At 56.9% G+C, this 55,979-nt stretch carries 55 protein-coding genes (1 of these 55 running past the window's edge); 24 read left to right on the top strand and 31 right to left on the bottom strand.

Annotated features, from left to right (window positions below; translation table 11 throughout):
- A protein-coding gene (gene sbcC, locus ABIC80_RS20630) for an exonuclease subunit SbcC (RefSeq protein WP_429178439.1) crosses the window boundary here: on the top strand, nt 1-1,239 show its final stretch. It extends 1,902 nt beyond the left edge of the window; 1,239 of the gene's 3,141 nt are visible here — the last part of the coding sequence; its start codon lies off the left edge, out of view; the stop codon is at nt 1,237-1,239.
- Between the two features lie 108 nt (nt 1,240-1,347).
- On the opposite strand, the gene mak is transcribed toward sbcC, so the two are convergent.
- Nucleotides 1,348-2,256 (bottom strand): fructokinase, encoded by a 909-nt coding sequence (mak, locus tag ABIC80_RS20625; protein ID WP_429178464.1) that lies wholly within the window; start codon nt 2,254-2,256, stop codon nt 1,348-1,350.
- 99 nt (nt 2,257-2,355) lie between these two features.
- Between mak and rdgC the strand changes: the two genes are divergently transcribed.
- On the top strand, nt 2,356-3,267 hold the full coding sequence (gene rdgC / locus ABIC80_RS20620; RefSeq protein WP_023478948.1) for a recombination-associated protein RdgC: 912 nt from the start codon (nt 2,356-2,358) through the stop codon (nt 3,265-3,267).
- A gap of 77 nt (nt 3,268-3,344) precedes the next feature.
- Here the strand turns inward: rdgC and ppnP are convergent, their stop codons facing one another.
- The 5 genes from ppnP to ABIC80_RS20595 form a co-directional block, all read right to left on the bottom strand.
- Nucleotides 3,345-3,629 (bottom strand): pyrimidine/purine nucleoside phosphorylase, encoded by a 285-nt coding sequence (ppnP, locus tag ABIC80_RS20615; protein WP_023478933.1) that lies wholly within the window; start codon nt 3,627-3,629, stop codon nt 3,345-3,347.
- An 86-nt stretch (nt 3,630-3,715) separates the two neighbouring features.
- On the bottom strand, nt 3,716-4,396 hold the full coding sequence (locus tag ABIC80_RS20610; RefSeq protein WP_034812323.1) for an AroM family protein: 681 nt from the start codon (nt 4,394-4,396) through the stop codon (nt 3,716-3,718).
- Nucleotides 4,397-4,620: 224 nt separating this feature from the next.
- The gene (gene yaiA, locus ABIC80_RS20605) at nt 4,621-4,812 is read right to left on the bottom strand and encodes a protein YaiA (protein ID WP_034812321.1); all 192 of its coding nucleotides are present in this window, start codon (nt 4,810-4,812) and stop codon (nt 4,621-4,623) included.
- A gap of 50 nt (nt 4,813-4,862) precedes the next feature.
- Nucleotides 4,863-5,387 carry a shikimate kinase AroL gene (aroL, locus tag ABIC80_RS20600; RefSeq protein WP_270222384.1) on the bottom strand — a complete coding sequence of 175 codons (525 nt, stop codon included), beginning with the start codon at nt 5,385-5,387 and terminating at the stop codon, nt 4,863-4,865.
- Nucleotides 5,388-5,601: 214 nt separating this feature from the next.
- Nucleotides 5,602-6,063, bottom strand: a complete 462-nt coding sequence (locus tag ABIC80_RS20595) for a YaiI/YqxD family protein (RefSeq protein WP_023478951.1) — start codon at nt 6,061-6,063, stop codon at nt 5,602-5,604.
- 130 nt (nt 6,064-6,193) lie between these two features.
- Between ABIC80_RS20595 and proC the strand changes: the two genes are divergently transcribed.
- The gene (gene proC / locus ABIC80_RS20590) at nt 6,194-7,000 is read left to right on the top strand and encodes a pyrroline-5-carboxylate reductase (RefSeq protein ID WP_042712193.1); all 807 of its coding nucleotides are present in this window, start codon (nt 6,194-6,196) and stop codon (nt 6,998-7,000) included.
- Between the two features lie 37 nt (nt 7,001-7,037).
- Here the strand turns inward: proC and ABIC80_RS20585 are convergent, their stop codons facing one another.
- The 6 genes from ABIC80_RS20585 to ABIC80_RS20560 form a co-directional block, all read right to left on the bottom strand.
- Nucleotides 7,038-8,561 (bottom strand): FAD-dependent oxidoreductase, encoded by a 1,524-nt coding sequence (locus tag ABIC80_RS20585; protein WP_429178438.1) that lies wholly within the window; start codon nt 8,559-8,561, stop codon nt 7,038-7,040.
- Between the two features lie 178 nt (nt 8,562-8,739).
- Nucleotides 8,740-9,060, bottom strand: coding sequence for a phosphate starvation-inducible protein PsiF (gene psiF, locus ABIC80_RS20580; RefSeq protein ID WP_023478946.1), 321 nt, complete (start codon nt 9,058-9,060; stop codon nt 8,740-8,742).
- A gap of 90 nt (nt 9,061-9,150) precedes the next feature.
- Nucleotides 9,151-10,566 carry an alkaline phosphatase gene (gene phoA, locus ABIC80_RS20575; protein WP_200135742.1) on the bottom strand — a complete coding sequence of 472 codons (1,416 nt, stop codon included), beginning with the start codon at nt 10,564-10,566 and terminating at the stop codon, nt 9,151-9,153.
- Nucleotides 10,567-10,667: 101 nt separating this feature from the next.
- Entirely contained in the window at nt 10,668-10,928 is a 261-nt protein-coding gene (iraP, locus tag ABIC80_RS20570) for an anti-adapter protein IraP (protein WP_042712200.1), read from the bottom strand.
- A gap of 191 nt (nt 10,929-11,119) precedes the next feature.
- The gene (locus tag ABIC80_RS20565; RefSeq protein WP_076769454.1) at nt 11,120-12,316 is read right to left on the bottom strand and encodes a multidrug efflux MFS transporter; all 1,197 of its coding nucleotides are present in this window, start codon (nt 12,314-12,316) and stop codon (nt 11,120-11,122) included.
- 170 nt (nt 12,317-12,486) lie between these two features.
- Entirely contained in the window at nt 12,487-13,170 is a 684-nt protein-coding gene (locus ABIC80_RS20560) for an extensin family protein (protein ID WP_312278219.1), read from the bottom strand.
- A 105-nt stretch (nt 13,171-13,275) separates the two neighbouring features.
- Here ABIC80_RS20560 and ddlA point away from each other — a divergent pair, with 105 nt between their 5' ends.
- Nucleotides 13,276-14,376, top strand: a complete 1,101-nt coding sequence (ddlA, locus tag ABIC80_RS20555) for a D-alanine--D-alanine ligase (protein WP_429178437.1) — start codon at nt 13,276-13,278, stop codon at nt 14,374-14,376.
- A gap of 3 nt (nt 14,377-14,379) precedes the next feature.
- Here ddlA and ABIC80_RS20550 read toward each other — a convergent pair whose 3' ends face one another.
- The gene (locus tag ABIC80_RS20550) at nt 14,380-14,598 is read right to left on the bottom strand and encodes a DUF2754 family protein (RefSeq protein ID WP_042712209.1); all 219 of its coding nucleotides are present in this window, start codon (nt 14,596-14,598) and stop codon (nt 14,380-14,382) included.
- Between the two features lie 268 nt (nt 14,599-14,866).
- Between ABIC80_RS20550 and ABIC80_RS20545 the strand changes: the two genes are divergently transcribed.
- Nucleotides 14,867-15,178 carry a DUF2755 family protein gene (locus ABIC80_RS20545; RefSeq protein ID WP_034812308.1) on the top strand — a complete coding sequence of 104 codons (312 nt, stop codon included), beginning with the start codon at nt 14,867-14,869 and terminating at the stop codon, nt 15,176-15,178.
- Here ABIC80_RS20545 and ABIC80_RS20540 read toward each other — a convergent pair.
- Nucleotides 15,175-16,284 carry a DUF1615 domain-containing protein gene (locus ABIC80_RS20540; RefSeq protein ID WP_200135746.1) on the bottom strand — a complete coding sequence of 370 codons (1,110 nt, stop codon included), beginning with the start codon at nt 16,282-16,284 and terminating at the stop codon, nt 15,175-15,177. The genes ABIC80_RS20545 and ABIC80_RS20540 overlap by 4 nt on opposite strands.
- Before the next feature lie 12 nt (nt 16,285-16,296).
- Complete coding sequence (gene sbmA, locus ABIC80_RS20535) at nt 16,297-17,517, bottom strand: peptide antibiotic transporter SbmA (RefSeq protein ID WP_429178436.1); 1,221 nt, start codon at nt 17,515-17,517, stop codon at nt 16,297-16,299.
- 344 nt (nt 17,518-17,861) lie between these two features.
- Here sbmA and ampH point away from each other — a divergent pair, with 344 nt between their 5' ends.
- The 9 genes from ampH to ABIC80_RS20490 all read left to right on the top strand — a co-directional run bounded on the left by ampH (nt 17,862) and on the right by ABIC80_RS20490 (nt 27,541).
- Entirely contained in the window at nt 17,862-19,019 is a 1,158-nt protein-coding gene (gene ampH / locus ABIC80_RS20530) for a D-alanyl-D-alanine-carboxypeptidase/endopeptidase AmpH (RefSeq protein WP_263753145.1), read from the top strand.
- Nucleotides 19,020-19,137: 118 nt separating this feature from the next.
- Entirely contained in the window at nt 19,138-20,109 is a 972-nt protein-coding gene (gene hemB, locus ABIC80_RS20525) for a porphobilinogen synthase (RefSeq protein WP_034812298.1), read from the top strand.
- A gap of 249 nt (nt 20,110-20,358) precedes the next feature.
- Entirely contained in the window at nt 20,359-22,077 is a 1,719-nt protein-coding gene (locus ABIC80_RS20520) for a lysophospholipid acyltransferase family protein (RefSeq protein ID WP_429178435.1), read from the top strand.
- A 539-nt stretch (nt 22,078-22,616) separates the two neighbouring features.
- Nucleotides 22,617-23,117, top strand: coding sequence for a hypothetical protein (locus ABIC80_RS20515; RefSeq protein WP_054804673.1), 501 nt, complete (start codon nt 22,617-22,619; stop codon nt 23,115-23,117).
- A gap of 10 nt (nt 23,118-23,127) precedes the next feature.
- Nucleotides 23,128-23,577, top strand: a complete 450-nt coding sequence (locus ABIC80_RS20510) for a DUF421 domain-containing protein (protein ID WP_023478242.1) — start codon at nt 23,128-23,130, stop codon at nt 23,575-23,577.
- Between the two features lie 57 nt (nt 23,578-23,634).
- Nucleotides 23,635-24,174 carry a 2-oxo-tetronate isomerase gene (locus ABIC80_RS20505; RefSeq protein ID WP_200135487.1) on the top strand — a complete coding sequence of 180 codons (540 nt, stop codon included), beginning with the start codon at nt 23,635-23,637 and terminating at the stop codon, nt 24,172-24,174.
- A gap of 85 nt (nt 24,175-24,259) precedes the next feature.
- Nucleotides 24,260-25,216 carry a D-2-hydroxyacid dehydrogenase gene (locus tag ABIC80_RS20500; RefSeq protein ID WP_429178434.1) on the top strand — a complete coding sequence of 319 codons (957 nt, stop codon included), beginning with the start codon at nt 24,260-24,262 and terminating at the stop codon, nt 25,214-25,216.
- Nucleotides 25,217-25,322: 106 nt separating this feature from the next.
- A complete protein-coding gene (locus ABIC80_RS20495) occupies nt 25,323-26,705 on the top strand; it encodes a D-arabinono-1,4-lactone oxidase (RefSeq protein ID WP_312605876.1) in 1,383 nt (460 codons plus the stop codon).
- Nucleotides 26,702-27,541: a glycosyltransferase family 8 protein gene (locus ABIC80_RS20490; protein WP_305206772.1), complete on the top strand. Its 840-nt coding sequence runs from the start codon at nt 26,702-26,704 to the stop codon at nt 27,539-27,541. The genes ABIC80_RS20495 and ABIC80_RS20490 overlap by 4 nt, the downstream gene beginning before the upstream one ends.
- Before the next feature lie 1,300 nt (nt 27,542-28,841).
- Here the strand turns inward: ABIC80_RS20490 and ABIC80_RS20485 are convergent.
- The 5 genes from ABIC80_RS20485 to ABIC80_RS20465 all read right to left on the bottom strand — a co-directional run bounded on the left by ABIC80_RS20485 (nt 28,842) and on the right by ABIC80_RS20465 (nt 34,896).
- The gene (locus tag ABIC80_RS20485; protein ID WP_429178433.1) at nt 28,842-29,621 is read right to left on the bottom strand and encodes a heme ABC transporter ATP-binding protein; all 780 of its coding nucleotides are present in this window, start codon (nt 29,619-29,621) and stop codon (nt 28,842-28,844) included.
- On the bottom strand, nt 29,614-30,564 hold the full coding sequence (locus tag ABIC80_RS20480) for a FecCD family ABC transporter permease (RefSeq protein WP_429178463.1): 951 nt from the start codon (nt 30,562-30,564) through the stop codon (nt 29,614-29,616). Before ABIC80_RS20480 ends, ABIC80_RS20485 begins: the two co-directional genes overlap by 8 nt.
- 44 nt (nt 30,565-30,608) lie before the next feature.
- Nucleotides 30,609-31,427, bottom strand: coding sequence for a heme/hemin ABC transporter substrate-binding protein (locus tag ABIC80_RS20475; RefSeq protein ID WP_094419466.1), 819 nt, complete (start codon nt 31,425-31,427; stop codon nt 30,609-30,611).
- The gene (locus ABIC80_RS20470; RefSeq protein WP_305206774.1) at nt 31,424-32,476 is read right to left on the bottom strand and encodes a hemin-degrading factor; all 1,053 of its coding nucleotides are present in this window, start codon (nt 32,474-32,476) and stop codon (nt 31,424-31,426) included. The genes ABIC80_RS20475 and ABIC80_RS20470 overlap by 4 nt, the downstream gene beginning before the upstream one ends.
- A gap of 65 nt (nt 32,477-32,541) precedes the next feature.
- Nucleotides 32,542-34,896, bottom strand: coding sequence for a TonB-dependent receptor domain-containing protein (locus tag ABIC80_RS20465; RefSeq protein WP_429178432.1), 2,355 nt, complete (start codon nt 34,894-34,896; stop codon nt 32,542-32,544).
- Between the two features lie 205 nt (nt 34,897-35,101).
- On the opposite strand from ABIC80_RS20465, the gene ABIC80_RS20460 reads away from it, so the two are divergent.
- Nucleotides 35,102-35,389, top strand: coding sequence for a SelT/SelW/SelH family protein (locus ABIC80_RS20460; RefSeq protein WP_023479005.1), 288 nt, complete (start codon nt 35,102-35,104; stop codon nt 35,387-35,389).
- A 1-nt stretch (nt 35,390) separates the two neighbouring features.
- Here the strand turns inward: ABIC80_RS20460 and hutX are convergent, their stop codons facing one another.
- Nucleotides 35,391-35,879 (bottom strand): heme utilization cystosolic carrier protein HutX, encoded by a 489-nt coding sequence (gene hutX, locus ABIC80_RS20455; RefSeq protein WP_429178431.1) that lies wholly within the window; start codon nt 35,877-35,879, stop codon nt 35,391-35,393.
- A gap of 697 nt (nt 35,880-36,576) precedes the next feature.
- A complete protein-coding gene (locus tag ABIC80_RS20450; RefSeq protein ID WP_023478999.1) occupies nt 36,577-36,750 on the bottom strand; it encodes a general stress protein in 174 nt (57 codons plus the stop codon).
- Nucleotides 36,751-37,096: 346 nt separating this feature from the next.
- Here ABIC80_RS20450 and zinT point away from each other — a divergent pair, with 346 nt between their 5' ends.
- The 6 genes from zinT to ABIC80_RS20420 all read left to right on the top strand — a co-directional run bounded on the left by zinT (nt 37,097) and on the right by ABIC80_RS20420 (nt 43,128).
- Nucleotides 37,097-37,735, top strand: a complete 639-nt coding sequence (zinT, locus tag ABIC80_RS20445; protein ID WP_429178462.1) for a metal-binding protein ZinT — start codon at nt 37,097-37,099, stop codon at nt 37,733-37,735.
- A gap of 184 nt (nt 37,736-37,919) precedes the next feature.
- The gene (paoA, locus tag ABIC80_RS20440) at nt 37,920-38,474 is read left to right on the top strand and encodes an aldehyde dehydrogenase iron-sulfur subunit PaoA (protein ID WP_429178430.1); all 555 of its coding nucleotides are present in this window, start codon (nt 37,920-37,922) and stop codon (nt 38,472-38,474) included.
- Nucleotides 38,471-39,421 (top strand): FAD binding domain-containing protein, encoded by a 951-nt coding sequence (locus tag ABIC80_RS20435; RefSeq protein ID WP_429178429.1) that lies wholly within the window; start codon nt 38,471-38,473, stop codon nt 39,419-39,421. The genes paoA and ABIC80_RS20435 overlap by 4 nt, the downstream gene beginning before the upstream one ends.
- 3 nt (nt 39,422-39,424) lie before the next feature.
- Complete coding sequence (paoC, locus tag ABIC80_RS20430) at nt 39,425-41,614, top strand: aldehyde oxidoreductase molybdenum-binding subunit PaoC (RefSeq protein WP_429178428.1); 2,190 nt, start codon at nt 39,425-39,427, stop codon at nt 41,612-41,614.
- A gap of 9 nt (nt 41,615-41,623) precedes the next feature.
- Nucleotides 41,624-42,562 (top strand): XdhC family protein, encoded by a 939-nt coding sequence (locus tag ABIC80_RS20425; protein WP_429178427.1) that lies wholly within the window; start codon nt 41,624-41,626, stop codon nt 42,560-42,562.
- Entirely contained in the window at nt 42,562-43,128 is a 567-nt protein-coding gene (locus tag ABIC80_RS20420) for a nucleotidyltransferase family protein (RefSeq protein WP_429178426.1), read from the top strand. Before ABIC80_RS20425 ends, ABIC80_RS20420 begins: the two co-directional genes overlap by 1 nt.
- On the opposite strand, the gene ABIC80_RS20415 is transcribed toward ABIC80_RS20420, so the two are convergent.
- Nucleotides 43,108-43,728 carry a histidine phosphatase family protein gene (locus tag ABIC80_RS20415; protein ID WP_429178425.1) on the bottom strand — a complete coding sequence of 207 codons (621 nt, stop codon included), beginning with the start codon at nt 43,726-43,728 and terminating at the stop codon, nt 43,108-43,110. The two genes, ABIC80_RS20420 and ABIC80_RS20415, sit on opposite strands and share 21 nt — an antisense overlap.
- 118 nt (nt 43,729-43,846) lie before the next feature.
- Here ABIC80_RS20415 and ABIC80_RS20410 point away from each other — a divergent pair, with 118 nt between their 5' ends.
- Nucleotides 43,847-44,224, top strand: coding sequence for a hypothetical protein (locus ABIC80_RS20410; protein ID WP_429178424.1), 378 nt, complete (start codon nt 43,847-43,849; stop codon nt 44,222-44,224).
- A gap of 33 nt (nt 44,225-44,257) precedes the next feature.
- On the opposite strand, the gene ABIC80_RS20405 is transcribed toward ABIC80_RS20410, so the two are convergent.
- Nucleotides 44,258-44,527, bottom strand: a complete 270-nt coding sequence (locus ABIC80_RS20405) for a hypothetical protein (protein WP_429178423.1) — start codon at nt 44,525-44,527, stop codon at nt 44,258-44,260.
- Nucleotides 44,528-44,754: 227 nt separating this feature from the next.
- Here ABIC80_RS20405 and ABIC80_RS20400 point away from each other — a divergent pair, with 227 nt between their 5' ends.
- On the top strand, nt 44,755-45,090 hold the full coding sequence (locus ABIC80_RS20400) for a hypothetical protein (RefSeq protein ID WP_429178422.1): 336 nt from the start codon (nt 44,755-44,757) through the stop codon (nt 45,088-45,090).
- A gap of 170 nt (nt 45,091-45,260) precedes the next feature.
- On the opposite strand, the gene ABIC80_RS20395 is transcribed toward ABIC80_RS20400, so the two are convergent.
- The 5 genes from ABIC80_RS20395 to ABIC80_RS20375 are packed head-to-tail and all read right to left on the bottom strand — an operon-like array spanning nt 45,261 to nt 53,872.
- Complete coding sequence (locus tag ABIC80_RS20395) at nt 45,261-45,824, bottom strand: hypothetical protein (protein ID WP_429178421.1); 564 nt, start codon at nt 45,822-45,824, stop codon at nt 45,261-45,263.
- Nucleotides 45,812-49,954 carry an RHS repeat-associated core domain-containing protein gene (locus ABIC80_RS20390; RefSeq protein ID WP_429178420.1) on the bottom strand — a complete coding sequence of 1,381 codons (4,143 nt, stop codon included), beginning with the start codon at nt 49,952-49,954 and terminating at the stop codon, nt 45,812-45,814. The genes ABIC80_RS20395 and ABIC80_RS20390 overlap by 13 nt, the downstream gene beginning before the upstream one ends.
- 10 nt (nt 49,955-49,964) lie before the next feature.
- A complete protein-coding gene (locus tag ABIC80_RS20385) occupies nt 49,965-50,093 on the bottom strand; it encodes a hypothetical protein (protein WP_429178419.1) in 129 nt (42 codons plus the stop codon).
- On the bottom strand, nt 50,090-51,643 hold the full coding sequence (locus ABIC80_RS20380) for a hypothetical protein (RefSeq protein ID WP_429178418.1): 1,554 nt from the start codon (nt 51,641-51,643) through the stop codon (nt 50,090-50,092). The genes ABIC80_RS20385 and ABIC80_RS20380 overlap by 4 nt, the downstream gene beginning before the upstream one ends.
- Nucleotides 51,644-51,655: 12 nt before the next feature.
- Nucleotides 51,656-53,872 carry a type VI secretion system Vgr family protein gene (locus ABIC80_RS20375; RefSeq protein WP_429178417.1) on the bottom strand — a complete coding sequence of 739 codons (2,217 nt, stop codon included), beginning with the start codon at nt 53,870-53,872 and terminating at the stop codon, nt 51,656-51,658.
- Between the two features lie 1,108 nt (nt 53,873-54,980).
- Here ABIC80_RS20375 and ABIC80_RS20370 point away from each other — a divergent pair.
- Nucleotides 54,981-55,346 carry a hypothetical protein gene (locus ABIC80_RS20370; protein WP_139569110.1) on the top strand — a complete coding sequence of 122 codons (366 nt, stop codon included), beginning with the start codon at nt 54,981-54,983 and terminating at the stop codon, nt 55,344-55,346.
- Here ABIC80_RS20370 and ABIC80_RS20365 read toward each other — a convergent pair.
- Both ABIC80_RS20365 and ABIC80_RS20360 read right to left on the bottom strand, forming a co-directional pair.
- Nucleotides 55,343-55,840: a DUF4225 domain-containing protein gene (locus tag ABIC80_RS20365; RefSeq protein WP_429178416.1), complete on the bottom strand. Its 498-nt coding sequence runs from the start codon at nt 55,838-55,840 to the stop codon at nt 55,343-55,345. The two genes, ABIC80_RS20370 and ABIC80_RS20365, sit on opposite strands and share 4 nt — an antisense overlap.
- The coding region (locus ABIC80_RS20360) for an integrase core domain-containing protein (RefSeq protein ID WP_429178461.1) at nt 55,831-55,979 on the bottom strand (149 nt) is incomplete at its 5' end. The genes ABIC80_RS20365 and ABIC80_RS20360, both read right to left, overlap by 10 nt.

Here is a 55,979-nt window from a genome sequence, read left to right as displayed (position 1 = left end):
TATCAGCAGGCGGTTGAGCGCCGCCGCGAAAGCCTGGCCGCCACCCTTGCAGAACTCGATCTGGCGCTGCCCGCCGAAGACGATGAAGCGTCGTGGCTGGCCGCACGCGCCGATGAAGCGCAGCAGTGGCAGGCGCATCAGCAGCAGCTTACCGCGTTGCAGGAACAGCTGGCGCAGCTTGCACCAATCCTTGAAACCCTGCCCGAAGACGATATCGCCGTTGGCGAGGCACGCGTGTCGCTGGAGGGGTGGCGCAACGTGCACGATGCCTGCCTGGCGCTGCAAAGCCAGTGGCAAACCCTGCATCAGCAATTGGCGCAGGTGGCAGAGAGCGAGCGTCAATCTGAGCAGGCATTTAACGATGCGCTGGCGGCGAGCATTTTTGACGATTGCGACGCCTTCCTCCGCGCTCTGCTTGATGATGGCGAGCATCAACGCCTTGCGCAGCTGCGCCAGACGCTGGAGGGTGATTGCCAGCAGAAACAGGCACTGGCGGCAAGCGCAGAGCAGGCGCTCACTGACCATCAGCAGCAGCGCCCCGTCGGGCTTGCGGCGGATGCCAGCGTGGAGAGCACCGCACCGGCGCTAGAGCAGCTTGCGCGACAGCTGCGCGAGAACACCACCGGCCAGGGCGAGGTGCGCCAGCAGCTGAAACAGGATACGGATAACCGCAAACGCCAGCAGACAGTGCTACAGCAGATTGAGCATGCCAGCGCCCGCTGCGATGACTGGGGCCATCTCAATGCGCTGATTGGCTCCAAAGAGGGGGATAAGTTCCGTAAATTCGCCCAGGGGCTGACGCTGGATAACCTGGTCTGGCTGGCGAACAACCAGCTGACCCGCCTGCACGGGCGCTATCTGCTCAAACGCAAAGTGAGCGACGCGCTGGAGCTGGAGGTGGTCGATACCTGGCAGGCGGATGCGGTGCGCGATACCCGTACGCTCTCCGGCGGCGAAAGCTTCCTCGTGAGCCTTGCGCTGGCGCTGGCGCTCTCCGATCTGGTGAGCCATAAAACGCGTATTGATTCGCTGTTCCTCGACGAGGGCTTCGGCACGCTGGATAGTGAAACGCTGGATACGGCGCTGGATGCGCTCGATGCGTTAAACGCCACCGGGAAAACTATCGGCGTGATAAGCCACGTTGAGGCGATGAAGGAGCGTATTCCGGTGCAGATTAAGGTGAAGAAGATAAACGGGCTTGGCTACAGCAAGCTGGATGGGAAGTATGCGGTGCAGTAGGCCGGATAAGGCGTAGCCGCCATCCGGCAATCGATGCCGTGGCGATAATGCCGGATGGCGCGTAAACGCTTATCCGGCCTACTCCGTTTCAGCGGATCGACGGGCGCATTATTCCCCCTGCGGCCAGAGCCACGCCGCGCCGCGTACGCCGCTGGAATCCCCGTGCAACGCTTTGCGAATTGGCGTTTCACACTCACCGCCGAAAACCCACTTCTGCATCAAACCCGGTACCGTCTGGTACAGACGATCGACATTACTCATCCCGCCGCCCAGCACGATCACATCGGGATCGAGGATATTGACCACATGTGCCAGTGATTTCGCCAGCCGCATCTCATAACGGCTCAGCGCCAGCTCGGCAACCGCGTCCTGCTCGTTTACCAGGCGAATAATCTCGTTGCCCTTCAACGCCTGGCCGCTCAGGCGCTGGTAATCGGTGCCAAAGCCGGTGCCGGAGATAAAAGTCTCAATGCACCCCTGTTTGCCGCAATAGCAGGGCACTTCATTGCGATAACGCAGTTCATCCTCATCCATCCACGGCAGCGGATTGTGCCCCCACTCGCCCGCCGTACCGTTAGCGCCGATATGGGAATGGCCGTTGAGCGCAATGCCGGAGCCGCAGCCTGTGCCAATAATCACCGCAAACACCGCCTGCGCGCCCGCTGCCGCGCCGTCGACCGCTTCCGACACCGCCAGGCAGTTAGCATCGTTCGCAAGGCGCACTTCTCGATTAAGGCGCTGGCTTAAATCTTTATCAAAGGGTTTACCGTTGAGCCACGTGGAGTTGGCGTTCTTCACCACCCCGGTATAGGGCGAGATAGAGCCCGGAATGCCCATGCCGACCGTGCCGCGCTGGCCGGTCTCTTTTTCCGCTAAATCGACCAGCGAAGCGATAAGCTCAATGGTCTGCTGATAGTCGCGCGGCGTCGGCTGCCGATGGCGGAACAGCGTCTCGCCGCGCTCGTCCAGCGCAATAATCTCTGTCTTTGTACCACCCAAATCGATACCGATACGCACATCAAACTCCTCGTAGTGGACCACGCATTAGCAATGCAAGCGTGGCGACAATTCGCTATTATGCCCGCTGCATTTAACGACAAGGCCGTGGAAAAAATCATGCTGTGGTTCAAAAATTTAATGGTATACCGTCTCAGCCGCGATGTGGCGCTCCGTGCGGAAGAGATGGAAAAACAGCTCGCCCCGCTCTCGTTTACGCCATGCGGTAGTCAGGATATGGCGAAAACCGGTTGGGTTCCACCGATGGGCTCACACAGCGAAGCGCTGACCCACACCAACAACGGCCAGATTATTATCTGCGCGCGCAAAGAAGAAAAAATTCTGCCGACGCCGGTAGTGAAACAGGCGCTGGAAGCGAAAATTGCCCGCCTCGAAGCCGAGCAGGCGCGCAAACTGAAAAAAACCGAAAAAGATGCGCTGAAAGATGAAGTGCTGCACTCGCTGCTGCCGCGCGCCTTCAGCCGCTACAGCCAGACGATGATGTGGATCGACACCGTCAACGGCCTGATTATGGTCGACTGCGCCAGCGCAAAAAAAGCGGAAGATACGCTGGCGCTGCTGCGTAAAAGCCTCGGCTCTCTCCCGGTTGTCCCGCTGACGATGGAAAACCCAATTGAGCTGACGCTCACCGAATGGGTCCGCTCCGGCACCGTGGCGCAGGGTTTCCAGTTGCTGGACGAAGCCGAGCTGAAAGCGATGCTGGAAGATGGCGGCGTGATCCGCGCGAAAAAGCAGGATCTGGTGAGTGACGAAATCGCCGTGCACATTGAAGCGGGCAAAGTGGTGACCAAGCTGGCCCTCGACTGGCAGCAGCGCATCCAGTTTATGATCTGTGATGATGGCTCGGTAAAACGCCTGAAGTTCAGCGATGAACTGCGCGATCAGAATGAAGATATCGATCGGGAAGATTATGCCCAGCGTTTCGATGCCGATTTTATTCTGATGACCGGCGAGCTGGCAGCACTGATTCAAAATCTGGTGGAAGGTCTGGGCGGCGAAGCCCAGCGCTAACGCTTTTAGCAACTCACTTTCACAGGCCCGGTCAGCGCAGCGCTACCGGGCTTTTTTGTCGCCGGATGGCGCAAGCGTTACAGATAGCGGCAGAGATAGGCACTCGGCTCGGCGACCTGCAGATGGAATTCGCTGTGGCCCGGGACATTGAACACTTCGCCGGCAGCGTGCCTTTTCCATTCGGTTTCGCCTGGCAACAGCACGTTCAGCGCGCCGCTGACCACCGTCATCTCTTCCGGCTGCGCGGTGGAGAAGGTGTACTCCCCTTCCATCATCACGCCAACGCTGGCGCGGCCAGTGCTGCTGCTGGTAAACCCAATGGACTTCACTTTACCGGAAAAGTATTCATTACTTTGAAGCATAAACAGGCCCTTATAGAGAAATGACTGGAAAACCACTATAGAGGCCGGGCTTAAGTGATGTCACGCGAAATTGCGCCGTTCTGCGGCTATACCAGCAGTTCTGAGGCCAGACGTGCCACCAGCACATTGGAGAGTAAAACCGGGACATCCAGCGCTTTTTGCAGCAGATCGCGATGCAGCTGATGGAAACCAAGACAGTCGAGCATCAGCACATCAGCACCGCGTTCCAGCAGCGCTCTTCCGGCGTCAATCAGCTCCGTCTCGCTCGCCTGGTAGGGATGGCAGAGCTCATACAGCGGCTCTTTTTCCAGCACCTGCCACTTCTTCTTCTGCGGTGCCATCAGTTCAGGCACCGGCACAATCACGCCGACCTGGTGACCATCAACAATCGAGGCAACCAGCGGGGGAATAATGCGCTGCGGTTCAATCAGGATGGCGTTTCGCGCGTTTAAGCCGCGGATATCGGCAGTGCTCATCAGCAGGATAACGTCATAGGTCCCCTGGTTATCGAGCACTTCGATCACGCTTTGCAGATCGCGCTCCACCTTCTGGCGCGAAACCATGCCGAGGCTGTCATCGCTCAGACGCGTCGGGATGGCGGTCTCGCCGGGATCAACGCAATAATCGATACGTACTTGTGCCGGATCCATCTTCCCCAGCAGGCTGACATGGGTGATTTGATCTTCTGAAACATGCTCTGCCAGAAGCGGCAGGATCTCTTTTACCGGCACCACACCTATGGTGAGGATCGCCAACGTCGCACTCATCTTCGCTTTCCGCCTTTCAAAACTGCTTTTAGTTATGATTCTCTGCACAACAACCGACGGAGGATGGAGCACCGCCGTCGTGTAAAGAGAATGTGCCACTCCTGTGTTCTAATAAATTCCAGTAACAATGAATATAAACAGTGACTGGCATTAAGCCAGTCAAAAAATGTGATGCAAGCGACTTTCTGAAAGGTTCAGGAAATCATGCTGGCGGGATCGCCGGATTAGCTTTTATCGGGATCCTCGTAACGCTTTTTCGCATCCAGCGCTTCCTGCTCCGAAGGGTGTTCGCTGATCAATGAGTCCGGTTTCGGATGATCCGCGCGCAGTTCATACCAGGTGACAGTTGCGTCGCTGGGTCCCTTCTCAACAGCTACAACACGGGCTTCACGCGGGTAGGGCGGTTTAGTCGGCATAGCTTATTCTCCTTTTGCGGTTAGAGAGATAAGTATAGTCAAACGTTTCGCTAACTGGCGCGCGCCAGGCGTAAAGCCGCCTCAATTTCTGCCACCACCGCCAGCGGCGGCTGCGCGGCATCGACCACAAAGTGCGCCGCATCGCGATAGAGCGCATCGCGGGTGGCGAGCACTTCGCTCACCTCTTCGCTGATCGGCTTTCCGGTCAGGGTCGGACGCAGCCCCTCTTGCGGAAAGGCTTCCAGCCGCCCTGCCAGCACATCGACCGGCGCACAAAGGTAAACCACGCGCCCGTGCTCGCGCATAAAACGGCGGTTATAGTCGCTGAGAATAATGCCGCCGCCGGTGGCGACGACCAGAGCGGGTTCGGTCACGGCTTCAAGTGCTGCCGTTTCGCGGGCGCGAAAACCGGCCCACCCCTCCTGCTCTACGATTTGCGCAACGGTCTGTTGCGCCTCTTCCTGCAACCAGCTATCGGTATCGATAAACTGGAAGCCCTGTGACAGCGCCAGCGCCCGGCCAACAGTGGTTTTACCGCAGCCGCGTGCGCCGATGAGAAAGATGGGTAGCGTCATGAGCAGGTTGTTCCTCCAGGCCCCCGGTTGGGGGACAACAATAAGATGGCGATGATAGCACTAAACCAATGGCTCGCGCTGCGTAAGATTAACGTTACACACTCTCAATTTTGCGTAACAGAACGTTCTGGCGCAGCCGTTGTGCCTGTAAAGTTTCTGTGGCATCACCTGTAGCGGCAACCTTACTGGAAGTGATAAAAACTGACAAGCCCGGTTACGGTGTCTGGCGGCGCTGGCGCTCAAGCAGCCACTTATCGAGCTGCGCGGCGAACTGCTGGCGATCGCGCTGCGAGAGGGAGTCCGGGCCGCCGGTCTGGATGCCGCTGGCGCGCAACGTATCCATAAAGTCGCGCATGGTCAGCCGCTCGCGGATGGTTGCTTCCGTGTAGCGCTCGCCGCGCGGGTTGAGCGCTGCCGCCCCTTTTGCGATGACTTCCGCCGCCAGCGGGATATCGGCGGTGATCACCAGATCATCCGGCGCGCAGAGGCGCACAATTTCGTTATCGGCAACGTCAAAGCCTGCCGGCACCCTGAGCGCGCGGATCACCTTAGAGGGCGGCACGCGCAGATTCTGGTTAGCGACCAGCGTTAACGGCGTCTGCGTCCGCTCCGCGGCGCGAAATAAAATCTCTTTAATCACATTCGGACAGGCGTCCGCATCAACCCATATCGCCATGGTGACTCCTTTTTGTTTCGGCGCATTGTCCCTTTAATTGCCCGCGGGGGAAAGCAGAGATCCTTTCGCCCTTGCCGGAAAAGCGCGTTAAGCTATGAATCACATGCAATAACAAGCAGAGAGGGACGTGATGGAAAAGAAAATCGGTTTTATCGGCTGCGGTAACATGGGTAAGGCGATTCTCGGCGGGCTGATCGCCAGCGGCGAGGTGAAACCGGGGCAGATTTGGGTTTACACGCCAACGCCCGATAAGGTCGCCGCCCTGCAACAGGAGTATGGCATTAACGCCGCGCAGAGCGCGCAGGAAGTAGCGCAGATCGCCGATATTGTCTTTGGCGCCGTGAAGCCGAACATCATGGTGAAAGTGCTTAGCGATATCGCCTCCAGCCTGAACAAAGAGACGCTGGTGGTCTCCATCGCGGCGGGCGTGACGCTCGATCAACTGGCGCGCGCGCTGGGCCACGACCGCAAAATTATCCGCGTGATGCCGAACACCCCCGCGCTGGTTAACGCCGGGATGACCTCCATCACGCCGAACGCACTGGTTACCTCCGAAGATACCGCCGATGTGCTGACTATTTTCCGCTGCTTTGGCGAAGCGGAAGTGATTGCCGAAGGGATGATCCACCCGGTCGTCGGCGTCAGCGGCTCGGCTCCGGCGTATGTGTTTATGTTTATCGAAGCGATGGCCGATGCTGCCGTGCTGGGCGGTATGCCGCGCGCGCAGGCCTATAAATTTGCCGCACAGGCGGTGATGGGCTCGGCGAAGATGGTGCTGGAAACGGGTAAACACCCTGCCGAGCTGAAAGATATGGTCTGCTCGCCGGGCGGCACCACCATCGAAGCGGTGAAAGTGCTGGAAGATAAGGGCTTTCGCGCCGCGGTGATGGACGCGATGGCCGCCTGTATGGCGAAGTCGGAAAAACTGAGCGCGTAAAAGGCAGCGCCACGGCGATTAAACCGTGGCGCAAACGTTACGAGAGGAGTTCGCTGGCCGCACGCATGGTCAGCGGCTCCTGCATTTTCAGCACCAGCTCCGCCGTGGCGGTGTTCTCGCCGCAGCTCAGCACCGCTTTCAGCATCCCCTCCTGGCCGTAGAGCACGGCAAAACGTTTATTCTCAAACGAGCCCAGCATCTTCATGCTGTCCCATTCGCGGGCATAGCCGAGGTATTCAAAGCGCGTGCCGAAGTGGGTAGTCCAGAAAAAGGGCACCCGATCGAAAGGCTGTGATTCCCCGAGCATATTGAGCGCCGCAATGCGCCCCTGCTGCTGCGCAACGCGCCAGTGCTCAATGCGTCGAGGCCCTTCCGGTGCCGGATAGGTGGCGATATCGCCCACCGCCCAGATATCGGGCGCGGCGCGCAGATACTCATCCACCGTCAGGCTGCCATCCTCCTCGTGGGGCAGATCGCCCACCAGATCGGTCGACGGCTCCACGCCGGTGGCAAACACCACCACATGCGCCGGGATAGTGCGGCCATCTTTCAGCGCCACGCGCTGCACGTGCTTATCGCCCTGCAACTCCGCTGGCTCGCCGGTCACAAACTTGACGCCATTCTGCTTATGCAACTGCATAAAGTGGCGGCCAATCTCTTCGCCGAACTGCGGTACAAACGGCAGCGCGTGGCGCGACAGGACGGTGACATCGACATCCTGGTTACGCAGCGCCGCCGCCAGCTCCATGGCGATAAAGCTGTTACCAACAATCACCAGTTGCTGCTCATCTTCCACTTCACTCAGTAGCGTCTGCGCCTGGTGGATATCACGCAGCACATGCACGCCCGCCAGCTGGTTGCCGCTAATCTCCGGCCAGACCGGGCGTCCACCGGTCGCCAGCAGCAGTTTGTCGAAGGTAATTTCGCGCCCGTCGGCGAGCGTTAGCTGACGCGCTTCGGCATCAAGCTTTGTCACCTCTTGATCAATGTTTTCCACCCCCGGCTGGGCATAAAACGCCTTATCCAGCAGTTGCGGCACTTCGCTGATCTTCATCTTGCCTGACGGCACAAATTTGCTCAGCGCCGTGCGGTCATAGGGCGCTTCGCTCTCTTTATCAATCAGCATCAAGTGGCCGTTAAACCCGGCGTCGCGCAGCGTCACCGCCGCCGAGCTACCGGCCGCGCCGGTCCCGAGGATCACCACCGTTTGCGGGCCATCGCCACGAATAGTGTTGTGGGTAGTCGGCGAGAGCGGGCGCGGGTTAACCAGTACGCGGTTCTGCTCAATATGCACCGGATACTGCTTCAGATTTTGCAGCGCCAGCGGCTCGCACCACTCGCCGTTGGTGATATCAAAGTTAGCTTTATGCCACGGGCAGACCAGCCGCCCGTCGCACACCGCGCCCTGCTCAAGCGGCGCACCGGCATGGGGGCAGCGGCTCTGGAACGCGCGCACCTGGGTTAAAGTGCGGATGAGGATAAGCGAGGTGCCATCGACATCGAATTTCACCGGCTGGTTTTCCGGCAGATCGTTCAGGTCGGTAACATATTGATAATTCATTACTCTTGCTCCCGTATTGGTGTGGCAAAACGGGCGTAACGTCTGGCGACGTACACTCGCAAAGGAAAAAAAGACAACACAGCTCACAAATTAAGCCTGGCAGAGATTAAGCGGGGAGCAACACAGCGGCAGAAACGCGGTGAGTATGCGGGCGCGATGTACGCCCGCGCGGGAAGGATTACGCCGCTTTTTTCAGGCAGGCGCTCATAAATTTACTGCGGTCATCGCCTTTCAGGGATTGCTGCGTCGCCTGGGCGTTGCATTCGCGCATCCGCTGTTGCTGCGGTGTCAGGCTCTTTTGCCCCGGCTCGGTTTTGGTGTTCTTCAGGCAGTCGCTCATGTAGCTCTTGCGTGCATCGCCGCCAAGGTTCTGCGCCTTAGCCTGCTGGTTGCAGAGCGTCATACGTTGTTGTTGCGGGGTCAGTGTTTTCTCGGCGGCGCTTAACGCCGTCATAAACAGCACACCGAAGATAAGAGTAACGAGGAGTGTGATTTTCATAGCGCCATCCTTCTGTCAATGAACCCTTTAAGGATGGTCCTAATTGGCGAAAAAACCACCCGGCAGCAAACATTTACCGCCGGGCAGCCCTTACTTGAGGCTCAGCGCCGCTTTCATGGTGTAGAAGAGATCGGTCTGATCCGTCAGCCCCACCACGTTCGCCGCATGCGGGCCGTACGCCGCAATCCGCACCTGCGTGCCGGTATGCTCCATCGACTCCTCTTCCGAGTTGCCGTAGGTCATCGCCATTACTGCGCCATCTTTGGTGGTCAGCGCCTGGCTCAGTCCCGGTGCTTTGGTATCTGCCGGGATGATCTGGCTGGCATGGGCGTGGTCTGCGGTCACGATCACCAGTGTATTGCCATCTTTACGCGCAAACTCCAGCGCTTTCTGTACCGCTTCGTCGAGATCGACGGTTTCGCCAATCTGGCCGCACGGGTTGGCCGCGTGATCCTGCTTATCAATCGATGCTCCTTCCACCTGCAGGAAGAAGCCCTTCTCATTTTTGCTCAGCAGTTCAATCGCTTTTTCCGTCATCGCCGCCAGCGTCGGCACGCTGTCGGTGCGTTTCGGGTTCGGCGTACATGTCACGGCAGGCTTATCCAGGTTGCCATGCAGAGAGGCTTTTGGCCCTTCCCAGCGCACCGGCATATTACCGTCCGCAAAGAGACCGAGCAGCGGTTTATCCTGATTGGCTGTACTGATTGCCGCAAGCGAGGCGGCATCGTTCACCAGCTGGTAACCGCGCGCCTGCGCCTGCTCGCGCAGAGTTTTGCCCTGCCACTCACCGGCGGTGGCGGTTTCACTGAAGGTTTTTGCCCCGCCGCCTAGCGTCACGTCCGGGCGCGCGTTCAGCAACTGTTCGGTAATCGAGCCTTTGCCGCCCTTCTCCAGCGCGTTAAGCGCACACTTCTCGCTGGTCACGGTCGGGCCGTAACAGCGGCGAGAGATAACATGGGAGATCAGCGCAGCAGGCGTCGCGTCCTGCAATTCCGCGGTGGAGACGTCGCCCGTCGCCAGACCGGCGGCTTTTGCCATCTCAAGGATGGTCATATGATCTTTGTCGTGGATATCGACGCCGAGCGCACCGTTATAGGTTTTTACGCCGGTGCTCCACGCCGTCGCCGAGGCGGCGGAGTCGGTGACGTAATCGGGCTTACCGCTTTTTTTGTCCAGCGAGTAGTGGGTGTATTGCCCGGTCAGCGGCAGCGCATCGATACCCTTAAAAAAACCGCCCGCCCCTTCGGCATAATTTCGCGCGGCGGTAATTTCGGAATCGCCCATGCCGTCGCCAATCAGCAGAATAATATTTTTGGCTGGCTTATCATTCAGGGAATCACGCAGGGCAGCAGTCTGGTCGCCCGTCAAACGGCGTGCGCCGCCAGGCGCGGAAATATCGCCGTGAGCTGCGCGGCTTTCAAGAACCGGCGCTACAGATGATTCTGCATAAATAGCAGGCGAGGAAAGCAGGGATAATAGTGCAAGATATAACGCGCTCTGTTTCACTTAATATTCTCCATGTACAAATACTTAAAGAAAATAAAACAGAGCGACTATAGGCAGCCCAGATGACAGTGAGATGACAGATGTTACATGCTAACGCGGGGTCAACTGCGTGGGTGCCTTAAAAGCTTTTTTACGTATTGTTGCAGCAATTCAGAGTCTCTGGATAAGGCCTCATCGCCCGGCAGAGCCTCTGCCAGCGCGCCTTCAACGCTCAGGATCAGCGACTGTTGCTCCGAGGCCGCCATCTGGCGCAGCAGCGCGGTGACGACAATTTCCAGCGCTTCAACCTGGGCGACCAGCTCCTTCGACTCCTCCTCCTTTTCCGCAAGCTTGACCAATAACTCAGCAATGAGATTTTTCATGGCGCTATTTCCTTTTGAGATGTTGCATGAAGTTAGCACTCGATTTAGTAGTTGCAAAGGAGATGCATCTATTATTTTTGCGCATTAATTCACACTGTTAGTAAGGTCATTGGGGAAATAACGGCGTCGCGGGTTACGAAGTATATAGAGAACCAGGATGCGCAGGCCGGAGATCTATTTCCGGCCTGCGTTTAGCGTGGTTGCCGCACGCGGCGAAATGCGCGTGCCAGCTGTATCAGGTTAATCAGCACCACCACCGCCGTGGCGGCGAAGACCCAGCGAAAGCCAGCCATCGCCGAGACCGAGGCCCCCATCAGCGGGCCAGCAACGTTACCAAGGTACATAAAGGATTGGTTATAACCAAAGATGCGCCCGGTGACCTGCTCGCTGGAGTACTTCAGCAGCAGCGTCTGCACGGCGGGCAGCATCGCGCCATCGGCAAAGCCGAGCAGAAAGCGCAGAATGCCAAGCTGCAATGGCGAGGTGACAAACGACATGGCGAAGAAGAGCACAATCGCGCAGGCGAGCGTTGCTAACAGAATGCGTGAGGTGCCGATGCGATCGCCCAGTTTGCCAAGCCTGGGTGCCGACAGCAGCGCAGAAACGCCGGGAACCGCGGCGATAAGCCCGCTAAGAAAGGCGATATTGGCAGTATCGGGCGACAGTGACTGGACAAACAGTGCGAGGATCGGACCAATCGAGCCGTTACAGAGCTGGATCACCATGGTGGTGACAAAGAGGCTGATCACCAGCGCCGGATAGGGCAGCGTTGAGAAGACCGCCTTGCCGCTGAGCCGCTCGCCCTTCTTAACCTTCGGCCTGCCCCCCTCTTTAATCAGGAACAGCGTCACCAGGAAGCTCACCATCAGCAGCATCGCAGTGATAATAAACACCGTGCGCAGGCCTAAGTGGTCAGCGAGAAAACCGCCCATCAGCGGGCCGCCGATCACGCCGCTGATCTGTGCCGTGGAGAGCGTGCTGAGCGCCCAGCCGCTGCGCTCGCGCGGCACCTGCGAGGCGACCAGCGCCATGGCATTAGGAATATAACCGGAGGTGAGCCCCATTACGCCGCGCAGCAGAAGCAACTGCCAGACGTTAGTGGCGAAAGCCTGCAGCAGAATGGCGATCGCCATCCCCAGCGAAGCGCGCAGCAGCATCAGCTTGCGCCCTTTGCGGTCCGCCAGGCTGCCCCACATCGGCGAGACAATCGCCGAGATGAGGAAAGTGATGCTGAAGGTTAGCCCTGACCACATCGACAGCGCCTCGTGCGAGGTCACCCCCAGTTGCGCGACATAGAGCGGCAGAAACGGCAAAATCTGGCTGATGGCAAGCCCGGTAAAAAAGCAGCCGAACCAGACCGAGATAAGATTGACCTTCCAGGATTCCATAAATACGCGTAATCACTCAGGTTTTGAAAAACGGCGCATAGGGTAGCAAGAATGCGCCAGCGATAAGTTACCAGATATGCGCTTAGCCGCACTTTGGAGTTTTATCTCTCAACCCACGCCGAATGGCGCAGGCACGCGGAGAAAAACCGTAAACGCTAAGCGCGATATGCTTAGCGACAGAGGCCGTAACCGCGCATGCCGAGATGGAAATGATCCGCGTGCGCAGCGTTATACTCCGGCCCGAGGCCGTTACCGTAATAACCGCAGCTGGCGCTCAGCATCGCACGCAGCCAGGGTTGCGTACGCGCCTGCCGCCAGCCGCGCAGGACAGAAACCTGCTCGCCATTCGCCAGCCGGAAAGCGCTGATATCGAGTGCTTCCGCGCTGGCATGTTCACTGCGCCGCGCATCCGCACGGTTGTAGATATTGCGGCAGGCGTAGCTGCCGACGTGATCGATGCGCGTTAAGGCGCTGCCCATCATCGTTTGGCTTAATGGCCGCGCCTGCTGCTCGACAAACAGCGCCGAGCTGAGCGCCAGCGGGCAGCTCGCCAGAAAGCTGCTGCTCAGCTTCACGGCACCGAAATCTTTTACCCGCACTACGTTGGTTAACGGGCAGTCGCCGCCGCTGTCCGCCACCGCGACGGAGGAGATAAGCCGCTGCTGATTCGCCTGCTTCAGCAGCGCGGCGCAATCTTCAGGCGTTAAACGCCGCAGTTTGAACTGGGTGATGCGCCCCGGCGGATCGCTCAGCTGAAGCGGGGCAAAAGGGTTGTACCACGCTGGCAGCGCGCGGTAGCCCGCATAGACGCCGCCGATAAGAATAGCGATTACGATCAGGCTCTTCCCGCTCACCTCTCCTCCTCTTTTTTTCTCCAGACATTATGGCAGAAGGCCGCGAATCGTGCGTTTTGACGTGATATCGTATGGGTTTTCTCATCAGTGTGAGTGATTGTTGAAATGGCAAAACTGCGGGTAGGGGTCGTCTTCGGCGGCAAATCGGCGGAGCATGAAGTGTCGTTACAGTCGGCGAAGAACATTGTCGATGCGATGGATACATCGCGCTTTGAAGTGGTGCTGCTGGGTATTGATAAATCAGGGCAGTGGCATATTAGCGATGCGCAGAACTATCTGCAAAACGCCAGCGATCCGGCGCGTATCGCGCTCAATCCGTCGGACAACAGCGTGGCGCTGGTGCCGGGCGTCGCCGAACAACAACTGATTGCGGCGGATAACCGCTCGCCGCTGCCGAATGTTGATGTCATTTTCCCGATCGTTCACGGCACGCTCGGTGAAGATGGCTCCCTGCAAGGGATGCTGCGCCTTGCCAACCTGCCGTTTGTCGGCTCCGATGTGCTTGCTTCCGCAGCCTGCATGGATAAAGACGTCACCAAGCGCCTGCTGCGCGATGCCGGTCTGTCCATCGCGCCGTTTATCACCCTGACACGCGCCAACCGCGACAGCTTCAGCTTTAGCGACGTGACCGCGCAGCTCGGCCTGCCGCTGTTTGTTAAACCCGCCAACCAGGGTTCATCCGTCGGCGTCAGCAAAGTAACCAACGAAGCGCAGTATGCTGACGCGCTGCGTCTGGCCTTTGCTTTCGACAAAAAAGTGGTGGTGGAGAAAGGGATCGTCGGGCGCGAGATCGAGTGCGCGGTGCTGGGCAATGATGAGCCGCAGGCCAGCACCTGCGGTGAAATTGTGCTGAACAGCGAGTTCTACGCTTACGACACCAAATACATTGACGATCAGGGTGCGCAGGTTGTGGTGCCGGCCGCCATCGATCCCGAGACCAGCGAGAAGATCCGCGCGATCGCCATTGAGGCGTATAAGACGCTGGGCTGCGAAGGGATGGCGCGGGTGGATGTGTTCCTGACGCCGGAGAACCAGGTGGTGATCAATGAGATCAACACCCTGCCCGGCTTCACCAATATCAGCATGTATCCGAAACTGTGGCAGGCGAGCGGCATCAGCTATAGCACGCTTATCACCCGCCTGATTGAGCTGGCGCTGGAGCGCCACCAGCAAAGCATCGCGCTGAAGATCTCCATGAACGATTAAGCGTTACTCGGTACTTTCCGTCGCCTCATTTTGCGCGGGGCGGCGAATAATCAGCCCCGACAGCCAGAACCCCACAAGCCAGGTCACCAGCCCGACGGCATAGGTTTGCCACCCTTTTGCTTCAAATCCCAGCAGCCCGACCACGCCATTGAGAATAAAGATCAGGCCGATCGCGAACGCGTAGTAGTGCCAGTCACGGCGAATTTTCTCAGGCAGCTTCATGACAACTCCAGCAGGTAAAGGGCGCATCATCGCACAGCGCGCGGGTTGAGAGTGTGTGCTGTGCGGTAATTCCGAAATGTTACTGAAATAATTAATACGTTACAAAAATGTGATGACTCACAAAAAACGCTTCCCTGGGATCCTTCCCGCTCCGAAATTATCACCATTCTGATGTTGACAAAGCGGGACTGGTGCCAAACTAACCAGGAGTTACGGCTCTGAGCCTATCTTCCCTGAGCGTTTAAAAGTAACGAGTACCGGAGGTCTTATGGCTGATTTTACCCTATCCAAACCCTTTAATAAGGGCGCGAAAAAACGAGACACCTCCAGACCGGGTAATATTGCTTACGCCGTCTTCGTACTGCTCTGCTTCTGGGCAGGCGCGCAGTTGCTTAACCTGCTGGTGCACGCGCCTGGCGTGTTTGAACACCTGATGCAGACGCAGGACGTCTCCCGTCCCCACGTTGAGATGGGTATGGGCGTAGGCACGATTTTCGGTCTTGTGCCGTTTATCGCCGGCAGCGCGTTTCTGGGCGTGATCTTCCTCGTCCTGCGCTGGCGTAGCCACAATCTGCGCTAATTGCGCGCCATGCAAGCGGCCCGACGATCGTCAACGCGTTTCGCAAACCACGCCGTGGTTAAGTTACGCGTGATTTTCGGGCTCTCTAACTGAATCCCCGGCAGCATCTCCCGCGGCAGCGTTTTTCCGCTGCGCTTGTCCGCCAGGCGATAAATCTCCCGATAGAGCTTCGTCTCTTCAAACTCCTGGCTGTCGCCACGCTCAAGCTGGCGGCGAATATCCCGATCGCTCATCGCAAGCTGCGCGCCCAGCGTCTGCACTGCACGCTCGGTGGTGCCCGCTTCGCGGCTGCCATAAAGTATCAGATCGCCATCCAGCGCCAGCTTAATGCCCGTCACTTTGCTCACTGCGTTCTGGAACGCCGCGTTACGGCTGGCGTAGAACCCGGCGTTGTAATCGGCGAAGCGGTAGATCGGCGCGCTGTAGCTGGCCGGGTAGTTAAGCAGATGATAGGTGCCGAACCACAACCCGCCGCGGCGGCTGAAGACCTCCTGGCGCACGGTGCCGGACATCTCCCACGGGTAGCCGTCAGTGTGCTGCTCGGCAAAGGAGACGCTCACCTGCATCGGCCCGCCGGTGTGCACCGGGTTATAAGAGCCAAACAGCGTCTGCCCCATCGGCACCATATTGATCATGTCATCGAAGATCGCGCTCAGCTCGCGCTCGGTGCGCACCTTATCAAGCCGCTCGCTGTAGCTTTTGCCATTGGGCGACGGGATTTTCAGCGCCGTGTGCACCAGCAACGCTGGGATGTGCAGCTGCCCGGCGCGCTTGTCGATCTCTTTCCAGGCGATCTTATTCAGCCCCGGCACCACCGGATCCGACTGGTAGTTGGACTCCTGCTGCGCCACCGCTAATACAGAGCAGATATTCTCCAGCGTCGGCGGCAGCTTCTGGCTTTTAAAGGTGGTCGCCAGATCTTCAGCCCAGCCGTCGCGATCTTTAACGCTGGCGGGAATGGTGTTACGCACCACGCTTGCGACATCCAGCGCCTTCGCCTTTTTAGGCTCCTTCGATGCCTCTTTATCAGAGAGCGAGCCCTGCGAACTACACCCGGCGACAATCAGCGCCGCCAGCAACCAGCTAAAACGAGGTACGTAAGACATAACCTTCCTTTGTTAATGGCCGTGAGAGGCGACAGGAACGAACTCCTGATTATCGACCTCACGCTCAAAACTGCGCAAACGTTTATAGATGGACATCAGCTCCACCAGCGTCGTCCACGAGGTGATCAAATACTGGAACGAGCTGCGCACCTGTTCAAAGACGTTGGTGATCTGCTGCATCAACCCGAAGGTAATCGCCCCGGCTGCCAGCGTCGGGAAGAGCATAACCAGGCCAAACACCGCGTCAACCTGGAGATAGAGAATGCGCACGACGTTGAAATAGGTGTAGTGGAAATAGAGCCGAAAGTAGTTACGACGCACGGCGCTAAACAACTCCACCACCGTATGCGGCCGCGCACGTCCAGCATCATCTTCACCATAGACCAGCTCTTTACGGTACGCCGCTTCGACGCGCTGATTTTTAAATTGCAGGCCGGGCAGCTTGATGCCCACCACGCCGAGCACCAGCGTGCCAAACAGCGCCCAGCCGATGGCGGCAAACACCAGCCCGTAAGGAACATGCCCAATAAGCGGCAGCTCCGGCACGTGGGGCGAGAGAACAATCAGCACCGGCAGAAAGGCAAAGAGAGTCATAATGGCGTTGATAAAGCTGGTGCCCATATCCTCCAGCGTGCTGGCAAAGCGCATGGTGTCCTCCTGCACACGCTGCGCGGCACCCTCGATATGGCGCAGCTGCTGCCAGTGCGCCATATAGTATTCGTTCATCGCCGCGCGCCAGCGGAAGACATAGTGGCTGACGAAGAAGTTATTCAGCACCGCTACCGTCACACCAATCAGCGCGATGCCCAAAAAGACGCCGCTGCCGCTGTAAAACTTCTCCAGCGGCACGGTATTGGGTGCGGTAAGCGCCTTTTGGATCAGGTCATAAAAGGGCTGATACCAGGCGTTGATGGCGACGCTCACCTCCACCTGAAACCAGGTGACGAAGATAATCAGCGCGGTGCCGAGAACCGACCACCGCTGCCAGCGATGGGGCGAATAGATAAACCAGAAGCCGGCGAAGAGGCCGACGCAGAGCGCGTAGTAGGCGTAGAAGAGCAGAAAGTTGGGGCACCAGAAGCGCGCGGCGCTGATTGGCACCTCGCTTGATATGCCGGTCAGGTGTAACAACCAGCGCTCGCCGCCTGCCAGCCAGAAAACAATGGCGAGAAGCGTCCAGATAAACGCCGAGGCAAAAAAGGGCGTCGGCCGGGGGAAAAAGGAACGAAACATAGTGCTCTCCTGGGTCTTTCTTATTCTTTACGACGTGTGCTGTGTCATGCTCGCGGCCAGCGACAAAAAAGCGCCGCGGGTGCGGCGCTGGCTCGTTTAATCAGACCTCAGGTTAACCGTTTAGTGGCTTTGCCAGTCATAAACAATTGTATCGACACTTTTCACCTGAACCGGGTTGTCGGGCAAGATGAGCGTGCAAGGCGGCGGCGGTCGGCAGAAAAAAATGCTCTTATTTACCTGGCGTTACGGATTAGGGCGAAACATTCCGCTTTTCGCCCCTTTGCAACGGCACGCAAGTAGTATAAATACGCTCTATCTTTCCCCGTGATTAATGGATCCTTTCGTTGAAACGTTGTCTGCTTATCTCCGCGATGTTGTGTGCGCTGGGCCTGACCAGCGTCCGGGCGGCGCAACACTCCCCCGACCCGGTATTTGCTTCTGAAATCGTCGATCGTTATGCCAACCATATCTTCTATGGCAGCGGCGCGACCGGCATGGCAATGGTGGTGATTGACGGCAACCAGCGCGTCTTTCGCAGTTTCGGCGAAACCCGTCCCGGCAACAATGTGCGCCCGCAGCTCGACTCGGTGGTGCGCATCGCCTCGCTCTCTAAGCTGATGACCAGTGAGATGCTGGTGAAGCTGCTCGATCAGGGCCGCGTGCGCCTTGACGATCCGTTAAGTAAATATGCCCCGCCCGGCGCGCGCGTACCGACTTACCAGGGCGCGCCGATCACGCTGGTTAACCTGGCGACGCACACCAGCGCCCTGCCGCGCGAACAGCCCGGCGGCGCAGCGGTGCGCCCGGTGTTTGTCTGGCCGACGCGCGAGCAGCGCTGGAACTGGCTCGCCACCGCCAAACTGAAAACCGCGCCGGGCACCCAGGCGGCCTATTCCAACCTGGCCTTTGATCTGCTGGCAGATGCGCTGGCGCGCGCGGCGGGAAAACCCTATCCGCAGCTGTTTGAAGAGCAGATCACCCGCCCGCTGGGCATGAAAGACACCACCTTTACCCCGTCACCGGATCAGTGCAAGCGGCTGATGGTGGCGGAAAAAGGGGCCAGCCCGTGCAACAACACGCTGGCGGCGATTGGCAGCGGCGGCGTCTACTCCACGCCCGGCGATATGATGCGCTGGATGCAGCAGTTCCTCTCCTCCGACTTTTACCACCGCGATACGCAGGCCGACCGGATGCAGACGCTGATCTACCCGCGCGAACGCCTGACGAAAGTGGTGGGAATGGATGTGCCGGGTAAAGCCGATGCCCTCGGTCTCGGCTGGGTCTATATGGCCCCGAAAGAGGGCCATCCGGGAATTATTCAGAAGACCGGCGGCGGTGGCGGGTTTATCACCTATATGGCGATGGTGCCGCAGCATAACGTTGGCGTGTTCGTGGTGATCACCCGTTCACCGTTGACCAAATTCACCAATATGAGCGACGGCGTGAACGATCTGGTGAGCGAACTGAGCAACAATAAGCCGGTGGCGATCCCCGCCTCCTGATGAAGTAACAGGCAGGTGCATTGCCGCCTGCCTGTGGCTTAACGGCGATTTTGGTAAAACGGGGGGTTATATTTTCGGCTACAATGCCGCCATCTGTTCCATAAATCTTAGGCATATCATGACCGATTTAATCACCCGTCCTCGCCGTCTGCGTAAAACCCCTGCGCTGCGCGCCCTGTTTGAAGAGACAACACTGAGCAAAAACGACCTGGTGCTGCCGATCTTTGTTGAAGAAGAGCTGAATGATTACCAGGCGATCTCCGCCATGCCCGGCGTGATGCGCATTCCGGAAAAGTATCTCGCCCGTGAAATTGAACGTATCGCTAAAGCGGGTATCCGCTCGGTGATGACCTTTGGTATTTCACACCATACCGACGACACCGGCAGCGATGCCTGGCAGGAGAATGGCCTGGTGGCGCGCATGTCGCGCATCTGTAAAGAGACGGTACCGGAGATGATCGTGATGTCCGATACCTGTTTTTGTGAATACACCTCGCACGGCCACTGCGGCGTGCTGTGCGAACACGGCGTCGATAACGACGCAACCCTGCTGAACCTCGGTAAGCAGGCGGTGGTTGCTGCGGCAGCCGGGGCGGATTTTATCGCGCCATCGGCAGCGATGGATGGCCAGGTGCAGGCGATTCGCCAGGCGCTGGACGCGGCGGGCTTTAAAGATACCGCCATCATGTCCTACTCCACCAAGTTCGCCTCCTCCTTCTACGGCCCGTTCCGTGAAGCGGCCGGTACCGCGCTGAAAGGCGATCGCAAAACCTATCAGATGAACCCGCTGAATCGCCGCGAAGCGATCCGCGAATCGCTGATCGACGAAGCGCAGGGCGCCGACTGCCTGATGGTAAAACCGGCCGGGGCGTACCTCGATATTCTGCGTGATATTCGTGAGCGCACCGAACTGCCGCTGGGCGCATACCAGGTGAGCGGTGAGTACGCGATGATCAAGTTCGCCGCCCAGGCCGGTGCGATCGATGAAGATAAAGTGGTGATGGAGAGCCTCGGCGCCATCAAACGCGCAGGTGCGGATCTGATCTTCAGCTACTTCGCCCTCGATCTCGCCGAACGCGGCCTGATTTAATTTTCCCGCTCTGCCTTCTGCAATGCCGGATGGCGCTACGCTTATCCGGCCTACGGGGTAAAGACCATGTAGGCCGGATAAGGCTGCAAGCCGCCATCCGGCATGGGTGAGGGAGGTAAAACGCCGGATGGCGCTGCGCTTATCCGGCCTACGTCGGCCTGCAACAAATGCTCATAACGTCATTGTAATGAAATGTAAGCGTCATCTTCTCCCGCTACTGTCAGCGGCAAGACGGGAGGAGAAATCGCCATGTTTAGTCTCGACAATGTACTTGAGGATCTCTGGCCGCAGGCCAGACCGGCACCCTGGCAAAAGAACCTGCTCAGGCGCCTGCTTTACGAACAGGAGTTCCAGCAATTCGCCGCCCAGCACCGCCACCTGAAAGGGCTGGATATGGTGGAACATGTCCTCGACCATCTGCAAATTCGCTGTACCATCCCCGCTCACTGCCTCGAACAAATTCCCGAACATGGCCCGCTGGTGATTATCGCCAACCACCCGACCGGTACGCTGGATGGGCTGGCGCTGATGTATGCCGTCTCGCGCGTGCGCCGCGATGTTAAAGTGGTCACTAACCGCCTGCTGAGCCACCTCGAACCCTTAAGCTCGCTCTTTATCGCGGTGGACAATATCGGCGGTCGCACCACCAAAGCCGCCCTGCAACAGATGGAGAACCAGCTGCAATCCGGCGGCGTGCTGATCTTTTTCCCGGCGGGTGAAGTATCGCGCCTGACCCGCAAAGGGATTCGTGATAAACGCTGGCACGCCGGGTTTATCAAGCTGGCGAACAAGTTCCGCGCCCCGCTGCTGCCAGTGTGGATCGATGCCCGCAACAGCGCGCTGTTTTACGCCAGCGCCCTGCTCTCAGACACCCTGCCGCTGCTGCTGTTGATGCAGCAGATGTTTCGCCGCCGCAACAGTAGCCTGCCGATCACCCTCGGTCAGCGCATTCCCTGGGAGAACTGGCACACTACCGCCCTCGCGCCGCGCGAGCTGGCCGAGAAGTGTCGCCAGCATCTTCTGCGTCTTGGCAAGGGAGTGCCCGGCACGTTCAAAACCGAATGCGCCATCGCCCGGCCGGAAGACAGAGCCACCCTGCGCCGCGAACTGAGCCGCGCCGAGTGCCTTGGCCGCACGCCGGACGGCAAAACGATCTATCTCTGGCAGCGCAACGGCCAGGAGGATGCACCGCTGCTGCGCGAACTGGGGCGGCTGCGCGAGATCGCTTTTCGCGCGGTGGGTGAAGGGAGCGGAAAAAGGCGTGATACGGATCGCTACGATGATCACTACCTGCACCTGATCCTCTGGGATGATGCCGATCTGGAGATTGTCGGCGCCTACCGCTTTATGCCGACGGCGCAGCTTATCGCCGAGCAGGGGCCGGAGGGGCTCTATAGCCATAGCCTTTTTCACTACGATGCGCGTATGGCGGAGGTGCTGCGCGAAGGTCTTGAGCTGGGGCGCAGCTTTATTCAGCCGCGCTACTGGGGACGTCGCGGGCTCGATTATCTCTGGTCGGGGATTGGCGCTTATCTGGCGCGCTACCCGCAGTACCGCTATCTCTTTGGCCCGGTCTCCATCTCCGGCGGCCTGCCGCCTGCGGCGCGCGATCTGCTGATTGCTTTCTATCGCCTCTGGTTCCCCGCTGCCTGGCCGCTGGCATCCTCGCGCCGCCCCTGCCCCGCCACCCTGCCCGAGGTGCTGGCGCAGTTTACCGGCGAGGATTACACCGAAGATCTGACCCGGCTGAAATCGCTGCTGGGTAATCTCGGCTGCGGTATTCCCCCGCTCTATAAACAGTATTCCGAGCTGGGCGAGCCCGGCGGCGTGCAGTTTATCGACTTCGGCAGCGATCCCGATTTCAATAACTGCGTCGATGGCCTGGTGCTGGTGGATTTGACGCGCCTTAAAGCGAACCGCTACGAGCGTTATATCGGCGTGCATCAGGTGCAGCAGAAAGCGGGGTAAGTTCCTCGCAGATTGCCGGATGGCGCTGGCGCTTATCCGGCCTACAAAACCGCAGTTCCAGCGATACCGGTTTTGCTTTTGTCTGCAATATGAAAGCGAGGGTTGTATCCCCGCTGAAATCGGCGAACCGAAGCGTGAATGACAAGGTCTGGACGCCATGGATGGCGGACAGAGGCGAACCGAGACAGGGACTCGTTCCAGAATGGAACGAGTAAGTCGAGTCGAGCCGGCCGCAGTCAGGCACGCGGGAGGTGAGCGCAGTGCGCAGCACCGATTTCCTCGCGGGGCCGCGGGGATTGACAAGGGGAGCGCGGCCGCTTCCCTTGTCCCGTTCACCGCATAAGAGGTCAATGAAACTCCCCAATCCCTGGTGAACGGAACCCTTCCACCCATCAGGCATGAGTGCCCCCCCCCATTGCCGGATGGCGCTCACGCTTATCCGGCCTACGCCGTTTCAGCGGCTTCGGCCTGTACCCCCCTTTCCCCCCGCCTCATCTACACTCTCTTTACGTGGTTTCCACCGACGCCGTGGAGGAGAGATGGAGAAGAAGTCGCACCGCTATCCGGTGGCTGACAGCCCGTTCTGGCTGCATGTTGAAACAAAGGTGCAGCGCATTGGCTCCGTAATATTGTTTGCGGTAGTGATCGCCGGGCTGCTCGGCCTCTTTTCCCAGGGGTGGCTCAGCGCGCGAAGCGCCCATAGCATTGATGGCAAACTGACGGTGCAGTATGACCGCTACGCCCGCCTGCAAAGCGATATCGATATGCAACTCACCGCCCACGCCTCGAACGAACGCCGCACCGTTTTTATCCTCGGCGGCAACTTTATGCAGGATTTTGAGATCCGCACCCTGCAACCGCAGCCGGAAAAGATGACCAGCCAGAACGGCGAACTGGTGCTGGAGTATGCCCGTCCTCATCCCGATCAACCCTTCACCGTCTGGCTCGGGCTGACGCCGCAAACCCCTGGCAGCAGCGAATTGCGACTTTCGTTAAATGACACCACCCAGCTGGCGGTGAAACAGTTTATCTGGCCCTGAGGAGACGGCGATGGATATGGTGTTACGCGCGGTAGCGATCTATCTGGTGTTAATGGTGGTATTCAAAATCGCCGGTCGGCGAGCCTTGTTGCAGATGACCTCTTTCGATCTCATTTTGCTGCTGATCATCAGTGAAGCGACGCAGCAGGCGCTGCTCGGCAACGACTTCTCCGTCACCGGCGCGGCGCTGACCATCATCACGCTGGTGGTGGTGGATATTCTGTTTGGCAAGCTGAAGAAGTACGTGAAAGGGGCAGAAAACTTTATCGATGGCACGCCGGTGGTGCTGGTCGAGAACGGTGAAATGCTGCCAGAGAAGATGCGCGAAGCGGATATCTCCCGCGCCGATATTATGCTCTCGGCGCGCAATAACCAGGGCATTGTTGACCTCGCAGAGATTAAGTTCGCCATTCTCGAGCGCAATGGTCATATCTCGATCATTCCGAAAAATTCGCCTTAAAAGTGCGCTGCTATACTTTTGCCAGGCAGAATTTTCTTTCGGATGGAAGGGAGAGATATGAAGAGCGAAACCACCACCGCGTTACAAAGCGAGCGCGTCGCGCCGCTGTTAAAGCTTGAGATTAGCGATCTGGCCGACCGCCTCGGCACGCTGTTATGCGATAAAAAATTGCGCGTCACCACCGCCGAGTCCTGCACCGGCGGGCAGATCGCCACCGCCCTCTGCGCCTGCGAAAGCACGCCGGAGTTTTACGGCAGCGGGTTTATTACCTTTACCGATGAAGCGAAACAGACGCTGTTGCAGGTGAAAAAAGAGACGCTGGCGCGCTGGACGGCGGTAAGCCAGCAGACGGCTTTTGAAATGGCGCAAGGTGCCTGCGACGCCAGCCACGAGCCGGTCAGCATTGCCGTTACAGGCTATACGGGCCCCGATGGCGGCGAAGATGGCACCCCCGCAGGCACCGTGTGGTTTGGCTGGGGCCTGCCGGATAGCGAACCAGTCACCGTCAAATGCCTCTTTGAGGGCGACACCACAGAGGTGATTGAGCAAGCGGTAAAATATGCCCTTGCAGGCGTGATAACGCTATTAAGTGATTGATTGTAATTTGCTTCTTGTGTGCGAATGCCGGACGATAGGGTCCGGCTTTTTTATTGCGACACTTTCATGACCGAATGGGGAAAAAATGAAAATAGTTGTGCTGGATGGCGGTCTGCTGAACCCCGGCGATCTCAGCTGGGATCCACTGCATGCGCTGGGCGAAGTCACGGTTTATGACACCACCCCGGCCGATAAAGCCGCGCAGCGCCTGCGCGACGCGGATATCGCCATTACCAATAAAGTGGCGTTTAGCGAGGATCTGCTCGCCCACTGCCCGCAACTGAAATGTATCGCCGTCACCGCCACCGGCTACAACATTATCGATCTTGCGGCCGCCCGCACCCGGCAAATTGTCGTTACCAATGTGCCAACCTACGGCACCGCCACAGTGGCGCAATTCACCACCGCGCTGCTGCTGGCGCTCTGCAACCGTGTCGGTGAACACGACGCCGATGTGCACGCCGGCGGCTGGAGCAAGGCAGACAGCTGGTGTTACTGGCTGCAACCGATGGTCGAGCTGGCGGGAAAACGCGTCGGCATTATCGGTTATGGCCGCATAGGCCAGGCGTTTGGTGCCATCGCCCAGGCAATGGGCATGACGGTGCTCGCCCACTCCCGTTCGCGCCCGCTGCCGGAGAGCGCGCAGCTGCGCTATGTCGATCTCGACACTCTCTACGCCGAAGCGGATGTTATCAGCCTCCACTGCCCGCTGACGCCGCAAACCAAAGGGATGATCAACCGTGACGCGCTGGCGAAGATGAAGCACAGCGCGCTGCTGCTCAACGCCTCGCGCGGGGATCTGGTTAACGAGGCAGATCTCGCCGCCGCCCTTAACGAAGGGCGCATTGCCGGGGCGGCAGTTGATGTGCTGAGCAGCGAACCGCCTGGCGCAGATAACCCGCTGCTGAAGGCGAAAAACTGCATTATCACGCCGCATATTGCCTGGGCATCCGTCGATGCGCGCGGGCGCATTCTCGCCACCACGGTAGAAAACGTACGGTCGTTTATCAACGGCGATCCACAAAATCGTGTCGATCAGTAGCTTCAGGATGGCCAGATCGCACGAAAAGAAGCGACTCACGTCACACTTTTACATGATGAGCTACGCTTGATAAATCATTACAAAAATATTGCGCAAGGAGATGCCAATGACAACGCTACAGGCTCTTTTTCCACCTCGCCTGCCACAGCAAACCTCTGATGAAAATGTAGTTGTAAACTGGGCGAAAAACGCCACGCTGGCGCCCGCTCAGGCTGTTGAAACACCGGAAAACGAAGCGCAGTTGCAGCAGATCATTGCTGCTGCAAAGGGGCGAATCCGCGTGATGGGCAGCCGCATGTCGCCGGGCAGAATGCTGAAATTAAGCGAGCCGGGCGATACGCTGATTGACCTCTCGCGCCTGCGCGGCGTGCTGGCGGTGAGCGACGAGAGCGTCACCTTTGCCGCCGGAACCGTGCTGCATGAGGTGTTTGAGACCCTCACCAGCATGGACCGCATGCTGCACGCCTCGCCGGGCGTGATCGATTCACAAACCCTCGCGGGCGCAGTGTCGACCGGCACCCACGGCCAGGGCATGGGGCAGAGCTCGCTGGCTGATGAAGCGCTCTCCATTCGCCTGATTGATGCCCACGGTGAAGCGCACGATATTAAGCGGGATGATGCGGCCTTTGACGCCGCGCAGCAGGCGCTCGGCACCCTCGGCGTGATCACCGCCGTGACGCTGCGCACCCGCCCCTCCACGCTCTATACCTGCTTTAAGAGCGCGGGCAACGCCGATAACCTGGCGGAAGATCTGATCGCCTGGAACGACGAGTGGACCTTCAGCAAAGCGTGGTGGTTCCCGGATGAGAACAAGGTTCACACCTGGAACGCGCGCGAAGCCACCGCCGAGGAGCAGGCGCTGTGGCATGACAACCACGGCGAGCTGGTCGAGATGGAGGAGACCGACGAGCAGATGAACGCCACGGTAGATAAAACCCTGGCGCAGATGCGCGATGACACCCGCATTGTCGATGAGAACGGCAAACCGTTTCGCACCGTGACGCGTTTTAAAGACTTCACCGATGTGATTGGCGATATCTACCAGGTCTTCTGCCGCGGCATCGCTACCCCACAGATCAATATTGAGATCGGCATTCCGATGTCGCGCGTCGCGGCGGTGATTGCGCGCATGAAAGCGTGGCACAGCGAGTCGCAGCCGCATATGCACTACCCGATTATTCTGCGCTGCACCGGGGCCTCCAGCGCCTGGCTTAGCCCGGCCGGCGGGGAACCAACCTGCTTCTTCGGTTTTGTCGTCTACTACGCTGAAGATGGCTCCCTCTCCGCAGAGGGAACGGCTTTTTTACGCGCAGCAGAACAGCTGCTCGCCGAAGAGGGCGGCAGACCGCACTGGGGCAAATATTTTGATCCGTCGCTCTACAACTGGCCGGCGCTCTATCCGCAGTTTGAGGCGTTTAAAGCCGTGCGCCGCCGCTTCGATCCGGACGGGAAGTTTATGAACCGCTTTATGGCGGAGGTGCTGTCATGAGCGCCGCGTTTGCCTGGGTCACGCTGTTAACGCAGCCGGGCTACCTTCCCGGCGTGGAAGCATTGCAGCAGTCGCTGCGCGACAGCGGTTCGCCGTGGCCGCTGGTGGTGATGGTGACGGAGACTATCGACGCCGCCACGCGCCAGCAGTTGCAGGCGCAGGGGTGTGAAGTGCGCGAAGTGCCGATCGTCGGCCCGAATCCTGCCCTTGCCCATCGCTACGCCAACGCCCGTTTCGCTGAGGTGTGGAGCAAACTGGCAGTCTGGACGCTGACGGAGTATCAGCGCGTCGCGTTTCTTGATGCCGATATGCTGGTGGTACAGAACATGGATGAGGTGTTCGAACTGCCGCTCGCCAAAGGGACGCTTGCTGCCTGCCACGCCTGCCGCTGCAATCCGAACCATATTGCTACCTATCCCGACAGCTGGCAGCCGGATAACTGCTACTACAGCTGGGTTGAGGATGCGCAGATGAACGCCGCCCCTCCGGCCCCGGTCGATAACTACCTGAACGGCGGTTTTCTGGTGCTGACGCCGGATCGCGATGTTTACGACGCGATGATGGCAAAGCTGGCGGCGAAAGAGGATATCGCCGAGTGGGTCTTCGCCGAGCAGGACTTTCTCAACGAGGTGTTCCGCGACCGCTGGTTGCCGCTGCATTATGGTTATAACGCCCTGAAAACCCTGCCGAAGCAGCATCCGCAGATGTGGGATCTCTCGCAGGTGAAGAATATCCATTACATCATCGACAAGCCGTGGGACAAATACCCCGAACCAGGTGATAAGTATTACGATCTGCACAAAATGTGGTGGCAACATGCTCCCGCCGAGGCGTAATTGTTGAGAAACAAACCGTAGGCCGGATAAGCGCCAGCGCCATCCGGCATTATCCGCGCGGCACCAATTGCCGGATGGCGGCTCCGCCTTATCCGGCCTACAAAATCGGAGCCCGCTGAAACGGCCCAGGCCGGATAAGCGCCAGTGCCATCCGGCATTATCACCGCTGCACCGATTGCCGGATGGCGGCTCCGCCTTATCCGGCCTACAAAAACAGAGCCCGCTGAAACGGCCCAGGCCGGATAAGCGTCAGTGCCATCCGGCATGATCCCCGCAACACCATTGCCTGATGGCGGCTTCGCCTTATCCGGCCTACAAAATCGGAGCCCGCTGAAACGGCCCAGGCCGGATAAGCGCCAGCGCCATCCGGCATTATCCCCGCAACACCACTACCGGATGGCGGCTTCGCCTTATCCGGCCTACAAAATTGGAGCCCGCTGAAACGGCCCAGGCCGGATAAGCGCCAGCGCCATCCGGCATTATCACTGCCGCACCATTGCCGGATGGCGGCTACGCCTTATCCGGCCTACAAAAACGGAGCCCGCTGAAACCGCCCAGGCCGGATAAGCGCCAGCGCCATCCGGCATTATCACTGCCGCACCATTGCCGGATGGCGGCTACGCCTTATCCGGCCTACAAAACCGGAGCCCGCTGAAACGGCGTAGGCCGGATAAGCGTCAGCGCCATCCGGCATTATCACCGCCGCACCATTGCCGGATGGCGGCTTCGCCTTATCCGGCCTACAAAAGCGCATCTACAGCAACACTGATATTGCTTTCACGCAAGATCTCACAGCGATGGGGTTGTGTCCCCGCTGAAATCGGCGAACCGAAGCGTGAATGACAAGGTCTGGACGCCATGGATGGCGGACAGAGGCGAACCGAGACAGGACAAAATTGCCGGGAGCAATTTTGAACAGCGCTTGCGCTGGCCCCGAAGGGGCGAGTCCCATGGATGGGACGAGTAAACCGAAGCCCGGAACGGGCGAGTAAGTCGAGTCGAGCCGGCCGCAGTCAGGCTCGCGGGAGGTGAGCGCAGTGCGCAGCACCGATTTCCTCGCGGGGCCGCGGGGATTGATAAGGGGAGCGCGGCCGCTTCCCTTATCCCGTTCACCGCATAAGAGGTAAATGAAACTCCCCAACGCATGGTGAACGGAACCCTTCCATCAGTGCCGCATGAAACTCCCATTGCCGGATGGCGGCTGCGCCTTATCCGGCCTACGGGAACCATTCGACCGAGCCAACCCCATCGCCGGATGGCGGCTCCGCCTTATCCAGCCTGGGCCGTTTCAGCCGCCCCCCTACACACAGAGAAACACCTGCGGCGTCTGCCCATCCGGATGCGTCGCCACATGCACCTGCGCACCATACCACCTGGCGATAACCTCCGGTTGCAGCACCTGCTGCGGCGTACCCTCCACCACCAATTTCCCCTTATGCAACAGCACAATGCGATCGGCCCACAGCGCCGCGAGGTTCAAATCGTGCAGCACCACGCAGACATGCAGCCGGGCACGCTGCGTCAGGGATTTAAGCAATCGCAGCAATTGCTGCTGATGGTAGAGATCGAGCGCCGAAGTCGGCTCATCCAGAAACAGCCACCCCTCCGGCGCGCCGTTGCGCCAGAGCTGCGCCAGACTACGCGCCAGCTGCACCCGCTGCTGCTCGCCACCGGACAAGGTCGAGAAGCGGCGCCCAATCAGCGTTTCGCAGCCGGTTAAACGCATCACTTTACGCACGATATCGCACGCATGCCTCTCTCCCCACGGTGCGCGCCCCATCGCCACCACCGACTCCGCGGCCCACTCCACGCCGAGGGCGTGATGTTGCAGCATCACCGCCCGGTAGCGCGATAGCGCCTGTGAAGGCCAGGCGGCAAGGGATTTCCCCGCCAGGGAACAGACGCCGCGCGACGGCGTAAGAAACCCGGTGAGCAGGCGCAGCAGCGTCGATTTACCCGCGCCATTCGGGCCAATCAGCGCCACCATTTCGCCAGGCGGCAGCGTAAGGGAGATATCATCCACCAGCCGCCGCTGGCCGACCGTGAATTGCATCTGGTGGGCAATAAAACCGTTATCCATAGAGCGCACTCCGCTGGCGAAATATAAGCCATAAAAACCACGGCGCGCCGAGCAGGCTGGTCAGTAAGCCGACCGGCATCTCGGCAGGCGCGACCAGCGTGCGGGCGGCGGTATCTGCCAGCAGCAGCAGGCTCGCCCCCGCCAGCAGCGAACCGGGGATCTGGTGTTGATGATCGGGGCCTAACACCATGCGTATCAGGTGCGGGACCACCAGCCCGACAAAACCGATGATGCCGCTGATGGCAACAGAGGCCGCCACCAACAGCGCGCTACAGAGCAGCAGCCGCCGCTGTAAACGCCGCACATCTACGCCCAGATAGTGCGCCTCCTCTTCGCCCAGTTGCAGGAAGTTGAGCTGTTTCGCCACCCGCCAGATCCCGAGCATGGCGGGCAGGATCAGAGTCGCCGTAACGATGAGCGTCGGCCACTGCGCCTGCCCGAGGCTGCCCATTCCCCACTGCGAAAGCTGGCGCAGCTGCGCATCGTTGCTGATCCACGCCAGCACGCCAACGCCCGCGCCGCACAGGGCGTTGATGGCGATCCCCACCAGCAGCAGCCGCGACAGCGCGCTCTCGCCCGCTTTGCTGAGTAAAAAGATCACCACCATCACCGCCAGGCTACCGATAAAAGCAGCGACCAGTGGGGCATAGAGGGCAATCAGCACCGGTACCGACAGCGGCAGCACCAGCCAGCAACTCACCACCAGCGCCGCGCCGCTGCTGATGCCAAGTAACCCCGGATCGGCAAGCGGGTTGCGAAACAGCCCCTGCATAACGCAGCCGGAGAGCGCCAGCGCCGCGCCAATAAGCAGCGCCAGCAGCACGCGCGGCAGGCGAATGGTGAACCAAATCTGCCGCAGCACCTCATCGTCGCCGTACCACAAGCTGGCAAGAGAGACCTCCATCGCCCCCTGCGTGGAGGCGAAGAGCGTGAGTGCCGCCATCAGCAGCAAGAGTCCCCACAGGAGACGGGAAGCGGCTCGGGTTATCACGGTAGCTGCTCCGCTTTCTTGCGCAGCTCAAGCAGTGCCTGCGGGGTGCGCAGACCAAAGCCCAGCAGCGCGGCCTCATCGACAATTAACAGCTGTTTGTTGCGCCCGGCGGGAGTTTGCGCAAGGCCCGGCAAGTACCAGATGTTCTCCTCGCCGCCCAGATGCTTCACACCGGCGGCTGAGATCAGCACCAGATCCGGCTGGCTGGCGATCACCCCCTCCTGCGACATCGCGCGGTAGTGGGAAAAACCCTGCATCGCATTATTAAGCCCCGCCGCCTGGATGGCGCCATCCGCCGCCGTCTCTCTTCCCGCCACCAGCGTGCCCATGCCGCCGTGGCTAAGGATATAGAGCACCTTTTTATCCAGCGGCGAGGTGGGCAGCGCGGCAATCTCCGTCGCCAGTTTTTTGCGCAGCGCCAGGCTCTCTTCGTTTTTGCCAAGGGCGCGGGCGATCACCACCACTTTCTTATCGATCTCGGAGAGCGTATAGCCGCCCGGCACCGGCACCATGTAGACATCGTTGTCCTGCACGCTTTTCAACACCAGCGAGGGTTGCGCCTGGCTGCCCGCCAGCACGATGGTAGGCCGCAGCGACAGAATGCCCTCCGCATTTAGCTGGCGCACATAGCCGACATTCGGCAGCTGCTTTACCTCGGCAGGCCAGGTGCTGGTACTGTCGCGCCCCACCAGCTGATTCTGTGCGCCCAGGCCATAGACGATCTCCGTGACATCGCCGCCAAGGGCGACAACTTTTGGCTCGGCGGCCACCGCCAGTAGCGGTAGCGCCAGCAAGAGCATCACCACGCGTTTCATACCTCGTTCCTCCACGGCGTCAGCGCTTTGATCTGCCCGCGCCAGCAGGCCTGTTCGCGATCCCCTTCGCTGCGTTGACCATAAAGCTGAGCGATTTGCGTCCCATCCTCGGCAAACAGCTCCAGGCTGGTGACATGCCCCTCCGCAGTCGGCTTGCGCGTCACCCAGCTTTCGTGGATCCCCGCCTCTCGCAGGTGCAGGGTAAAGATCTTATTCATCACCCGCAGCCAGTCACCCACCGGCGCACACTTCTCCAGCGCACCGGTAAAAATCTGTATGCAGCCACGGTTGCCGACAAAGATCATGATCTCATTCCCCTCTTGCTGCACCTGCTGCAAAAGATCGGGCAGTGCGTTGTTGCTGACCTGGCAGGCGAGATCGTCGCCCACCAGCCGAAACGCCTGCTGACGTGAGACGTTATGCTTGCGCAGCAGGTTGAAGAACTGGTGGACATCGGTCATCTCCCGCCAGTCGTGGTCAATAGCCTCTCCATCGGGCGCTTCGTCGTAAAATTTGCTTTCGGCCGCGTAGAGGGAGAGCGGCACCTGACGCCGACTCCCGAAGCGCTCCACCAGCTCATCCCACTGACCGCCGTCGGTGTAGGGCGTGGCGTAGATTTTCAGCAGTCCATCGCCCTGGTGATCGAAAAACTGAATACTGCGGCGCTCGCCTCTTGGCCCCTGCTCCCGCAGGTAATAGGCACAGGCCCACTGGCTCATAAAGAGGCGCAGATCGAGGCCGCGCGGGTTGAGCACCACCCCGGCGCGATCGCTGATATGTTGATTGGTGAAGCGCCCGGTCATCTCATGAACCGCATATTCATTGCGACAGATGCTTTTGGCTTCGCCGACGCTCTCCAGCGCTTTGAAGATATGGCGCACCGTGCCCTCCAGGCGCACAGCATCGTAGCCAACACGCGCTTCGGCCAGCTCCGCTTCGCTTATCGCCAGCTGGAACGCAATATCTCTGGCGCTTTTTGCCGGTTCAAGCGCTCTGATTAACTGATACTCCTGCCAGATGGCGGCATAATCCTTTGAAGATACAGGCATATTTCTCACGTCCTTTATGTGTCTTAATATCCCCGGCGCGCGCCGGGGGTAAAGAGGCTGCCGGATTAAAAATCAATATTGACGCCCAGCTGCCAGCTGCGCCCTGGCATCACGCTCAGCGCATTGTCGTAGCTATCCTGGAGAGTGCGCGTTTCCTGCGTCCGGCTGCTGAGGTAATCCCAGTATTTGCGGTTGGTGAGGTTGTAGATGCCGCCGTTAACCTTCACCTGTTTCGCCACCTGCCACCAGGCGCTCAGGTCGACAACCCCGTAACCGGGCACGCGCATATAGCTGCTGCTGGCGGTGGCGATCGGCTCGCCGCTGTTTTGATAGGTTTCACGGCTGGTTGCGGTGGCGCGCTTACCTTTGACAAAGGTGGCGGTCAGCGCGGTGCCGTAGCGTTTTGCCGGATCGTCCCAGCCGAGGCCGACAATCGCTTTCATCGGCGCGACGCTGTCGAGATCGTGGTAGGCGTCGCCCATGTAGCGCGATTTGGCTTGCCCCTCGGCGTAGCCATAAGCGAGGGTTGCGCGCAGCCCTTCCGCCTGCTCAAACCAGCTGCCGATATCAAGCGTGGCGCTGATTTCGCCGCCGTAGATAAAGGCCTTATCGCGGTTTTCCGCCTGATAGCTGGTATAGATATTCGACGGCACGTTGGCAAAGTTGCCGGGGTTGTCGGCGCGGCGATAGCGGGTGTAGGCGATAAAGTTTTTGTAGCTGTTGTAGAACACTGCACTGCGCAGCGTGACGCCCTGCGCCACCTCGCCTTTCAGCCCCCATTCGAGGTTATCGCTGGTTTCGGTTTTCAGCGCCGCGTTGCCGATCAGCGCATACTGCGCGCGCCCGGCATAGTTAGAGCCGAGATTCCAGGAGCCGTAGCGCTGGCTGGCGCTGGGGAACTGCGCCCCGCGGCGGTATTGCAGATAGCTCATCAGACGCGGCGTGATGTCGTACTGGAAAGTGAGCGACGGCAGCCACTCGGTATCACTGTTTTTGTGGTACAGCGCGTTAACATCTGCGGTATTGAGTACATTGCTGGTGGTAGTCAGGCTGCCGAGATTTTCCGGCTTCATTGACTGGTGCACCACGCGTAGGCCGGGAATGAGGGCAAAATCGTGCTCTCCGGCGGAGAAATTGATCTGATCCTGCACAAATGCACCGATGATCTCGTTTTTACTGTCCGCTTCAGGCTGCATGATCGCGCTGCGCGCGTTCGGCATTGGCTGCTGGTGGAACGGGCGCTGCGTTTTGCTGGCGCTGGCATTAAAGCCAGCACGCAGATCGTGGCGGCCGAAGCTCTTCGCCAGCGCATGCTGAATACCTATCGTATCGGTGTCGTAACTGGAGTAGACGGTGCCCTGAATGCCGGTGGCGCTGTCCGGCATCCACGTGGCATCGTGCGCCTGGGTGCGCTGTAAATAGATCTTTGTCGAAGCGCTATCGACCCACGCATCGACCGGTGTCCAGTCATCTTTCAGGCTGATGGCCCAGCGCCGGCTATAGCTGCCCTGTTGAGCGTTGCCAATGATGGCGCTGCCGTCACGGTTCCAGGCGTCAAAGTGGGTATGCGTCGTTTTGTTGTAGTACTCCGCCGTATAGGTACGTTTGTGCGCCTCGGAGGCTTGCAGGATCCCGGAAAGCAGCAGCGCATCGGAGTGCCAGTTAGCGGGGTAAGCCCCGACTCTGTCGCTGTTATTGCGCGTTTGCTGGCCGTCGCGGCGGCTGTAAACCACAATGCCGCGCACTCTCTCATCCCCTGCCGCGGCCGTTACGCCGTTGTGCCAGCTGCGATCGCTGGAGTCATAATCACTCTGGTAACCCGCGTAGTAGTGCTTCGCCCCTTGCAGGTAGTCATTGGCGGATTTTGGCCGGAACGAGACATTGCCGCCGATGGTGGTGTTGGCTTGTTCCACAGAGGTGGCGCCTGGCTGGATCGCCACGTTGCCGTAAAGGTAGGGGTCAATATAGTCGCGGCCAATGCCGAAGGTGTTAAGCCCGGCGCGTCCGGCGTAGCTGCGCCCGGTGGCCTCCGGCTGGGGAATGCCATCAACATCAATGCCGACGCGGTTACTCTCAAGGCCACGAATGTTATAGCCGGTGTAACCGCCGCGGTCGAAGCCGCTCTTACCGTTGCCGGAACCGCCCCCTGCCCCGGTAGCACCAATCAGCGGTTCATACCGCATGATGGAGCCAAAATCATTCGCCCCGTTGCGTTGCAGAGTGTCAGCATTGATGGCGCGATCGCTCCCGGCTTTAAGCCGTGGGGCGGGCGCGGTAATGACCATCTCTTCGGCGCGTTCTTGTTCATCGCGTGGTGCGGTTTCTGCCGCAAAGCTTGCGCTGGGTGTAAGCGTTGTCAGTAATGAGGTGACCAGCACGCGGTTTCTGAAGCGTAGCCGGTAAAAAGGTGTAGTCGTCATAAGTGTGTGTGCCTTTGAATTATTATCATCGGGCTCACATCAACTCCCAGAAATCAGCGGAACCGTACACCAGCCGCACGGGCCAGGCATCAGCTCTCTGTTATGGGCAGGATAATAATGATAACCATTATCACTTGCAACGATTTCATAATCCCACCATTTTGCTTACACTTTGTGGACCCATTTCCCTTCTGGTAACAAGATGATGTCCACTAAACCTGCCATCACTCTGCACTACTGCGTACAGTGCAACTGGATGCTCCGCGCCAGCTGGATGGCGCAGGAGCTACTCCATACGTTCAATACCGACTTAGGATCCGTGACGCTGATCCCCGGCACCGGTGGCATATTTGTCATCGAAGCCGATGGCAGCGTCATCTGGGATCGCAAGCAGGAGGGCGGCTTTCCCGATGCCGCAGAGTTAAAACGCCGCGTGCGCGACTGCTGCTTCCCGGAAAAACCGCTGGGTCATGTTGAAAAGCGCAGCGAGTGATCTACTGCGCGAAGGCCTGCCTCAGCGCGCGGAACGCCGCCAGCTGCTGTGGAATAAGCTGGTGACGTTCGTCACGGGCAACGAAAATTTTTAGCATCGCGCTGCCTGCGGCATTGAAAAAGAGGATGGTGGCGGCGTCCATCGCCATAAATTTGCGTTCAATAAACGCGATATGGTAGCAGTGGTCGGCTTTGATATGGCCCGATACCTGCTCTTTGCCCTGCAGATTGAAGTAACCGTGGCTGTAAAATCCCGGCGGCAGCGCGATTGTGCACTCCAGGATCACATCTTCGGTGTGGATCAGGAGCAACACTGTGCCCCAGGTGGTCACCTCTTGCCACACCTCGTCAAAGTGGGTACCGGCAATCATCTTGCTGCCAGGCAGTTGGCGTACCACTTCAAGCAGCGTGGTTTGATAATGCCGGGCGACGTGTTCAAGTATGCAATCCGGCTCGGTGTGCAGAAACTCCTGTAAGCTCTTCTCTGTCATAATTTTCTCCTTTGACTTTCCCTTCGCCACCTCTCCACTGCAGCGATGAATGAGAATTACTATCATTTGTCTCGAGAAAAAACTGCGAGCTACCGCGCAATAAAAAAGGCCGCCGAAGCGACCTTGTAACTATTTTTTAACCGGTTGCGGTTTTTTGTCGCCGGATTCCGGCGCTTCGCGTGGATCGTCTTTTTCAATATTGAACACAAAACCTCCTTTTGCGAATGGATGTTTAGTAAATATAGCTAAGCCTTGCACTCTAAACCAGGCGGCAGAGGGTTAAAAAAGCGCCATTAGCGGAGAAAAATTAAGCTGAATCGGTTCAAAAAGCCGCCCACATAGCTAAAAATGGCGTATTTTCAAATATTTGTTCATGAAATAATTTATTCGTGAGCAGCGTAAAATTTCATTACAAATGCGCGTTTTAGCAGCTTATGCTGATGCCCAATTGTGCATAGCTTGCCAACTCATTGTTAGTAACGAAGATGCATTTGCATACCCTCAGGCGCAGATCGGATTTCCTGTACCTGAGGGATTTTTTTTGCCTGCAGTCGCTCAGAAAATAATGAATCAAGGGAATTAATTTTATTTATTCTGGGATTTTAAAAACCATACAAATAATTAAGCGAGCCGTTTCCGACTCGCTGGCGTTTAAAAATTAAATTTTAAACTTCAGGTTAAAACAGCAACGGCACCACTATTTTTTATTGCTGCTGTTGCTATTCTGTCCGCCTTTCTTACCGGCTTCGGACGCGCGCTCTGGGTCGTTTTTAAAGTTCCCACCGCTCTGCTGTCCGCCTTTACGCCCTGCTTCTGAGGCTTTTTCACGATCTTCAGCGAAATTACCGGAACCGCCTCTATGCTCGGCCATGTTATTTCTCCATCTGTCGTTTCAAATATAATCAATATGACATCAGCGTCATATCAATCGCCTTTCATGATTAAGCCTGGCCATAAACATAATTTATGTCAAAGCGCAGCCGTTAATTAATACCGCGTTTATGCAATGCGTATTTTTTATTTCTTCTATCCCACTGGTTAGCCGAGAAAAAATAGCGCAGCGGGAGGCTAAATTTATTTTACGGCTGCGTTTAGTGTACTAATCACACCGGTTGCCGCCAGCCTGTCGTTGCAGGCTCTGCCAGGGCTGGCATTTGCTTTTGTTATAATATAACATTTCAATTTATGACAAACGTAACCAGGGAGTGATACCGATGATGAAGAAAACGGCTTTTGCTTTGGCGATGGGCGCGCTGCTGATGAGCACGCAGGGCTTTGCCCATGGGCATCACCACGGCAAACCGCTGACGGAAGTGGAGCGTAAAGCGAGCGAAGGGATTATTGATGATAAAGATGTGAAAGATCGCCCGCTCTCAGACTGGGATGGCGTGTGGCAATCCATTAACCCTTACCTGCTGAACGGCGATCTCGATCCGGTGCTGAAGAAAAAGGCGCAGCACGGCGATAAAACGGTGGAGGCGTACCGCGACTATTACAAAAAGGGCTACGCCACGGATGTCGATATGATCGGCATTGAAAACAACGTGATGGAGTTTCACAGCGGCAAAACCGTCAATAGCTGCCGCTATGATTATGCCGGTTACAAGATCCTGACCTATGTTTCAGGCAAAAAGGGCGTGCGCTATCTGTTTGAGTGTACAGACGCCAGCTCTAAGGCACCGAAGTATGTGCAGTTCAGCGATCACACCATCGCCCCGCGCCAGTCCCAGCATTTCCACATTTACATGGGCAATGAGTCTCAGGAAGCATTGCTGAAAGAGATGGATAACTGGCCGACTTACTACCCCTACAATATGACTAAAGCGCAGATCGTCGACGAGATGCTGCACCACTGATCTCTCTACGGGCGGCCATCGCTGCCGCCCGCCTCCCCCCTTATCTTCCCCCGTTTTTCCCGCGCCGATGATTTAGGAGTAATCCTCTCCAGAGTGCCGTCTATGCTTAAGGCTTAAAAAAACGATAACGCCGTTATAAGCACACCCCTTTTAATTCACCCGCATTGATGACTGGAGGCCTGGTATGAGCAACCAAGGCAACAACCCGGACGCGCACCGCGCCCCGGAGCTAATCCCGCTGTCCTTAACTGTTAACGGCGAGCGCCGACAGCTTGAGGTTGATACCCGTACCACGCTGCTGGATGCGCTGCGTGAAAGTTTACATCTCACCGGCACCAAGAAAGGGTGCGACCACGGCCAGTGCGGTGCCTGCACAGTGATCGTTAACGGGCGGCGCATCAACTCCTGCCTTACCCTGGCGGTAATGCAGCAGGATGCCGACGTCACCACCATTGAGGGCCTCGGCTCGCCGGAGGATCTCCATCCGATGCAGGCGGCCTTTGTCAAACATGATGGCTACCAGTGCGGTTACTGCACGCCGGGGCAGATCTGCTCCTCCGTCGCCATGCTGAAAGAGATTGAGCAGGGCATTCCCAGCCACGTCACCCTCGATCTCGTCTCCCCGCCGGAGATGACGGCAGATGAGATCCGTGAACGCATGAGCGGCAATATCTGCCGCTGCGGCGCCTACGCCAACATGCTGGCGGCGATTAAAGAGACCGCCGGGGAGAAATCATGAAGACCTTTACCTATGAGCGGGTCACCACCACTGCCGAAGCGGCTGCCAGCGCGCAGCGCACAGAGGGGGCGAAATTTATCGCGGGCGGCACTAACCTGCTTGATTTGATGAAGCTGGAGATTGAGACGCCGACCCATTTGATTGATGTCAATGGCCTGGCGCTGGATAGCATTGAAGCGACCGCTGAAGGCGGCCTGCGCATTGGCGCGCTGGTGCGCAACACCGATCTTGCCGCCGATGGGCGCGTGCGCCGCGATTATGCCGTGCTCTCCCGCGCCCTGCTCGCCGGAGCTTCCGGACAGTTGCGTAACCAGGCAACGACCGCAGGCAACCTGCTGCAACGCACGCGCTGCCCCTATTTTTACGACACCAATCAACCCTGCAACAAACGCCAGCCGGGCAGCGGCTGCGCGGCGCTGGGCGGCTATAGCCGTCAGCTTGCGGTGGTCGGTTCCAGTGAATCCTGCATTGCCACTCATCCAAGCGATATGGCGGTTGCCATGCAGCTGCTTGATGCAACTGTTGAGACCGTCAACCCGGACGGCAGTGAACGCCAGATCCCGCTGGCAGAGTTTTATCGCGCGCCCGGCGACACGCCACATCTGGAGACGGTGTTGCAGCCCGGCGAACTGATTGTCGCCGTCACCCTGCCGCCGCCTGCGGGCGGCACGCATATCTACCGTAAAGTGCGCGACCGCGCCTCCTACGCGTTTGCGCTGGTCTCCGTGGCGGCGATTGTCCACCCGGACGGCAGCGGGCGCGTGGCTATCGGCGGCGTTGCCCACAAACCGTGGCGGCTTGCCGAAGCGGATGCGGCGCTGCCGCAGGGGGCGCAGGCGGTGTATGACAAGCTCTTCGCCACCGCACAGCCCACGGCTGAGAATGCATTTAAATTGACGCTGGCGAAGCGCACGCTCGCCTCGGTGTTGTCAGAAGCGAGGGCGTAAACGATGAAATTTGAGAAACCGGCAGGTGAGAACCCGATCGATCAACTGAAAGTGGTCGGTCAACCCCATGACCGCATCGACGGCCCGCTAAAAGTGAGCGGCCGCGCCCACTACGCCTACGAATGGCATGATGTACTGCCCAATGTCGCCTATGGCTATATCGTCAGCGCGGGGATTGCGAAAGGCAAAATCAGCGAGATTAACTGCGATGCGGCAGGCAACGCGCCGGGCGTGCTGTCGATTATCACCGCCGATAACGCCGGCCCGCTGGGCAAAGGCGAGCGCAACGCCGCCACGCTGCTCGGCGGCCCGCAGATTGAGCACTATCACCAGGCCGTTGCGCTGGTGGTGGCTGAAACCTTTGAGCAGGCGCGCGCCGCCGCCGGGCTGGTGGATATCACTTACCAGCGCGAAAGCGGTGCTTACGATCTGGCGGCAGAGAAACCGGCGGTCAACAGCGCGCCGGAGAGCGCACCGGACAAAAATAGCGGCGATTTTGACACAGCCTGGGCAAGCGCCGAGGTGAAACTCGACGCCACCTACACCACGCCGGATCAGAGCCATATGGCGATGGAGCCGCACGCCTCGATGGCCGTCTGGGAAGGGGATAAAGTGACGGTCTGGACTTCCAACCAGATGGTCGCCTGGTGCCGCACCGATCTGGCCGCCACCCTCAAGTTGCCGGAAGAGAACGTACGTATCATCTCGCCTTATATTGGCGGCGGTTTTGGCGGCAAGCTCTTCCTGCGCAGCGATGCGCTGCTAGCCGCCCTCGCCGCTCGCGCCTTGCAGCGCCCGATGAAAGTGATGCTGCCGCGCCCGATGATCCCCAATAACACTACCCATCGCCCGGCGACTATTCAGCACATCCGTATCGGCACCGATCGGCAAGGAAAAATCACCGCCATCGCGCACGACAGCTGGTCCGGCAACCTGCCGGGCGGGACGCCGGAGACGGCGGTAAACCAGACCGAGCTGCTCTACGCGGGGGCTAATCGCCATACCGGTTTACGGCTGGCGACCCTCGATTTACCCGAGGGCAACGCCATGCGCGCGCCGGGTGAAGCGCCCGGCCTGATGGCGCTGGAGATTGCCATTGATGAGATGGCAGAGCGAGCCGGGATCGATCCGGTTGAGTTCCGCATTCTCAACGACACGCAGGTTGATCCGAAAGATCCACAGCGCCCCTTCTCACGCCGCCAGTTAGTGGAGTGCCTGCGTAGCGGCGCGGATCGCTTTGGCTGGTCGCAGCGCAACGCCACGCCTGGCCAGACGCGGGACGGAGAGTGGCTGGTGGGCTACGGCGTCGCGGCGGGCTTTCGTAACAACCTGCTCGCCCCGTCCGGCGCACGCGTGCACCTCGACGACGCAGGCCGGGTGACGGTGGAGACGGATATGACCGATATCGGCACCGGCAGTTACACCATCATTGCCCAGACCGCCGCCGAGATGCTCGGCGTTCCGCTCTCACACGTTGAGGTGCGCCTTGGCGACTCCAGCTTCCCGGTCTCTGCCGGTTCCGGCGGGCAATGGGGAGCCAACACCTCTACCGCAGGCGTTTACGCTGCCTGCGTCAAGCTGCGTGAAGCCATCGCCAAAAAACTGGGCTTTGATGCCGCTTCAGCGGTGTTCGCTGATGAGACGATAAGCGCGGGCGATCGCAGCGCACCGCTAAAAGCTGCGGGCGCGCTCAGCGCGGAAGATACTATCGAGTTTGGCGACCTGGATGAGCAGTATCAGCAATCGACCTTTGCCGGACACTTTGTTGAGGTCGCCGTCGATGCGGCAACCGGTGAAGTGCGCGTGCGCCGCATGCTGGCGGTGTGTGCCGCCGGGCGCATCCTCAACCCGAAAACCGCGCGCAGCCAGGTGATTGGCGCGATGACGATGGGGCTGGGTGGCGCATTGATGGAGGAGCTGGCGGTCGATACGCGCCAGGGCTACTTCGTCAATCACGATATGGCGACCTACGAGGTGCCGGTACATGCCGACGTGCCTGAGCAGGAGGTGATCTTCCTCGACGACACCGATCCCATCTCCTCGCCGATGAAGGCCAAAGGCGTGGGCGAGCTGGGGCTGTGCGGCGTCAGCGCGGCGATTGCCAATGCGATCTACAACGCGACCGGCGTGCGGGTGCGGGATTACCCGATCACGCTCGATAAGCTGCTCGACGCCTTGCCGGATATTGCCTGAGGAGACGTTATGCAGCAGACCATTCTGGCACCCGACACGGCGGATGAAGCGCTGCTGACGCCACAGCAGGCGCTGCTCACCGATGACAGCGAAGCGATTCTGCGCTTCGCCGTTGACGCGCTAAGCGCAGGCATGGGGGCAGCGCTGGTAATGCTGACCGGCATTCGCGGCGGCGCAGCACGCGCAGTGGGCGCGCAGATGGTGGTGCGCGAAGACGGCGGCTATTGCGGCTTCGTCTCTGGCGGCTGCGTGGAGTCTGCCGCCGCCTTTGAAGCAATGGCGGCACTCGCCTGCTTTGAAGATCGCGTAGTGCGCTACGGCGAGGGTTCGCCGTGGTTCGACATTGTGCTCCCCTGCGGCGGTGGCATCACGCTGCATATTCATCGCCTGCGTAGCGCGCAACCGCTGCTGGCGGTGCTGAACCTGCTTGCGCAGCGCCAGCCCGCCGCGCTGCGCTACCATCCGGCTCGTGAACAGCTTGAGTGCGTTACCGATGTGATCGAAAGCGGCTGGCATGAGGAGATCTTTACCGTCGCCTACCGCCCGCGCGTGCGGGTGATGGTGTTTGGTCGCTCGATTGAGGCGCAGGCCACCTCTAGCCTCGCCCGCGCCTCGGGCTACGATGTGCAGCTTATCGAGACGCTAAGCGATGGCGCACAGATCGACGCGCAGACGGCGGTGATCCTGCTGTCGCACGATCTGCACCGGGAACTGCCGGTGTTGCAGGCGGCGCTTAGCGCGCAGCCTTTCTACATCGGCGCGCTCGGCAGCTATCGCACCCATCAAAAACGCACACAGAAGCTCAGTGAGATTGGCTTTGCGCCCTCTGACATTGCGCGCATCAAAGCGCCGATTGGCATTTTCCCGAAAGCGCGCGATGCGCGTTCGCTGGCGCTCTCGGTGCTGGCGGATGTCGCCGCCGCGCAGCTTGCAACGGACGAAAGCTGATGGTTGATCCAGTGGTAATTATTCTTGCCGCAGGCCGCGGCGAGCGGTTTCTTGCCTCCGGCGCGCAACGCCATAAGCTTGATACGCCGCTCGGTGAGCGCACGCTGCTGGAACATGTGATTCATGCAGTAGAGCGCGCCGGACTCAGCTGGCACCTGGTTCGCCCTGCGGGTGACACGGGCGGAATGGGTGACTCTATCGCGCTGGGCGTTAACGCTACTTCGAACGCCTCCGGCTGGCTGATTCTGCCCGCCGACCTGCCGCTGATCGCCCCGGAATCGTTGCTGCGCGTCGCCGAAGGGTTAGGTGAAAAACCGCTGGTGGTGCCGTGGCATCTGCAGTGCCAGGGGCATCCGGTGGCCTTTTCCCGCTGCTACTTCCCTGCCCTGCGGGCATTAACTGGCGATAGCGGCGCGAAAAGCATTGTGCAGCAGGCAAGAGCGCGCGGCGAGGTGCTGGATCTGCCGCTGACAGATGCGGGGATTATTCAGGATATTGATACGCTGGAGGATTTGCGGCGGGCGGAGCGTATCTACGATAACCCTTTACACGTCCAGCGTGCGTAAGTGAGTCGCCACGCCCCAGCGCAGCACCTCGCATTTTTCTTCTGCCATTTCTAACACCGCGTAGCTGGCATTGGGCTGGGCATAGCGGGCGAAGTTCTCCAGGCTCCCTTCCTTCAGCAGCGCCAGCAGCCCCTGAGTGACGTGCCCATGGCAGACAACGCAAAGGGTTTTATGCGCCGCGCGCGAGTGCTGATGCTGTAAAAACGCCAGCATGCGCTGCACCGCCTGCGCCAGCGATTCGCCGCCAGGCGGGCAGAATGCGGCATCGTGCGCGAATAATGCATCTGCTTCAGCGGGACATTCAGCCCGCAAATCCTGCGTGGAAAGCCCCTCGTAGCGCCCGAATGACTGCTCCATCAGCGCGGCATCAATCACCAGCGGCGCCTGAAAAAGCGCGGCGAGTTGTTCGCCCATGCTGCGCGCCCGCGCGAGCGGCGAGCTAAAGACGCACTCTGCGGCGTAACCTTCATCTTTTAATGCAGCGAGTAATGCCGCCGTTTCCCGCTCGCCGCGTTCGGTGACTGGGCTGTCCTGCTGGCCCTGAATCATGCCCGCGCGGTTCCACTGCGTTTGTGCGTGGCGCACAAGAATAACCTTCATCTGCCCTGTTCCTCGCCCGGTATATTCGCGGGAAATTTATAATGGGTATGAATGGAAGAAGAGTGGCTATCATGTGGCGGGAATACAAGCGAAAAAATAACGCGAAGATGGGTAAGAGATGGTTGAGATAAAAGCGTTTAATGCGGTTTGCGCGAATGTCGCCAACGAGGATGAGGTGCTAACCCTTGGCGTAGGAGACGATGCACGCGACCCGGATCATTTTTTTATCATTGGGAGATTTGATGAAGATGATCTTGCTATTGATGAGTGCATCGGGTTTCAGAGCGACGACACCGCCTATGAACTGGCGGCGGCAATAGAAGCCGTTACGCTAAGCGTGGATACATTGACGATTCGGCTGAACGAGGCTGCGGCGCAGCAGGCAGGTTACAGGGAGTATTGCGCGAAGATTTCTGCTGTTCAAAACAGCGAGGAGTTGCAAGCCGCCTTGCTGACGTTATTTGCAGGCAGCAAAGTGCTGCTACAACTTAAATAATGCTGTGGTGTGAATGTGCCAAACAGCCAAGGCTCAGCGTACGCGCTGATACTGATTCACCCGGTGGCCCACCGCGATGCATTTCGCCTCGACCATGCTGATGTAGTAATAGCGGGGGTTTGGCAGATGGGTCATCAGCCACGGAAGCTCCGTGGAGTATTCGACATCAGTGGTGGCGATCATCCACACCGGCTCGCCGTATAAGGTGATGATCGTAGCGTGATGGGCGTGCTCATCCCATCCGCGTCGGCTCTGCGCGGCATAGGCTCTGGCGATCTCGATGGCTTCAGCTTGAGTGATCAATACAACGTCCTGAGCGGAAGAAGTTTTAAGTAAGCTACACGGCTTTGTTGCGAGTGGCTATGACGGTTTTTAGCTGAGGAAGTAGGGAATTTATCTCGTGCGTGGCGATTCACCTGCTGCGAGAAGGAGATTATTTCACATGTGGTGCTTTTGTTTGGGCTTCGTTTTTACATTCTCTTTTCGCCTCAGCTACACTACCCGCTCAATTTTTCTTGCTGAATTCAACAATGTTAAAAAAATTACGCTTTATCATTCCTCTGCTCGCGCTGATTGGTGCTGTCGCCTACTGGCTAACGCCGCACTACTCCGAAGAGGAGGAGAGCTATTACCGCGCGGTGTTCTGCACCATCGATCATGACGATCCGCAGAATTTTGCCCGAGATATGGAAAACATTATTGAGGGCGGCAACTCCGATTACGCGTTACGTAAAAATCACTACATCTCCGCGCTGGGCGAACGGATGATCGATACCTGGACGTCGCTCAGCGCGCAGCAGCAGGCAGAGATCAAAGAAAGCCAGCAGAAATGCCGCGACATGATGAGCGACAAACAGCGGTCATAAAGAGTGAACACAGTTAGGGATAAGGGTCTGCTTAGCGGGCTCTTAATTGCTGCCTATAGTGCAAATTATTATGGTGAAAGAAAAGACGAGTAATTCGCCAAGGGATCAAACAGTGAATTCCCTCACGCGCAGTATTTTAGAAAATTGCGCGTGAGGAGAAGTATGAAACTTTAAGAATATTGCCAGAAACCTGCCACTATACTTTCATCATTTTTATTTTTATATAAATATAATGCGCCATAACCAAATATATAATCACCATCGATCAAATCATCAGGATAAAAATCTTCATCAACTTGCAGTAAAAACTCATACCCATCTTGCTCAAGCCCCTCATAATAATACTCTTCATCCTGAATCAGATTTGGTTTTTCAGATTTAGTAATAAAACCAAACTCATCCACACAGCTTTGTTTATAACCAATAATTTTTGATTTCTTAATATAGTTTATTGTGTAATTTTCGTTATTACTTTCATCCGTGTTGGGATGAACAAAAACTTTGACGCTGCAATCAGGATAGATATTGTGATCCACTAAAGTATCGTATTGTTCCGGCACAAAAATAGAAATATATGTGGATTTTTCAGGGTGCTGAAAAGTAGTGTAAAATTTCAAACCTTCAATTTCTGAAAGTTTATCAGTGAAGTAGTCAGGGATATTCCCTCCAATCCTACCAATGACATTTTCATCAACTGAATTATCGATATTGGCTAGTAAATTCATTTTTTGCATTTTATTAACCCATTTTTGGTGGCAAAATCGATCGCTTCACCTCTAAGTGCCATAGCGACTTCAGTGGCGAACCGTTTAGCATTTTTAGGCTCCCAGCCCCTATTATTGACCAAATCCTCGTAAATGCCTCGCCGAGTGATTGCCGTATTTATATTAATATTCTGTAACGCTGTTTGCTTTTTCAAAACGCTTGGCTTATGCAACCCATACTTAGCCTGCAATTTTGAAATAGTTTTATGCATCATCCTCTCCTGCAAGGCGACGGCCGGGTTGGTTGATGCAATCCCCGCGGATCGGCTGGAGATAAAGCCATTGTTTCTTAACCAGGCATTTTGAAGTAATTCATGCGCGGTCAGACCATCTTTGGCATGAAGCGAGCTGCCATATCCGGCAATACCAAACTCATTGATTAAGCCTAACGGATCGCACCACATTTGGGGATTTGGCGCATATTGATAGGGATTAACGCCCCCCATCATGCCAATGGGATCCTGACTAATATAGGACGCAATCATCGGATCATAGTAGCGGTAGCGGTTGTAGTGTAGCCCGGTTTCGGCATCGTAATACTGTCCCTGGAAGCGCAGCGGGTTGTCGATGCGATTAGCATAAACCTCACCGCGTTCACCCCAGACGCCGCTTTTCTCTGACCAGACTATCTCGCCGCAAGGCGATGTCAGACGTATCGGTGCGCCATTTGGATCGCAGTGATAATGCCAACTCAGTTTTATGCCATCTTGCTGAGTCATGAGCGCCAGCGGTAAGAAACTATCAGGGTAATAGAGATATTCGCGCATGCAACCGAATAGAGCCGCCTGGACTTTTTGCCTTTTTAACCTGCCGCCGGTATCAAAAATATCTATCGCCGCGTGGTACTCTTGCGTAGCGGTAACGGTCTCCCCGATCAGCGCATCCCCTTGCCAATAGAACCAGTGAATGTGCGTTGGTGTTTGCTTAAATACCCGTCGCCCTAACCCATCATAGCCATAGCGCACAAGGCTATTTCCTTTGCGTACAGCAATCAGTTGACGGTTTTCGTCCCAGGTGAAATCTTCTTTATCATCGTCGCTCAAGTTATTACGACGCTGACGCAGTTCCCCTGCCCGATCAAAGATGTAGCTTACGCCCCGATGACTCCCCTCACGGAACCATTCGCCTACACTCTCATTAACAGGATGGATTTTTGTCTGAAGATGTGTTCCTGTGGCGTCCTGCACAAACTGGCGCAAGACATTATCGGGCGCGGTATGTGCTGTCAGCCGTCCAACCGGATCATAGTGATAGCGATCGCTACCCCATAAACTATCTTCGCGCAGGGTAAGATGCCCTGCACGTCCATAGGCAAAACCGCGGGTGAAGAGCGGCAAATCATTTTTCAGCACCTCTTGCGCAGTCACCCGTCCAAGCCGATCGTAACTGATGTTACGTGTCACCTCCGCGGAGAGTTTTTCACTGACTCTGCGTCCGGCATCGTCAAAAGCGAAAGTGATCGGTGCATCCTCATTAAGTTTTATTTGCCTAACACGGTCTTGTTCATCCCACTCATAACGCACCAGGTGCCCCCCGTCACTGTCGCGTGATATCAGGAGACCGCGCGCGTTATAGCCATAGCGCAACTGGAATCCGTCCTGCTCCTCAAGCATTACGCGTCCGGCATCATCATATAGCCATGCCAACCGGCGCCAGGGATTTTCACACAGCACGATTCGCCCGCAGGGATCGTAATGATATTTTGCCTGCAAACTATCACCACTGCGTCGTTCGCTTAGCCTACCGGCTTTATCGTAGCCATAGCGAATTTCTCGCCCCAGCGCATCTGTACGTCCGATCAGGCGGCCAGCACAATCCCAGCGGTAACGCGTTAGTTGTCCCCAGTAGTCGCTTTCTGTTTCAATCCGCCCAAGAGCGTCACGGGTAAGTTGCCAGCTCTGCCCATTTTGATTGATGACCGCCAACAGGCGATCTTCCCGATCATACTGATACCGCAGTGTCGCTCCATCAGGGGTTTCGCACGCAGTCAGCATACCGGTGCCGTTATAATGGAAACGTGTAACGCCCCCTAGTTCATCGGTAAAGCATACCGGATCATCTTCCCGATCATAGGCGATGCGCAGCTCCCCACCCGCAGCATCAACCACGGCCACCAGCCTGTCCTTAATATCGCGGTGGAAATGTGCTGTGCCGCCATCCTCATCGACACGCTCCAGCAAAGCCCCGCGCACAGAATAGCGAAAACGGGTATCGCCAGCTCCGGCAAGACCTGCTGCCCGTAAAAAACCAAAGCGATCGTATTGGTAGTGGCTCGGCGAGGAACCGGGCACCTGCGCGGCAATAAGCTGGCCAAACGCATCATACTGATAACGAGAGACAACCCCAGTCGGATCCGTGCCAATAATCAGATTGCCTCGCTCATCAAACTCCGAGCGCCAGCTTGCACCTTTCTCATCGATTAGCGTTAACAGCGCACCATAGTCATCATACTCTGCCTGAATACAACATCCGTCTGGCATATGCTCGGCCGTCATTCTTCCCTGATCGTCATACTCCCAGCGATAGAGACTGCCGTCCGGCTCAATCACTTCGACCGTACGGCCAAAATCGTCATAGCGAAATACGGTGTTTCCGCCAAGCGCATCTAGTTCAGCCACCGGCAGCCCGTTTTCATCAAAAGTAATACGCGAAATGTTGCCCTGCGTGTCGCTGACTTCCGCTTCATTAAGCAACGTATGCCATGCGAAGCGGTATTCCCATACACCGCCATCTCCCCACGCATGCACAACCTGCCAGGCCTCGTTGTATTCGTAGTGGAAACCCTGCCCGTTGCAATCGATATGAGTAACCATGTGATGTTGCCGGTAAACGAAACGGCGCGGGTTCGACAGAGCATCGATCTCTGCCTTCAACTGCCGACCAGTATCGTATTCGTAGCGAGTCAGCGGCGTGATTTCGCCGTCCAGCGCATTGCGCAGGCGCAACGCTATTAGACGTTCATCTTGCTGAGTAACCAGAATTTCACGTCCGGTCATGCCTGCATGTGTGAACTCACGGATTTGCATGAGTTCACTGCCGTTCCACTCAAATCGCCAGCCATTGCCGTTACGATCGATAATGTGACGTACCGGCAAAACCCCTTGTTTACCTCTAAAGTGGAGTATTGGGGCATTTTCTTGCTCAATATGCCATAGCACTTCGCCGTTGACGGTTTGCCGCCACAAGCGGCTACCATCGGGTAAACCAGTTATGCCCTGCTCGCGTCCATCAGCCTGCGGCAGCGCTGCAAATAGCGTGACGCCTTCCGGCTGAGAGAGCAGAGCAAAACCTTCATCGGGCATCACCTCAAGTCGAATATCGGCTGGCGTCAACCAGCCATAACCGCACATGCCTTCAACCTCACAATCTGCAGAAGAGTATGTGCGGATCCACACCAGAGGTAGACGTCCCGGTAACACAAAATCTTGTTGCTCGAGGCTGACGCTGCCATCCCGAATATCGACCGGCTCGGCACGCAAAACCCGGCATTTTAGAAATCCGGGAGACATATCCCGGAAGAGCTTCTGACGCAACTTACGAAAACGACGCATAAAGAGTCGCCACTGTGGCGTTTTTTTGAATTTCCTCAGCCCCTTGCCTAGCCCGCTCAAACCGGCACGCATCAGAAGCGCCATCAGGTTAATAGTCGGCGGCCCACCGACCACAACATTATTTGGAATCGCCAGGTTAAATGTTAGTGGCAGGGTCAGGGAAAGCGGCTTGGGTTTAGTCGCACGTTTAAGACGAAACGGCGGGATCATTCCCAGAATATTGCAACTCAGCACAGGCATGCCAATGCGCGAGAAGGGCTCACCATCAACGGAGACGGTTTTACTGCCCATAAATAACTCATCTTCAATTTGAGGGCCGCCCGGCGCACGCAGGGGCGGTATCCATGCACCGCCCACTGGAATATGCACTGAAATCCCCCCGGTCCCTGCGCTGGCGCGTTTGATACTGTTGACATGCACGGTGGTGCCAATCAACGGCAGGTAATCAAATACGTCAAAAACAATGCCGATATGGGGCGTTGGCAGAGGCCATGGGTAGGTATGGATATCCAGCCCAAGTTGGGGATCGAAGTGAGCGCCGGAGTGCATCAGTTTCGCCTCAGAACATGGCACGCAACAATGCGCGCAGGAAGGTACGGATCTCTGTCGCCAGCCCGCTGTCAGAGAGACTCAGGTACAGTAGTGCCAGCAGAGTAACAACAACAATAATGATAATGCGTGTCTTCATAACGAATTGTTTCCTGCATTTTCAGATAACGATGCACCGGTACTTCCCCATGCGGGCAGGCTTTGCCACTCCCCCGGGGGCGCGTCAAAAGGGTGGGCAATGTCGGGCAGACCATTCCAGTGCGGGTGCAATTTCTCCCGCGCCAGTCGGATCACGCGACGAAAACTATCATCACCGCGACGAATGAGGTTTTCCCGCTCCTCGCGAATCAAGGTGAAGGCAGCCTCAAGTTGCAGCTGCAGGCGCCTTTCAATCTCTTTAACCTGGGCGCAGCCTGGCTGCTTCGGTAAATGCGCTTCAGCCTGCTTGATCAAACGCTGTTTTTCGATCTGCCAACGTGTAGCGCAGGCTTCGATGGCCTCGGTACGGCGCTTATCATGCATTCGCAACAGGTCTTGCAGAACAAGGGGCAGAGTTGTTTGTCCTCGCTCTTGCCGTGGCACTTGCTCAGCTGCCTGAACCGCGTGAGCATATTCTTCCATCGCCGTGGGTCGGTGTCCGGCGAGCCAAAGGCAGAAACCTGACATCCGCCAGCCCTCCATCTCAAATAGCGGATGCGGTATAGCCTGTGCCGACAGTGCGGCCTGTCGGTAGCACTTTGCTGCCTGCAGATAATCTTTCTTCGCAAACCACGCACCCGCTTCACCGAACAGGCTCTGTGTATGGAGTTGTCCTTTTATTGTCGGCTCAGGAATATCGACAGCAACGTTTTGCGCGCGCTGATAGTGCTCAACGGCCTGCACATAGTCGTGCCCTTTTAACCAGCCGCCAGCAATCAGGTTATGCATCATCGCCTGTTGGTCGCTCCAGCCGCGTCGCTGAGCCACGCCAAGTGCCAGGTTGCCGCGTTCGGCAACTTGGGCAGCACTCCCTTTTTCCAGCAGCAACATGGCGTCAGCCAGGTAACGGCGAAACAGTAAACGATCGGCGTCGGCATCAGTTTGCTGCTGTGCCGTCTGATGCATAACCTTCATGCCATCGATCTCGTCGATAATGAGCTGCACCCGACGTGGATTCGCTTCATAAAGGGGCTGCCAGAGAGGTTGTTCCACAGTATCAATCAGCAACAGGCGCGCCGCGCCGGCTTCCTGTTCCAGCCAACCATTAAGCCAACGTGTCAGGGCCTTCTCGTCACTGACGCCGGACGGCTTCAGAACCAGGATCAGGTAACGCAAATCATCGGCAAACGTGTCGGCAAACCCCTGTAACATTTGCCAAAGTTGTGCCGGCGAGTGACAGGGAAGATAGTGTTCTGCCTGCCAGGGCGCAGCATCCTTTGTCGCTTCGTAGTGCTCAACAAATTCGCGTCCCAGCGCCTCGCTGTAAGTAAAACCGGTTTCAAATGGCGTGGTCAGGCTCAGGAAAAGATCCGGTAGCGTTCGACCTTGCGGATGCTGTTGCAGAGCTAAAAAGCCATCCAGCAGAGATTCACCTCCAGCAGGCACACGCCAGATATAGGCTCTGGTTGGCGACGGCTGCACATTTGCATCCAGCCAGCTGAGTTCCAGCTCGCTCATTACTTTTTCTGTGGGATTTTTTGCTGTACTCATATCCCGTCCCGATCAGGCGTTGAGCTCAATTTTTTTGCCATTCACCATTACGCCTGATGCATTAATAGTAATGGTTGATCCGCCAGCAGTGATCTCAACGCTACCGTTGCTAATCAAAATTCTGCTCTCGCCCACATTGATGCGAAAAGTATCAGTGGCACTGTCTTCCACGCTCCCTTTTGTAAAACGGGTATCGCCGCCGGTAATGTTGATAGTGCGCCCTGCGCCGATGGTAAGATCTTGTTTTCGCGTAACAGTACGCACTTCGCTGCTGTGTACCGTTACATCACGATTACCAGTAACCTCCAGCGTCTGGTTACCGGTGACATTAACCGTACGGTTCTGCTGGATGGTGACTTTTTCATTACCCTGCACGGTACGCGTACGATCCTGAACCACGGTTAGCGTCTGGTTACCCTGCACCGTGCCAGTATTATTGCTTTTCACTGTGATGGTGTGATTGCCCGTTATGGTCTCATCACGATTTAGCTCGACACTGAGGATTTCATTTCCCTTAACGCTTTCTGTACGGTTTTGCTGCACCGTAGTGGTTTCATTACCGTTAATGGTTTTACTGCGATCCTGTCCGACAGTAACGGTTTCGTTGCCCTCAACTGTGCGGATACGGTTTTGTTTGATATGGCTCGTTTCGTTTTTGCCGACAGTTTTTGTGCGGTTACTGCCAACATCATGGGTTTCGTCGTTTTCAACTTCGGTATCCATATTGCGTTCTGCGTGCAACCACAATTGCTCTTCACCGGGCTTGTCTTCAAAGCGCAACGCGTTGGCATTCTCCGGAGCACCATCTTTCGAACGGCTCATAAAGCCCATCTGTGTCGCGGCAGCAGGCAATGCCCACGGCGGCATACTGGCTTCGTTATACACACGGCCAATAATGATCGGTCTGTCGGGCTCACCATTAATAAAGTCGACCACCACTTCGTCACCTACACGTGGTATCTGTACCCCACCATAGCCCTGGCCTGCCCAGGCGCTGGAGACGCGCACCCAGCAGGAGCTATTCTCATCTCCCTGACTTTCACGATCCCAGTGGAACTTCACCTTCACACGACCGTATCTGTCGGTCCAGATTGACTCGCCTTTCGGCCCGACCACACGTGCGGTCTGCGGCCCGTAAGTACGTGGCCATTCGGTCACTGTGGGCGGTCTGAATGTTGTCGTCGCAGGGATTACCGTAAAGTCGATGCTGTGGCGCGCACTTGCAATATCACCGGAAGCGTACTGATTCTCTTCAAAGTCATACTGTGCGCTTGTCACCAGCCACAGCACGTTATCGGCTGGATTGGGTGAGCGTGCCAGCGTAAAGGTATGTCCCGGCGCAATACCTGTGGCAGTGGCTGTGCCCTGGGTTTGCTGCTGTTCCGCCTGCCATGCCTGCTGGCGAATTCGGGCATAAAATTCCCCGTCACCGTGCTCAACAAAACGCCCTGGCCAGTCATAGACATCGATTTTCCCAGGGGTTGGCGATACGGGGTTTTGCAGGGTTTGCAGCATCCAGGCGTGCGGTTTACGAAAATCATAGTCATCGGTGCTGTAGAGGCCGGGTGTCACCACATGCCGCGCCAGCAATTGGCTGATCCCCTCTTCACTCACTGCTCCGCCACTTGCCTGCGCATGCCAGGGAATAGTTTCGTAACCAGGAAAGGCCTCTGCATGGGAATAGTCATCCATTAGTACCAGCGTGTGCCCCTCTTTATTATGACGGAAGAGATAACTGATGCCTTCCAGCTCCAACAGACGACTAATAAAATGGAAACTGCTTTCAGCATATTGCACGCAGTAATCCCACTGCCGATAGCTACGAGTAAGCTTGTCCTCAACGCTAACGTTGTACTCAGAAAAGAGAGTTTTGACGATGTCAGGCACACGCTGCTGCTGGAAAATGCGAAAGTTTCGGTCACGCATCATAGGCCAGAAATCGGGTTCAAGCGTAGTTTGGTAAACGGCGTAGTGTGTACCATCCAGCTCTTCAGAACGCACAGAAACGGAAGTGATTTTACCTGTAAGGTAGCGCTCAGTACCGTGCACACCGGGTACTATGACTGTCATGTCCTGTCCAAGTAATTTCTGCCTGTCGAGGGTGAAATCCTGGCTTAGCAAATCTACCTGAAAGCGAAATGGCGCGGAAAGGCGCTCCTCTCCTTTAAACATCCAGAATAAGAGCGAATCACTTCCAGCGGATGAGAGCACGGTTATCCGGTTAACCATACGAGTTCCTATAAAGTAGAGGTGACATTGAGGGAGAAACTCTCTCCACGCATGATCTGTGCAGGTGATTATTTAATAAGACCATGCTACTCAGGGTTATATTCCTGACGGCGGGTCATAACAGGCACTGTTATTTGGATATAACCAGAACTGTCACAGATTTCCAGATAGGATTATTCTCATTCATTACAAAATGCGAACTGTGAGAGAAATATAAAAGCCATATCTCTCATAAAACCATTCTTTTCATATACTTTTTTTCTTGAAAAAGAATCGCTTGTAAAAGCCACTTATTTTTTGGATAACTTTTTGTACAGGGAGATTGCTTATTGTTCCCGCCGCTCCTGCACGCGAAAGAACCATGCCGCTCTCCTTGTCTGACAGGTATGGCGTTGAAAATAAAAAAGACAGGGTTTACCAAATAGCAATAGCACTGAGAATCAGCAATAAAGCCCTTGTTCACTTTTAGTTATACAAGCTTTAGCCTTGGTTGGAAGTATGCGTATCATTTTAAAAATGATACCTCCAGGGGTGAGCAAGAACATCTATACCATCCTGTACGCATTCACTACCGGATTCTACGGAAAGGTTATGAACCAAGTAGTGCTACAAGCAGGAAGTAGTGGTCTTAAAACAGAGATGGTGTGAATAAAGATGGAATTTTGAGGAGATAATAGAAGTCGAAAAATAAAATCAAGCCATTGATTTTAAATCAATATTTAATTTCGATAAATAAAACTATACACATTGGCGGCGGCGTTCATTTTTGCACCATAGGCTGAACTACAAAAAAATTTTTTTGAACTTAACTGTTCACTCTGTTCACCCTGCATTTTTATTCATACATATCAATTGTTTAGATGGTGACGAGTTGGTTAAGGGTGAACAGTCTAGTGTTCACGACTTATCAATGTTGAGCAGTAATTTGGAATTTGAGAGGTGATTAGAAACACTGATGCTGTCAAATGAATCAATCCAGTGGCTTGCCTAACATAAAGCGTATCATGCTGAGGCATAGCCAACGTCTGTGACACTTTAAGTAGATCTCTGATCCTTTTGAGTTTTTTCTATCGTAAAATATCAAGGTATCGATAAGTTACAGGAACAGATGATGCCAGATTACAAAGCAAAGGTTGCAAGTGCCGGGTTTAGTAAGCGAGAGCTTTTAGGCTTTAAACGCCATTTTAGACAATTAAAAGCAACTTATCATCCTAACTTGACCGCCGAACTGACACTTCCAGCGCTGATAGGGGAAGAGGCGAGAAAGTCAATTATCATGACACGGTACTATATCGTTGCGATTCTCTTGTCTACCCTTGCTGCTTATATTTTTAGTGACTGGTCCTACCTATTTATGCCTGCCTGTATGCTTTTTTTTGCTTTACTTGACGTGCGCTCTTCGGCCAGAGAAGCAGATCGCACGATAGTCTGTCAAACCAAGCTCATGGTACTGGCTATAAAATTGTGGTTTTAGTCGTCGAATTTATAATTTTCATCGATAAACTCAGCTTTAAACTTATATGCACTAGTACCTATGAAATATATTTTCATTGCACCGTTTCTACTGGCCCATTTCGTTATAAAATCGTTACTCGCATGTCGGAATAAGTTCCCGGTTCCCGGCTGATCACCAAAATATTTAGTTAATAGTCTGTTATGGTTTTGGGTAAGTACCGGCATTCTGATTGCTGCATACAATGTCAGTGAAAACTCAACTCCACTATAAGCCATATCACCCGCATCATCATCAAGACCAGCTATTTTTGCCGCTTCCCTGTAGATTGCGCGTATCGGACCTGCTTTATTATGTTCATATATCAGTGGAGAAACCGATTCGTAGACATTATTCGCGCCATAGGCTATTAGCATCAAACCCACGCCACGCATTGTTTTAAGGTTTAGTAATTTACCAAGCTTAGTCAGCCGATACCCGCCCCAGGCTTTGTAAATAGCCCATTTTAGTTCCATGAATTTTTTGAGATCCCGGCCAAATAATAGTGCTGTCGATATTGTTCTGGCGTCATATTGTTCAGTGATTCATGCGGGCGTTCACAGTTATACTCTGACACCCATCTTTCCGTTATTTCCCGCACTTCATTCAGCGTTC

This window comes from Kosakonia sp. 1610 (genome assembly GCF_050435845.1).
In the GTDB taxonomy this organism is placed as follows: domain Bacteria; phylum Pseudomonadota; class Gammaproteobacteria; order Enterobacterales; family Enterobacteriaceae; genus Kosakonia; species Kosakonia cowanii.
This window is presented reverse-complemented; position numbering and strand designations above follow the sequence as displayed.

What these genes read in the sequence shown, in the direction of transcription:
- ABIC80_RS20400 (WP_429178422.1), top strand. Translation starts at nt 44,755, where the DNA reads ATGTTAAAAAAATTACGCTTTATCATTCCTCTGCTCGCGCTGATTGGT.
- ABIC80_RS20565 (WP_076769454.1), bottom strand. Translation starts at nt 12,316, where the DNA reads ATGGAATCCTGGAAGGTCAATCTTATCTCGGTCTGGTTCGGCTGCTTT.
- hutX (WP_429178431.1), bottom strand. Translation starts at nt 35,879, where the DNA reads ATGACAGAGAAGAGCTTACAGGAGTTTCTGCACACCGAGCCGGATTGC.
- ABIC80_RS20495 (WP_312605876.1), top strand. Translation starts at nt 25,323, where the DNA reads ATGACAACGCTACAGGCTCTTTTTCCACCTCGCCTGCCACAGCAAACC.
- ABIC80_RS20470 (WP_305206774.1), bottom strand. Translation starts at nt 32,476, where the DNA reads ATGCCTGTATCTTCAAAGGATTATGCCGCCATCTGGCAGGAGTATCAG.
- ABIC80_RS20610 (WP_034812323.1), bottom strand. Translation starts at nt 4,396, where the DNA reads ATGAGTGCGACGTTGGCGATCCTCACCATAGGTGTGGTGCCGGTAAAA.
- ABIC80_RS20545 (WP_034812308.1), top strand. Translation starts at nt 14,867, where the DNA reads ATGGCTGATTTTACCCTATCCAAACCCTTTAATAAGGGCGCGAAAAAA.
- paoA (WP_429178430.1), top strand. Translation starts at nt 37,920, where the DNA reads ATGAGCAACCAAGGCAACAACCCGGACGCGCACCGCGCCCCGGAGCTA.
- ABIC80_RS20595 (WP_023478951.1), bottom strand. Translation starts at nt 6,063, where the DNA reads ATGGCGATATGGGTTGATGCGGACGCCTGTCCGAATGTGATTAAAGAG.
- ABIC80_RS20385 (WP_429178419.1), bottom strand. Translation starts at nt 50,093, where the DNA reads ATGAAGACACGCATTATCATTATTGTTGTTGTTACTCTGCTGGCACTA.
- ABIC80_RS20510 (WP_023478242.1), top strand. Translation starts at nt 23,128, where the DNA reads ATGGATATGGTGTTACGCGCGGTAGCGATCTATCTGGTGTTAATGGTG.
- ABIC80_RS20540 (WP_200135746.1), bottom strand. Translation starts at nt 16,284, where the DNA reads ATGTCTTACGTACCTCGTTTTAGCTGGTTGCTGGCGGCGCTGATTGTC.
- ABIC80_RS20515 (WP_054804673.1), top strand. Translation starts at nt 22,617, where the DNA reads ATGGAGAAGAAGTCGCACCGCTATCCGGTGGCTGACAGCCCGTTCTGG.
- ABIC80_RS20380 (WP_429178418.1), bottom strand. Translation starts at nt 51,643, where the DNA reads ATGAGTACAGCAAAAAATCCCACAGAAAAAGTAATGAGCGAGCTGGAA.
- ABIC80_RS20425 (WP_429178427.1), top strand. Translation starts at nt 41,624, where the DNA reads ATGCAGCAGACCATTCTGGCACCCGACACGGCGGATGAAGCGCTGCTG.
- ABIC80_RS20500 (WP_429178434.1), top strand. Translation starts at nt 24,260, where the DNA reads ATGAAAATAGTTGTGCTGGATGGCGGTCTGCTGAACCCCGGCGATCTC.
- ABIC80_RS20395 (WP_429178421.1), bottom strand. Translation starts at nt 45,824, where the DNA reads ATGCAAAAAATGAATTTACTAGCCAATATCGATAATTCAGTTGATGAA.
- ABIC80_RS20585 (WP_429178438.1), bottom strand. Translation starts at nt 8,561, where the DNA reads ATGAATTATCAATATGTTACCGACCTGAACGATCTGCCGGAAAACCAG.
- ABIC80_RS20490 (WP_305206772.1), top strand. Translation starts at nt 26,702, where the DNA reads ATGAGCGCCGCGTTTGCCTGGGTCACGCTGTTAACGCAGCCGGGCTAC.
- ABIC80_RS20420 (WP_429178426.1), top strand. Translation starts at nt 42,562, where the DNA reads ATGGTTGATCCAGTGGTAATTATTCTTGCCGCAGGCCGCGGCGAGCGG.
- rdgC (WP_023478948.1), top strand. Translation starts at nt 2,356, where the DNA reads ATGCTGTGGTTCAAAAATTTAATGGTATACCGTCTCAGCCGCGATGTG.
- ABIC80_RS20450 (WP_023478999.1), bottom strand. Translation starts at nt 36,750, where the DNA reads ATGGCCGAGCATAGAGGCGGTTCCGGTAATTTCGCTGAAGATCGTGAA.
- yaiA (WP_034812321.1), bottom strand. Translation starts at nt 4,812, where the DNA reads ATGCCGACTAAACCGCCCTACCCGCGTGAAGCCCGTGTTGTAGCTGTT.
- hemB (WP_034812298.1), top strand. Translation starts at nt 19,138, where the DNA reads ATGACCGATTTAATCACCCGTCCTCGCCGTCTGCGTAAAACCCCTGCG.
- paoC (WP_429178428.1), top strand. Translation starts at nt 39,425, where the DNA reads ATGAAATTTGAGAAACCGGCAGGTGAGAACCCGATCGATCAACTGAAA.
- aroL (WP_270222384.1), bottom strand. Translation starts at nt 5,387, where the DNA reads ATGACGCTACCCATCTTTCTCATCGGCGCACGCGGCTGCGGTAAAACC.
- ABIC80_RS20465 (WP_429178432.1), bottom strand. Translation starts at nt 34,896, where the DNA reads ATGACGACTACACCTTTTTACCGGCTACGCTTCAGAAACCGCGTGCTG.
- ABIC80_RS20480 (WP_429178463.1), bottom strand. Translation starts at nt 30,564, where the DNA reads ATGGCGGCACTCACGCTCTTCGCCTCCACGCAGGGGGCGATGGAGGTC.
- ABIC80_RS20460 (WP_023479005.1), top strand. Translation starts at nt 35,102, where the DNA reads ATGTCCACTAAACCTGCCATCACTCTGCACTACTGCGTACAGTGCAAC.
- psiF (WP_023478946.1), bottom strand. Translation starts at nt 9,060, where the DNA reads ATGAAAATCACACTCCTCGTTACTCTTATCTTCGGTGTGCTGTTTATG.
- ABIC80_RS20415 (WP_429178425.1), bottom strand. Translation starts at nt 43,728, where the DNA reads ATGAAGGTTATTCTTGTGCGCCACGCACAAACGCAGTGGAACCGCGCG.
- ABIC80_RS20435 (WP_429178429.1), top strand. Translation starts at nt 38,471, where the DNA reads ATGAAGACCTTTACCTATGAGCGGGTCACCACCACTGCCGAAGCGGCT.
- ABIC80_RS20505 (WP_200135487.1), top strand. Translation starts at nt 23,635, where the DNA reads ATGAAGAGCGAAACCACCACCGCGTTACAAAGCGAGCGCGTCGCGCCG.
- ABIC80_RS20390 (WP_429178420.1), bottom strand. Translation starts at nt 49,954, where the DNA reads ATGCACTCCGGCGCTCACTTCGATCCCCAACTTGGGCTGGATATCCAT.
- ABIC80_RS20475 (WP_094419466.1), bottom strand. Translation starts at nt 31,427, where the DNA reads ATGAAACGCGTGGTGATGCTCTTGCTGGCGCTACCGCTACTGGCGGTG.
- ABIC80_RS20550 (WP_042712209.1), bottom strand. Translation starts at nt 14,598, where the DNA reads ATGAAGCTGCCTGAGAAAATTCGCCGTGACTGGCACTACTACGCGTTC.
- ppnP (WP_023478933.1), bottom strand. Translation starts at nt 3,629, where the DNA reads ATGCTTCAAAGTAATGAATACTTTTCCGGTAAAGTGAAGTCCATTGGG.
- ABIC80_RS20375 (WP_429178417.1), bottom strand. Translation starts at nt 53,872, where the DNA reads ATGGTTAACCGGATAACCGTGCTCTCATCCGCTGGAAGTGATTCGCTC.
- ABIC80_RS20365 (WP_429178416.1), bottom strand. Translation starts at nt 55,840, where the DNA reads ATGGAACTAAAATGGGCTATTTACAAAGCCTGGGGCGGGTATCGGCTG.
- ABIC80_RS20485 (WP_429178433.1), bottom strand. Translation starts at nt 29,621, where the DNA reads ATGGATAACGGTTTTATTGCCCACCAGATGCAATTCACGGTCGGCCAG.
- proC (WP_042712193.1), top strand. Translation starts at nt 6,194, where the DNA reads ATGGAAAAGAAAATCGGTTTTATCGGCTGCGGTAACATGGGTAAGGCG.
- ABIC80_RS20410 (WP_429178424.1), top strand. Translation starts at nt 43,847, where the DNA reads ATGGTTGAGATAAAAGCGTTTAATGCGGTTTGCGCGAATGTCGCCAAC.
- sbmA (WP_429178436.1), bottom strand. Translation starts at nt 17,517, where the DNA reads ATGTTTCGTTCCTTTTTCCCCCGGCCGACGCCCTTTTTTGCCTCGGCG.
- ddlA (WP_429178437.1), top strand. Translation starts at nt 13,276, where the DNA reads ATGGCAAAACTGCGGGTAGGGGTCGTCTTCGGCGGCAAATCGGCGGAG.
- ABIC80_RS20520 (WP_429178435.1), top strand. Translation starts at nt 20,359, where the DNA reads ATGTTTAGTCTCGACAATGTACTTGAGGATCTCTGGCCGCAGGCCAGA.
- zinT (WP_429178462.1), top strand. Translation starts at nt 37,097, where the DNA reads ATGAAGAAAACGGCTTTTGCTTTGGCGATGGGCGCGCTGCTGATGAGC.
- ABIC80_RS20370 (WP_139569110.1), top strand. Translation starts at nt 54,981, where the DNA reads ATGATGCCAGATTACAAAGCAAAGGTTGCAAGTGCCGGGTTTAGTAAG.
- iraP (WP_042712200.1), bottom strand. Translation starts at nt 10,928, where the DNA reads ATGAAAAATCTCATTGCTGAGTTATTGGTCAAGCTTGCGGAAAAGGAG.